The 57,671-nt window shown below is 37.0% G+C and carries 54 protein-coding genes and 1 pseudogene (2 of these 55 cut by a window edge); 20 read left to right on the forward strand and 35 right to left on the reverse strand.

The window, feature by feature from the left end; translation table 11 throughout:
- Together M3610_RS03720 and M3610_RS03725 are read left to right on the forward strand one after the other, a co-directional pair.
- A protein-coding gene (locus tag M3610_RS03720; protein ID WP_098572137.1) for a hemolysin family protein crosses the window boundary here: on the forward strand, window positions 1-638 show its final stretch. Its footprint begins 691 nt before the window's first position; the window shows 638 of its 1,329 coding nt (coding positions 692-1,329); its start codon lies beyond the left edge, outside the window; it ends in the stop codon at window positions 636-638.
- Between the two features lie 291 nt (window positions 639-929).
- Window positions 930-2,282 carry a hemolysin family protein gene (locus tag M3610_RS03725; protein ID WP_251456604.1) on the forward strand — a complete coding sequence of 451 codons (1,353 nt, stop codon included), beginning with the start codon at window positions 930-932 and terminating at the stop codon, window positions 2,280-2,282.
- 143 nt (window positions 2,283-2,425) lie between these two features.
- Here the strand turns inward: M3610_RS03725 and M3610_RS03730 are convergent, their stop codons facing one another.
- Window positions 2,426-2,722, reverse strand: a complete 297-nt coding sequence (locus M3610_RS03730; RefSeq protein WP_098572135.1) for a hypothetical protein — start codon at window positions 2,720-2,722, stop codon at window positions 2,426-2,428.
- Between the two features lie 433 nt (window positions 2,723-3,155).
- Here M3610_RS03730 and M3610_RS03735 point away from each other — a divergent pair, with 433 nt between their 5' ends.
- Window positions 3,156-3,467, forward strand: a complete 312-nt coding sequence (locus M3610_RS03735) for a HesB/YadR/YfhF family protein (RefSeq protein ID WP_251456606.1) — start codon at window positions 3,156-3,158, stop codon at window positions 3,465-3,467.
- Window positions 3,468-3,545: 78 nt separating this feature from the next.
- On the opposite strand, the gene M3610_RS03740 is transcribed toward M3610_RS03735, so the two are convergent.
- A complete protein-coding gene (locus M3610_RS03740; RefSeq protein WP_251456608.1) occupies window positions 3,546-4,076 on the reverse strand; it encodes a hypothetical protein in 531 nt (176 codons plus the stop codon).
- Window positions 4,077-4,275: 199 nt separating this feature from the next.
- On the opposite strand from M3610_RS03740, the gene M3610_RS03745 reads away from it, so the two are divergent.
- Window positions 4,276-5,535 carry a DUF445 domain-containing protein gene (locus M3610_RS03745; protein ID WP_251456610.1) on the forward strand — a complete coding sequence of 420 codons (1,260 nt, stop codon included), beginning with the start codon at window positions 4,276-4,278 and terminating at the stop codon, window positions 5,533-5,535.
- Window positions 5,536-5,677: 142 nt separating this feature from the next.
- On the forward strand, window positions 5,678-6,043 hold the full coding sequence (locus M3610_RS03750; protein ID WP_251456612.1) for a cytochrome-c oxidase: 366 nt from the start codon (window positions 5,678-5,680) through the stop codon (window positions 6,041-6,043).
- 73 nt (window positions 6,044-6,116) lie between these two features.
- On the opposite strand, the gene M3610_RS03755 is transcribed toward M3610_RS03750, so the two are convergent.
- Entirely contained in the window at window positions 6,117-6,926 is an 810-nt protein-coding gene (locus M3610_RS03755; RefSeq protein ID WP_251456614.1) for a 5'-nucleotidase, lipoprotein e(P4) family, read from the reverse strand.
- A 161-nt stretch (window positions 6,927-7,087) separates the two neighbouring features.
- Between M3610_RS03755 and M3610_RS03760 the strand changes: the two genes are divergently transcribed.
- Together M3610_RS03760 and M3610_RS03765 are read left to right on the forward strand one after the other, a co-directional pair.
- Complete coding sequence (locus M3610_RS03760; RefSeq protein ID WP_251456616.1) at window positions 7,088-7,720, forward strand: TetR/AcrR family transcriptional regulator; 633 nt, start codon at window positions 7,088-7,090, stop codon at window positions 7,718-7,720.
- Between the two features lie 61 nt (window positions 7,721-7,781).
- Complete coding sequence (locus M3610_RS03765; protein ID WP_251456618.1) at window positions 7,782-10,013, forward strand: MMPL family transporter; 2,232 nt, start codon at window positions 7,782-7,784, stop codon at window positions 10,011-10,013.
- A gap of 72 nt (window positions 10,014-10,085) precedes the next feature.
- Here M3610_RS03765 and alaP read toward each other — a convergent pair whose 3' ends face one another.
- Entirely contained in the window at window positions 10,086-11,486 is a 1,401-nt protein-coding gene (gene alaP / locus M3610_RS03770) for an alanine permease AlaP (RefSeq protein ID WP_251456620.1), read from the reverse strand.
- A 385-nt stretch (window positions 11,487-11,871) separates the two neighbouring features.
- On the opposite strand from alaP, the gene M3610_RS03775 reads away from it, so the two are divergent.
- Window positions 11,872-13,029: a PucR family transcriptional regulator gene (locus M3610_RS03775; RefSeq protein ID WP_251456622.1), complete on the forward strand. Its 1,158-nt coding sequence runs from the start codon at window positions 11,872-11,874 to the stop codon at window positions 13,027-13,029.
- 129 nt (window positions 13,030-13,158) lie between these two features.
- Window positions 13,159-14,292: an alanine dehydrogenase gene (ald, locus tag M3610_RS03780; protein ID WP_251456624.1), complete on the forward strand. Its 1,134-nt coding sequence runs from the start codon at window positions 13,159-13,161 to the stop codon at window positions 14,290-14,292.
- Between the two features lie 267 nt (window positions 14,293-14,559).
- On the opposite strand, the gene M3610_RS03785 is transcribed toward ald, so the two are convergent.
- The 6 genes from M3610_RS03785 to M3610_RS03810 all read right to left on the reverse strand — a co-directional run bounded on the left by M3610_RS03785 (window position 14,560) and on the right by M3610_RS03810 (window position 19,945).
- The gene (locus M3610_RS03785) at window positions 14,560-14,772 is read right to left on the reverse strand and encodes a hypothetical protein (protein ID WP_251456625.1); all 213 of its coding nucleotides are present in this window, start codon (window positions 14,770-14,772) and stop codon (window positions 14,560-14,562) included.
- Window positions 14,773-14,900: 128 nt separating this feature from the next.
- Window positions 14,901-15,470 (reverse strand): 5' nucleotidase, NT5C type, encoded by a 570-nt coding sequence (locus M3610_RS03790; RefSeq protein WP_251456759.1) that lies wholly within the window; start codon window positions 15,468-15,470, stop codon window positions 14,901-14,903.
- On the reverse strand, window positions 15,470-16,576 hold the full coding sequence (gene ribD / locus M3610_RS03795; RefSeq protein WP_251456626.1) for a bifunctional diaminohydroxyphosphoribosylaminopyrimidine deaminase/5-amino-6-(5-phosphoribosylamino)uracil reductase RibD: 1,107 nt from the start codon (window positions 16,574-16,576) through the stop codon (window positions 15,470-15,472). The genes M3610_RS03790 and ribD overlap by 1 nt, the downstream gene beginning before the upstream one ends.
- On the reverse strand, window positions 16,569-17,321 hold the full coding sequence (locus tag M3610_RS03800; RefSeq protein WP_251456627.1) for a GTP cyclohydrolase II: 753 nt from the start codon (window positions 17,319-17,321) through the stop codon (window positions 16,569-16,571). Before M3610_RS03800 ends, ribD begins: the two co-directional genes overlap by 8 nt.
- A gap of 130 nt (window positions 17,322-17,451) precedes the next feature.
- On the reverse strand, window positions 17,452-18,867 hold the full coding sequence (locus tag M3610_RS03805; protein ID WP_251456628.1) for a SpoVR family protein: 1,416 nt from the start codon (window positions 18,865-18,867) through the stop codon (window positions 17,452-17,454).
- Window positions 18,868-18,958: 91 nt separating this feature from the next.
- Complete coding sequence (locus M3610_RS03810; protein WP_251456629.1) at window positions 18,959-19,945, reverse strand: M14 family zinc carboxypeptidase; 987 nt, start codon at window positions 19,943-19,945, stop codon at window positions 18,959-18,961.
- A 137-nt stretch (window positions 19,946-20,082) separates the two neighbouring features.
- Between M3610_RS03810 and M3610_RS03815 the strand changes: the two genes are divergently transcribed.
- Window positions 20,083-20,337, forward strand: coding sequence for a YhdB family protein (locus M3610_RS03815; RefSeq protein ID WP_026565946.1), 255 nt, complete (start codon window positions 20,083-20,085; stop codon window positions 20,335-20,337).
- Window positions 20,338-20,486: 149 nt separating this feature from the next.
- On the opposite strand, the gene M3610_RS03820 is transcribed toward M3610_RS03815, so the two are convergent.
- Both M3610_RS03820 and M3610_RS03825 read right to left on the reverse strand, forming a co-directional pair.
- Window positions 20,487-22,229, reverse strand: a complete 1,743-nt coding sequence (locus M3610_RS03820; protein ID WP_251456630.1) for a phospho-sugar mutase — start codon at window positions 22,227-22,229, stop codon at window positions 20,487-20,489.
- A gap of 193 nt (window positions 22,230-22,422) precedes the next feature.
- Entirely contained in the window at window positions 22,423-22,809 is a 387-nt protein-coding gene (locus M3610_RS03825; RefSeq protein ID WP_251456631.1) for a YhcU family protein, read from the reverse strand.
- A gap of 107 nt (window positions 22,810-22,916) precedes the next feature.
- Between M3610_RS03825 and M3610_RS03830 the strand changes: the two genes are divergently transcribed.
- Window positions 22,917-23,840, forward strand: coding sequence for an RluA family pseudouridine synthase (locus M3610_RS03830; protein WP_251456633.1), 924 nt, complete (start codon window positions 22,917-22,919; stop codon window positions 23,838-23,840).
- Window positions 23,841-23,891: 51 nt separating this feature from the next.
- On the opposite strand, the gene M3610_RS03835 is transcribed toward M3610_RS03830, so the two are convergent.
- Window positions 23,892-24,149, reverse strand: coding sequence for a GlsB/YeaQ/YmgE family stress response membrane protein (locus M3610_RS03835; RefSeq protein ID WP_098572117.1), 258 nt, complete (start codon window positions 24,147-24,149; stop codon window positions 23,892-23,894).
- Window positions 24,150-24,545: 396 nt separating this feature from the next.
- Here M3610_RS03835 and M3610_RS03840 point away from each other — a divergent pair, with 396 nt between their 5' ends.
- The 3 genes from M3610_RS03840 to M3610_RS03850 all read left to right on the forward strand — a co-directional run bounded on the left by M3610_RS03840 (window position 24,546) and on the right by M3610_RS03850 (window position 27,147).
- Window positions 24,546-25,163 (forward strand): DUF47 domain-containing protein, encoded by a 618-nt coding sequence (locus M3610_RS03840; protein WP_251456635.1) that lies wholly within the window; start codon window positions 24,546-24,548, stop codon window positions 25,161-25,163.
- 11 nt (window positions 25,164-25,174) lie between these two features.
- A complete protein-coding gene (locus M3610_RS03845; protein ID WP_251456637.1) occupies window positions 25,175-26,182 on the forward strand; it encodes an inorganic phosphate transporter in 1,008 nt (335 codons plus the stop codon).
- 377 nt (window positions 26,183-26,559) lie between these two features.
- Window positions 26,560-27,147, forward strand: a complete 588-nt coding sequence (locus M3610_RS03850) for a YitT family protein (protein ID WP_098572115.1) — start codon at window positions 26,560-26,562, stop codon at window positions 27,145-27,147.
- Between the two features lie 37 nt (window positions 27,148-27,184).
- On the opposite strand, the gene M3610_RS03855 is transcribed toward M3610_RS03850, so the two are convergent.
- The 10 genes from M3610_RS03855 to M3610_RS03900 all read right to left on the reverse strand — a co-directional run bounded on the left by M3610_RS03855 (window position 27,185) and on the right by M3610_RS03900 (window position 37,369).
- A complete protein-coding gene (locus M3610_RS03855) occupies window positions 27,185-30,430 on the reverse strand; it encodes a hypothetical protein (RefSeq protein WP_251456639.1) in 3,246 nt (1,081 codons plus the stop codon).
- Window positions 30,427-31,839: a glycosyltransferase family 2 protein gene (locus tag M3610_RS03860; RefSeq protein WP_251456641.1), complete on the reverse strand. Its 1,413-nt coding sequence runs from the start codon at window positions 31,837-31,839 to the stop codon at window positions 30,427-30,429. The genes M3610_RS03855 and M3610_RS03860 overlap by 4 nt, the downstream gene beginning before the upstream one ends.
- Before the next feature lie 3 nt (window positions 31,840-31,842).
- The gene (locus tag M3610_RS03865; RefSeq protein ID WP_251456643.1) at window positions 31,843-32,880 is read right to left on the reverse strand and encodes a HEAT repeat domain-containing protein; all 1,038 of its coding nucleotides are present in this window, start codon (window positions 32,878-32,880) and stop codon (window positions 31,843-31,845) included.
- The gene (locus M3610_RS03870) at window positions 32,867-33,304 is read right to left on the reverse strand and encodes a response regulator (RefSeq protein WP_251456645.1); all 438 of its coding nucleotides are present in this window, start codon (window positions 33,302-33,304) and stop codon (window positions 32,867-32,869) included. The genes M3610_RS03865 and M3610_RS03870 overlap by 14 nt, the downstream gene beginning before the upstream one ends.
- Window positions 33,305-33,547: 243 nt before the next feature.
- Window positions 33,548-34,351, reverse strand: coding sequence for a pyrroline-5-carboxylate reductase (proC, locus tag M3610_RS03875; protein ID WP_251456647.1), 804 nt, complete (start codon window positions 34,349-34,351; stop codon window positions 33,548-33,550).
- Window positions 34,352-34,365: 14 nt separating this feature from the next.
- Window positions 34,366-34,878 carry a DUF3189 family protein gene (locus M3610_RS03880; protein ID WP_251456649.1) on the reverse strand — a complete coding sequence of 171 codons (513 nt, stop codon included), beginning with the start codon at window positions 34,876-34,878 and terminating at the stop codon, window positions 34,366-34,368.
- A 116-nt stretch (window positions 34,879-34,994) separates the two neighbouring features.
- Window positions 34,995-35,393, reverse strand: a complete 399-nt coding sequence (locus M3610_RS03885) for a cytidine deaminase (protein WP_251456761.1) — start codon at window positions 35,391-35,393, stop codon at window positions 34,995-34,997.
- Between the two features lie 25 nt (window positions 35,394-35,418).
- Entirely contained in the window at window positions 35,419-35,589 is a 171-nt protein-coding gene (locus M3610_RS03890; RefSeq protein WP_098572109.1) for a XapX domain-containing protein, read from the reverse strand.
- A gap of 24 nt (window positions 35,590-35,613) precedes the next feature.
- The gene (gene deoC / locus M3610_RS03895; RefSeq protein WP_251456651.1) at window positions 35,614-36,288 is read right to left on the reverse strand and encodes a deoxyribose-phosphate aldolase; all 675 of its coding nucleotides are present in this window, start codon (window positions 36,286-36,288) and stop codon (window positions 35,614-35,616) included.
- A gap of 139 nt (window positions 36,289-36,427) precedes the next feature.
- Entirely contained in the window at window positions 36,428-37,369 is a 942-nt protein-coding gene (locus tag M3610_RS03900) for a DNA-binding transcriptional repressor DeoR (protein WP_251456653.1), read from the reverse strand.
- Between the two features lie 165 nt (window positions 37,370-37,534).
- Here M3610_RS03900 and M3610_RS03905 point away from each other — a divergent pair, with 165 nt between their 5' ends.
- The 4 genes from M3610_RS03905 to M3610_RS03920 all read left to right on the forward strand — a co-directional run bounded on the left by M3610_RS03905 (window position 37,535) and on the right by M3610_RS03920 (window position 42,787).
- Entirely contained in the window at window positions 37,535-39,733 is a 2,199-nt protein-coding gene (locus M3610_RS03905) for an MMPL family transporter (RefSeq protein WP_311315796.1), read from the forward strand.
- 215 nt (window positions 39,734-39,948) lie between these two features.
- Window positions 39,949-41,064 carry a metallophosphoesterase gene (locus tag M3610_RS03910; protein ID WP_251456655.1) on the forward strand — a complete coding sequence of 372 codons (1,116 nt, stop codon included), beginning with the start codon at window positions 39,949-39,951 and terminating at the stop codon, window positions 41,062-41,064.
- Window positions 41,065-41,217: 153 nt separating this feature from the next.
- Complete coding sequence (locus tag M3610_RS03915) at window positions 41,218-42,498, forward strand: ArsB/NhaD family transporter (protein ID WP_251456657.1); 1,281 nt, start codon at window positions 41,218-41,220, stop codon at window positions 42,496-42,498.
- 7 nt (window positions 42,499-42,505) lie between these two features.
- Complete coding sequence (locus M3610_RS03920; protein WP_251456659.1) at window positions 42,506-42,787, forward strand: hypothetical protein; 282 nt, start codon at window positions 42,506-42,508, stop codon at window positions 42,785-42,787.
- 95 nt (window positions 42,788-42,882) lie between these two features.
- Here the strand turns inward: M3610_RS03920 and larC are convergent.
- From larC to M3610_RS03950, 6 genes and pseudogenes are all read right to left on the reverse strand, one after another.
- Window positions 42,883-44,352 (reverse strand): annotated as a pseudogene (gene larC / locus M3610_RS03925) (nickel pincer cofactor biosynthesis protein LarC).
- Between the two features lie 44 nt (window positions 44,353-44,396).
- Window positions 44,397-45,152 (reverse strand): nickel pincer cofactor biosynthesis protein LarB, encoded by a 756-nt coding sequence (gene larB / locus M3610_RS03930; protein ID WP_251456661.1) that lies wholly within the window; start codon window positions 45,150-45,152, stop codon window positions 44,397-44,399.
- Window positions 45,153-45,177: 25 nt separating this feature from the next.
- Window positions 45,178-46,650 (reverse strand): gluconokinase, encoded by a 1,473-nt coding sequence (locus tag M3610_RS03935; RefSeq protein WP_251456663.1) that lies wholly within the window; start codon window positions 46,648-46,650, stop codon window positions 45,178-45,180.
- Between the two features lie 145 nt (window positions 46,651-46,795).
- Window positions 46,796-47,596 carry an ATP-dependent sacrificial sulfur transferase LarE gene (gene larE, locus M3610_RS03940; RefSeq protein WP_251456665.1) on the reverse strand — a complete coding sequence of 267 codons (801 nt, stop codon included), beginning with the start codon at window positions 47,594-47,596 and terminating at the stop codon, window positions 46,796-46,798.
- Between the two features lie 88 nt (window positions 47,597-47,684).
- The gene (locus M3610_RS03945; protein WP_251456667.1) at window positions 47,685-48,455 is read right to left on the reverse strand and encodes an SDR family oxidoreductase; all 771 of its coding nucleotides are present in this window, start codon (window positions 48,453-48,455) and stop codon (window positions 47,685-47,687) included.
- A 22-nt stretch (window positions 48,456-48,477) separates the two neighbouring features.
- A complete protein-coding gene (locus M3610_RS03950) occupies window positions 48,478-49,746 on the reverse strand; it encodes a nickel pincer cofactor-dependent isomerase, group 22 (RefSeq protein ID WP_251456669.1) in 1,269 nt (422 codons plus the stop codon).
- Window positions 49,747-49,986: 240 nt separating this feature from the next.
- On the opposite strand from M3610_RS03950, the gene M3610_RS28310 reads away from it, so the two are divergent.
- Window positions 49,987-50,151 carry a hypothetical protein gene (locus M3610_RS28310; RefSeq protein WP_311315797.1) on the forward strand — a complete coding sequence of 55 codons (165 nt, stop codon included), beginning with the start codon at window positions 49,987-49,989 and terminating at the stop codon, window positions 50,149-50,151.
- A 47-nt stretch (window positions 50,152-50,198) separates the two neighbouring features.
- Entirely contained in the window at window positions 50,199-51,167 is a 969-nt protein-coding gene (locus tag M3610_RS03955) for an ROK family protein (RefSeq protein WP_311315798.1), read from the forward strand.
- A gap of 128 nt (window positions 51,168-51,295) precedes the next feature.
- Here the strand turns inward: M3610_RS03955 and M3610_RS03960 are convergent, their stop codons facing one another.
- The 6 genes from M3610_RS03960 to gndA all read right to left on the reverse strand — a co-directional run.
- On the reverse strand, window positions 51,296-52,156 hold the full coding sequence (locus tag M3610_RS03960) for a sugar phosphate isomerase/epimerase family protein (protein WP_251456671.1): 861 nt from the start codon (window positions 52,154-52,156) through the stop codon (window positions 51,296-51,298).
- Window positions 52,157-52,158: 2 nt separating this feature from the next.
- The gene (locus M3610_RS03965; RefSeq protein WP_251456673.1) at window positions 52,159-53,163 is read right to left on the reverse strand and encodes a Gfo/Idh/MocA family protein; all 1,005 of its coding nucleotides are present in this window, start codon (window positions 53,161-53,163) and stop codon (window positions 52,159-52,161) included.
- Between the two features lie 68 nt (window positions 53,164-53,231).
- A complete protein-coding gene (locus M3610_RS03970) occupies window positions 53,232-54,392 on the reverse strand; it encodes a Gfo/Idh/MocA family protein (RefSeq protein WP_180230000.1) in 1,161 nt (386 codons plus the stop codon).
- A 2-nt stretch (window positions 54,393-54,394) separates the two neighbouring features.
- A complete protein-coding gene (locus M3610_RS03975; protein ID WP_251456675.1) occupies window positions 54,395-55,282 on the reverse strand; it encodes a sugar phosphate isomerase/epimerase family protein in 888 nt (295 codons plus the stop codon).
- Entirely contained in the window at window positions 55,283-56,218 is a 936-nt protein-coding gene (locus M3610_RS03980) for an AraC family transcriptional regulator (protein ID WP_251456677.1), read from the reverse strand.
- 250 nt (window positions 56,219-56,468) lie between these two features.
- A protein-coding gene (gene gndA / locus M3610_RS03985) for an NADP-dependent phosphogluconate dehydrogenase (RefSeq protein WP_251456679.1) crosses the window boundary here: on the reverse strand, window positions 56,469-57,671 show its 3' portion. 210 nt of this gene lie beyond the right edge of the window; the window shows 1,203 of its 1,413 coding nt (coding positions 211-1,413); its start codon lies beyond the right edge, outside the window; its stop codon occupies window positions 56,469-56,471.

A 57,671-nucleotide genomic window follows, 5' to 3' on the forward strand; every position in this document is an offset into this window, starting at 1 on the left:
AAGATGCATCCATGGAAGAAATTATTGAAATCGTTAAGGAAGAAAAGTATACAAGATATCCACTTATTGATGGTGACAAGGATAATATTTTAGGGGTTATTAACATAAAAGAAGTCTTAACAGATTGTATCCAGCAAAAATGCACTGGAGACCGACCGTTGCTTCCCTATCTAAAACCCGTCATTCATGTCATTGAAACCATACCGATTCAGGAACTTCTGCTCAAACTGCAAAAAAATCGTTCCCATATGGCTGTTTTATCAGATGAATATGGCGGGACAGCAGGTATTGTCACGGTTGAAGACATACTCGAAGAAATTGTTGGTGAAATACGCGATGAATTTGATTTGGATGAGCTTCCTCTTATCCAGAAAAAAAATGATGGACATTTTATTTTAGATGGTAAAGTTTTAATTAGTGAAGTAAACGACCTTCTCGGTACCACACTGGATGAGGAAGATGTCGATACGATTGGCGGCTGGTTTTTAACACAAAAATTTGATGTACATAAAGGTGACTCCATTGAACATGAAGATTTTGTATTTCAAATTCAGGAGATTGAAGGACACCATATCTTGTACATAGAGGTTTTTAAAGCAGATTCAGATGAAAAACAAACAGATGCTGCTCTTGAGTAGGATCTGTTTGTTTTCGTCTAAATTTTTGTAATATTTCGTCTTTATTGTTCATATTCACTATGTTTCTCCATAAAATATAGTTATCAACTAATATACTAACCAGAACGTTTGACTGTATAGTTCAAATTCTTTATAATTATTGTTAATTTATTAAATTGTCGAGGTGGTATGATGACCATTAGACGAGATTAGGAGAAAACTAGAAATTAATTCAAGGAAATAAGAGCCAATTTTTTTATCAAACTGGGAGGTGACTCCTTACCTGTCTAAAAACAGGATAAGGGAACTTATTTGGACATATTTAACTTGGTTATTATAGCCATTTTAATTGCGTTAACTGCTTTTTTTGTTGCTTCAGAATTTGCAATTATCCGAATTAGGAGCTCAAGAATTGATCAGTTAATTGAAGAGGGAAATTCGAGTGCAGTGACATCTAAAAGAGTAATATCTAATCTGGATGAATACCTTTCGGCCTGTCAGCTGGGAATAACCATCACAGCCCTTGGTTTAGGTTGGCTAGGTGAATCAACTTTTGAAAAGATTCTCCATCCAATATTCGAAAGTCTGAATATTCCAGCAAGCTTTAACCAAGTATTATCTGTTGGCTTTGCATTTGCAGCAATTACCTTTTTACATGTAGTTGTAGGGGAACTTGCTCCTAAAACATTAGCAATTCAGAAGGCAGAATGGATTACTTTGTTGGTGGCACGTCCGCTTGTACTATTTTACAAGGTAATGTATCCCGTTATTTGGCTGCTTAATGGCTCTGCACGAATTACGACTAAATTTTTCGGTCTTAAGCCTGTATCAGAAAATGAAATTGCACATACAGAGGAAGAACTTCGAATTATCCTTTCTGAAAGCTACAAAAGTGGTGAAATTAACCAATCTGAGTTTAAGTATGTAAATAAAATTTTTGAATTTGATAACCGTATTGCCAAAGAAGTTATGGTTCCAAGAACAGAAATCGTATCCTTATCTAAAGAAGATACACTTGAAACCTTTCTTCAGGTATTACGAGAGGAAAAATTTACACGATATCCCATCATTGATGGGGATAAGGACCATATAATCGGGCTTATCAATATAAAAGAAGTAATGACAGATATAATTGGCAATGAAAAACTATCAGAGCGGACACTGGAAAACTATACTCGACCAATTATTAGAGTAATAGAGACGATTCCAATCCATGACCTATTAGTAAAAATGCAAAAAGACCGCGTTCACATGGCAATATTAATGGACGAATATGGTGGTACTTCGGGACTTGTAACCGTTGAAGATATCCTCGAAGAAATTGTTGGGGAAATTCGTGATGAGTTCGATATGGACGAAATTCCAGAGGTACGCAAAATTAAAGAGCACCATTATATTATTGACTCTAAAGTTTTAGTTAGTGAGGTTAATGACCTTTTGGGAGTAGAAATTGAAGATGAAGATGTGGATACAATTGGCGGCTGGATTCTAACCGAAAATTACGAAGCCAAAGAGGGCGATGTCCTCCTTCATGACACTTATTCCTTTAAAATTCTTGATATGGAAGAGCATCATATTCGTTATATTGAGGTCACGAAAAACGCCAGTAATGACGAGAATGTTAGTCAACAAGTTTCAATATCCAATTCAGAAGTGCTTTCTTAAAACATTCTAACCAGACGGATTTTTACCCGTCTGGTTTTTTAAATGATTCCACAGGACCTTAGACCCAGCAAACGTTTTCTAACTAAAAACAATGAGGACCAGATTTTTATCAATCTGATCCTTTAACCCGCTTCCTGCAATGATTATCTAGATTTAAATATAATCATTTCCTCTTCTATTTTAGCAATTTTAACTAAATGAGAATCAAGCCGTCGGTTGATATGTTGAATTTCGTTACTATGTGTTTCTTCAATGCGTTGAAGCGATTCCTTGATATCAGAAAGGTCAATTTGATTTACTTCTACACGGTGTTCTATGCTATCCATTTTTTCAAGCCGGGATAACCGTCTTTCAATACTTTCTAATGTTTCATTTAAGGTACGGAATAAACTTTTTATGTCATTAACATTATCTGTTAGCTTATCGATTTCTTGTACCATCGGAGGTCCCCCCTTCGTTCTTGCCCTTATCTTATCATTATTTTCACTATAAATATGTTACAATATCAGCAACACTTGATTGAAGTGAACAATGATTTAAATTTTCCAAACCCTTATTACATATCCCCCGCATCCACACTTTTAACCATATATTCCTCCATTAAAGTACTATTTATTAGTTATTAAAACCTTTTTTGAAAAAAAAGTTGTGATTCTTTGCACACAAGTGAACATTTTAAGAAAAATAAATGAACATTTTAAAAAATCTTAATATCGAAGGACCCGTCCGTGAATAAAATCACATGCAAAACTATATAAAAGTTATAATCTTTCATTATAGGAAAATGGAAACAGACGATACTAGCTTAAACCAAGACATCCATTTCTTTCCTTATTGGATCAATACTTAATAGGAAAAGGTTGGTGCTTTTAGATGTTCATTTCTATTGATGAAAGAGCTGCCACATGGTTTACAAATGAATTCGAATTTAACAAACCATTTTGTATTCGGATGTTCCCACAATACGCTGGGTTTGGAATAAAGCATAAAGGCTTTACCCTTGCTTTTTCAGCGGAATCCCCTGTTCATGTTGGATATTCTAAAGAAATTAATGGGATTACCTTCTTTGTTGAAGACAATGATGTTTGGTTCTTTGAAGATACTAAAACATCCTTAACTATGGATAACTATCTAGATGAAATTATGGTCACATACCACGAACTCCCAAGCTTAGCGGTAAATTAATTCGATATTAAGACAATAAAAAACAAGCCAGCATTTATTTATGTGGCTTGTTTTTTATCTATGAGTTTGGATTTGATATTAATTCACTTGTTTGTCGAGGCCTGGCGGAAGTAATTTTTCACTCTCAAATACTTTACCAAGTTTTTCCTCACCCTGTGTGAAGGTTGCAGTAGCTGCATCAAAATTAGGGGTTTCCTTTTTTAATTCATCTGCTTTAGCTTGGTATGAAGCCGCAAAATCCTTAATCGCCGCATCAAGATCAGCTTTTTTATCTTTTAATGATGCAGGAATTTGATAAGTATTTAATTCGGCTGCAACCGAAGCTGCCGATTCACTTGCTTTAGCTCGATCTTCAGCATTCGGTAATTCCTCAGGTGTTGCATCTTCTTTAGTTGCCTTTGCAACATAAGCATTTAAATCTGCATCTTTTGCGTTAATTTTATTACCAAGATCCATATAAAATCTGACTAATTCCTTTTTAACATCTACTTTAGATGCAGTTTTTTCCGTTGTTTCCTTCTTGTCTGTTTTTGCTTCATCATTGCTTGAGCAGGCAGATAAGCCAATAGCCATCATAATCGCTGACACAAATAACAAGAACCTTTTCATTTCCATTACTCCCTAATTTGCTATTTTTGAAACCTTGTTCATTTTACAATATTTTATTATATTAAAAAAGCATTAAGTGTTTCCGTCATAAGATTTAGCAAATAATCCAATAATAAGTAATTTTTTTTGCTTTTTTTTTAGTAAAATTGAGATAATAGCAATAGACAATAATATTTCTCAAAAATGAGGGGTTTCAAAGATGGTAAAAAGTAAGAATAAAAAAACGCAGCATTTAGCAACCATTTTCCTTGCTGTGATGGGGATCGGATTTCTAGCCACAATTCCAATAAAAGAGTCAATCTGGGGAATTATCTTGCAGGGGGGATTTGAAGCGGGTCTAGTAGGTGGACTTGCCGATTGGTTTGCCGTAACAGCATTATTCAGGCATCCACTAGGTATTCCTATACCACATACAGCCCTGCTGCCAAAAAATCGGAATAGAATTATCGCTGGAATCATTTCCATGTTAGAAAATGATTGGCTCACCAAAGAGAGCATCCGTAGAAAAATTGAGACCATTAATTTTACTGATAAAATATTTGACATCATTGACAATGAATTACCTTCTCCAGCAGTCCAAAAGAATTTCATCACGATGGCTAAACATTTGCTAAAAATTTTTGATATATCAAGATTTGCTCCACTGCTAGAAGAAGAAATAAGAGATAGAATCCACGAAATCGATAGTAAGAATTTTCTTCCTTTGCTAATAGACCAAGTTAAGATCAGAAATTATGATGAAAAAGCTCTTGATTACTTACTTAAAGAAGTTGATGAATGGGCAAGAAAGGATAGTACAAAGTATAAACTTGGCGGGCTTGCGGTCGATGCTGTCGAAAATATTAAAGCGGATGGATTTATGCAATTCGCCTTAAAATCGTTTAGTAATTTGGTTAACGAAGAGAAATTAGGGAGTATCATCCAAAGCCTTATTTTAAAAGGGGTAGCTAGCTTCAAAGACCCGCTAAATCAAAATCGCCAAACATTAATGATTCATATTGACCATAAACTGCAATCGTTAAAAAATGATCAGAAGGTCTACGATGAACTTAATAATCTTAAAACACAACTGGTTGATAAATGGAATCTCCAAGAACAAATTACTAGCTTATTAGCTCAGATAGAACAAAGAGCTTATGATTTTATTGATAAACCCAACTTTTATGATGACTTTCTCCTGCCAATTGTTAAAAATGGCTTAGATGGGATCAAATCAGATCCAGAAACAATTCTTGCGATTGAAGCCTGGATTAAGAACCATATTTCTAGTTTTGTTGATAAAAATCATTCAAAAATTGGCATACTTGTCAAAGAAAATTTAGAAAAACTGGATGATAAAACACTTATTAAAATGGTTGAAACAAACGTTGGAAAAGACCTTCAATGGATCCGAGTAAATGGTGCGGTCTGTGGATTCTTAATAGGGCTTGTCTTAGTTGGTATTAAAGCGATTTTTTAATTCTCTACCAAAAAGCTGCAAAGTGTGCAGCTTTTTTTTATTAAATTCTTATTTTGTCCTCTTAAATCAAAGTTCTTTTTCAGAAAAATCCTACATATTTACTACTGTAGTCATACTTCTAACGTAAAAAGGAGGCTGAAAAATGGCAATAAGGTTAATTAAAATTTCTGTGGTGTATTTTGTCATTGGGGTTTGCATGGGTATGTATATGTCTATGAAGGAAAGTTTTGACTTCACCCCTGTTCATGCCCATATTAACCTATTAGGTTGGCTGACTATGGCTGTTGCTGGTCTCATCTACGTTGGTTTTCCAAGTGCTGCAGAAACAACACTCGCAAAGGTTCACTTCTGGATTCATAATATTTCTTTACCTATTATGATGATAGGACTCTCGTTTTTAGTATCTGGGAACGAAAGTGCTGCGCCTGCAGTGGCTACTGGAGGTACATTGATGGTATTAGGAATCATTGTCTTTGCCATTAACATTCTTAAAAATGTAAGGAGTTAGCTGCTCTTTTAGTACTTTTCGATATTTTACAATGTACAACAAAAGACGCCATCTTTTTGGCGTCTTTTCATTTCTAGCGGTAAGTTTCTAATAATTTTCTTCTAAGTTTGTTCTTTTCTTCATCCGATATCTTGTAGTTATAGTTATAAATAGCCCCTTCCCAATCTCCATACATCGGGTTGGGAAAGAGGATTAATTTTTTCCCAAATTCTTCCCTATACTTATCGACCATTTCATTTCTTTTTGTAAATGATAATTTATCAAATTCACTGAAGTCCCCGAGGTTATCACCAAATAATAAAAGAATTTCATGTGTTTTCGCCACTTGATGGCGGCGTGTTTCTTTCCCAACTTCACCAGGTTGAATTAATAATACATGATCAACATCCGCTTGTGGCGCACCCACACTTTGCAAATTCTTAATCGAAGCATCTTTTTGTGATTCATAACGGTTGGAAATGTAAAAAATCTCCACTCCTAACGATTTTGCGTACTGCAAAAATTCAATGGCACCCGGCAGTGGTTTTGCTTCAGCCCGCTTAAACCATTCATTCCAATTAAAAGGTATTTTCCGTCCGGCCAACACATACCATGCTTGGTGCGGACTGTTATCTAGTATGGTCTCATCGATATCAAGGACAATTGCTGGTTTCAAGGCATTCCTGCCCCTTCTTTCACTCAGGATTTTGTCCAATCTCATTTTTCCAATGTTATAGCCTTGATAATATAAACCTTTTGCCTCCCCAGCTTTTTGAAACCAAAGCACCGACATCGTATTTTGTTCAGACAAACTAGCCATTGTTACTGCTTGCGCATGAAAATTGGTTAAAGAAATAATAAAAAATGTTGCAGTGATAATTTTTAGAACTCTATTCAATACCAACACCTATCCCTCATTTAATTTTCAATATTAGTATGTGACATAGCAATAATTCCAATCATCCATCGGGATTCTTCTATTTTGCCACTTTACTTCTTTCTCCAGTTTCGATATATTTTACTTATCACCTGATAAGGTAATCATTATGAAGGGACCAAATTTAAATGAGCAAGATGAACATACAAGCGAAAGCAATAGATCCTAAGGAAACGTACCAATTAATTATTCATACTGCACGGAGCTTATTCATGGAGCTAGGTTATCGCGCCGTATCTACAAGACAAATTGCTCAGATTTGCGGTGTGACACAGCCGGCTATTTATCATCATTTTAAGAACAAGCAGTCACTGTATGTTGCTGTGATGCAGCAAACCCTTCATCAAACTGAACTTGACTTAAATGCACTCTTATCCCAGTTTAAAACCTTTCAAGAAAGACTTACTCAAATGGCAATCTATATGACAGCGCATTTTGAAATGGATATGGGACAAATGTTTCACGATATTTCACATGAGCTGCATCCGAACGAACAACGCCACCTCTTTCAATCGTGGGCCAAGGCCTTTTTAACGCCTTTTGAGAAAATGATAAATGACGGGGTTTCAACGGGAGAGATTAAAAAACCTGAATTGATGAATACAAATACCACTGAAATAGCCTATTTGATATTAAATATTATTAAATCCATTCTAGAGCCAGAAAATACTACCAGACTCTCTACTGAGGAACGGCAACTAAAGGCCGAGGAAAAAACCAAATTAATGGTTGAAATTTTTATTAATGGAATTAGAGCATAATTTTATATTTTTTTACCCATTCCTTATCAATCGATAAGGAAAAAAGATCGGAGTGAACAAATTGGAAAAACAATGGTTTAAGAAGTATGGTAATGCTGTTAGTGGGAAGAAAGGCAGATGGGTCGTTCTTATTACATGGCTGATTCTTGCAGCCGTTTTAAATACCACTTTGCCACAAGCAAATTCTCAAAAGAATGAGATGGCAAAAAATCTAGAATCAACCACACCTTCACAACAAGCGAAAATTGTTGCAGAGAAAGAATTCCCGACAAGTTCAGGTACTCCGGCCCTGTTAACTTGGTATAAATCAACAGGAATTTCGGAAGGTGATCTTTCACTTATTCGAAAGTATTCCAAGGAATTAGACAAAAATCCAGTAGATTCACAGGATTCTATTGTACCTTTTTATCAATTCCCACTCCCTGTACTTAAACAGCAGCTTTCAGAGGATGGTACTACCTTAATTTTACCTATTACGTTTAAAAAGGATGCAGACAAGGAGCAAATTGCTGATGGCATATTAACATTCAAAGAAAAAGCTGCTTCTATTTTTCCGGAGAATCCAAATAAAGCAAAAATGGGGGATAAAGATCAACTACTATTAAGAATTACTGGACCTGCAGGCGTTTCAACAGATGCAACAGCATTATTTAGTCAAGGAGACCTCTCCTTACTATTTGGAACAGTCGCTATTGTTCTCGTCTTATTACTACTAATTTATCGTTCACCGATTTTAGCTTTGATTCCATTATTAGGGGTTGGGATTGCCTATGGTGTCATAAGTCCCATTCTAGGTGGAATTGCAAAGGCTGGATGGATTGAGATGGACTCACAAGCCCTTTCGATCATGACAGTACTACTTTTTGGTGCAGGAACTGATTATTGTTTATTTCTCATTTCCAGATTTAGAAGTAATTTACTTGAGGAAAACAATAAGCTAACCGCTATGAAACTCTCATTAAAAGGCGCATCTGGTGCTATCGCAATGAGCGGGCTAACGGTTGTTTTCTCACTGCTAGTGTTATTACTATCTGAATACGGTGCGATCCACCGCTTCGCCATTCCATTTAGCTTATCTATACTAATCATGATGGCCGCTAGTCTAACGTTAATACCGGCACTCTTAAGTATTATTGGCAGAGCCTCCTTTTATCCGTTCATGCCGCTGACTAGGTCTATGCAAGAAGAACGCGCCAAAAAGAAAGGAAAAACACTACCGCCTCAAAATAATAAAGAGGGTTTTGGTGCACGACTAGGAAAACTTATCGTGAAAAAACCAATTGAGTTAATGGTAATTACGTTATTATTTCTAGGTATTTTTGCATTCTTTTCATCCAAAATTGTCTATACCTACGATACCCTTTCTTCTTTTCCAAAAGATATGCCATCAAGAGAAGGGTTCAAGATCATTTCAGAACACTTTAATCCAGGTGAACTAGCACCTGTTCAAGTAATCGTGCAAACTGATGGGAAATCAAACGCTGTAAAAGAAGATTTGGAGAAACTCAGTTTCGTTGAAATAGTTTCTGAAGGGGAACAGGGAGTAAAAAATAGCAATATAATTAGCTATAATGTAGAAATGAATGTTAACCCATACTCAAATAAAGCAATGAGTCATATTCCAGACCTTCGCAAAACAGTAGAGAACAGCTTAAAAAATGCTGGAATTGTGAAAACATCTGATCATGTTTGGATTGGGGGTCTAACGGCTGAACAGTATGATACCAAACAGACAACCAATCATGATAGCAGCATCATTATTCCGATCGTTATTAGTATCATCGCTGTTTTGCTGCTTGTTTATCTTCGTTCAATTACAGCCACAGCTTATTTAATTGGAACGGTTCTATTATCATACTTTAGTGCACTTGGACTCGGTTGGGTACTACTTCATTATATTTTTGGAGTTGAAGCAATCCAAGGATTTATTCCGCTTTATGCCTTTGTTTTTATCGTGGCATTAGGGGAAGACTATAATATCTTTATGATTTCGAGTATATGGAAAAAAAGCAGGCTTTTGCCACTTCTACAAGCCATTAAGGAAGGTGTTGCTGAATCTGGCTCAGTTATCACTTCTGCTGGTTTAATTCTAGCTGGAACATTTGCGATATTAACAACCTTACCTATTCAAGTCCTTGTACACTTTGGAACAATTACTGCAATCGGTGTTTTATTGGACACCTTCATTGTACGACCATTACTTGTTCCATCCATCACCGTTTTACTGGGAAAATGGGCCTTCTGGCCGTCCAAAAGGGCCATGGCAGCTGTAAAAGAAAATTCAACGAATTAATATTTGCCATAAAAAAAGCAGTGGGGATCAAACTCTCCCACTGCTTTTGCTTATAGTAAACGATGATAATTTTTAGCTTACTCGTTCATCAACCTTATCCTGGTTTGAATTTCGTTTATGGAATCCTTTTGTATAGTAAACCGCGACCAAGAAAACTAAGAATAAAGGTCCAATAATTAGTGCAATCCGAGTATCTGGATTATACGCCATGAGACCAATGACGAAAGCTAAGAAGGCTAATGAAAGATAAGAAGTAAAAGGAAACAATGGCATCTTATATTTTAAAACCTTTTCCTCAGCCGGCTTTAAAGTTTTTCGATAGCGAATTTGCGATAAAAGAATAACTCCCCAAGTCCAAATCGCTCCAAAGGTTGCGATACTCGTTACCCAAGTAAAAACTTTTGCTGGGACAATATAATTTAAGACAACACCAATTAGTAATGCACCTGCAGAAGCTATGACTGCAACACCTGGAACACCACTTTTAGTTACTTTCGCGAAATTCTTAGGTGCCTCATCATGCTGTGCTAGATTAAATAACATCCTTGCCGTACTAAAAATTCCACTGTTACACGATGACAATGCTGCTGTAAGTACGACAAAGTTTATAATACCTGCTGCCCCCGGGATCCCAATTTGTTCAAAAGTAAGTACAAACGGACTGCCTTTTGTACCAATTTCCTCCCATGGATAGATGGACATGATCACGAATAATGCACCTACGTAAAAAATAAGAATACGCCAGAATACCGAATCAATGGCTCTTGAAAGAGACTTTTCAGGGTTTTTAACTTCCCCAGCTGTAACACCAATCATTTCAATTCCTAAATAGGCAAACATAACCATTTGTAATGATAGCAAAACACCCTTAATTCCGTTCGGGAAAAGACCGCCATGTTCCCATAAATTCTTAATGCCGGTAGCGATTCCCCCGTTGCCAATTCCAAAGAAAATCATTCCAAGTCCAATGGCAATCATCGCAATAATCGTAACAATCTTAATAAGTGCAAACCAAAATTCTAATTCACCATATGCTTTTACAGCAAGAAAGTTGACCCCTGCCATGATCACAAGTGCTGAGAGTGCCCAGATCCAACGTGGAACATCCGGGTACCAATACTCCATGTAAATTCCTACAGCCGTGATTTCAGCCATGCATGTTACAACCCATAAAAACCAATAATTCCAGCCTGTGATATACCCAGCAAGTGGACCTAAATAATCCCTAGCATATTTACTAAAAGAACCAGCAACCGGTTTTTGAATCGCCATTTCGCCCAATGCACGCATGATAAAAAACATAATTAGTCCAGCAACCGCGTATCCAACCAAAATACCTGGCCCCGCCATTTTTATTGCGGTTGCAGATCCAAGAAATAGTCCCACCCCGATGGCTGCCCCTAAAGACATCAAGGTGATATGCCTTTCTTCCAAACCACGATGAAGCTCTTTACCCTGAGTGTTCTTACTCATATAAATCCCCCTTATAAATACACTTTAACACTTTCTCATCCCATAGAAATAATTTCTTTGCTTTTTTACTATAGCAATCTTAGTCTTCACTTTTAAGTCTTTTATTACTTAATCCTCCTTATTACCTAATTGTTACCGCTTTCAAAAAGAGTAATTATGAAAATATTTTCTCTTTTTGAATTACTCGGAATCATTTTAACATTATAGCACATTATTTATTTTGTAAAAATAAATGAAATTATCATATTTTTTTTGTAAAATTAAACAAAGGGATTTTTTATATTTTAATCTGGGGGTAATCGTTCTGAATACTAGACTACCTGATCCATTTAAGACTGTCTTCGAAAGCTTAGATGAATTTGCTGACCTTATTAGTCAGGTACTAATGTGCCCTATTACAATTGAGGATGCAAATCACCGTCTACTTGCCTATAGTACACACGATGAACGAACGGATCCTGCGAGAATTTCTACTATCATTGGACGAAGGGTGCCGGAAAAGGTTATTAATCAATTATGGAAAGAAGGAACAATTCCTGCTTTACTAAAGACCCAAGAACCGATCCGTGTGAAAAATATAAGTGACATCGGTCTTAACAATAGAGTCGCCATTTCGATTTGGAAACAAGACGAAGTGATTGGATTTATTTGGGCAATTGAAATTGATAAGGTTTTAACAGAAGGGGATTTTATTCTTTTAAAGAAAGCCGCGGATTCCGCAAAAAATAAACTATTACAGCTTCAGACGAGAAAGAACAAAAAAGAAGAACGTTCACAAGAATTCTTTTGGAAACTTTTAACAGGTCATCTTAAAGTAAAAGAGGAGATTTTCGATCATTTCCACTCACTACAATTAACGCCACCCGCCTTTTTTGCGGTTCTTGTTTTTCAGTTTCAGGAAAATATCACGAACAAAGTAGAGCAATCGATATCATATCTGTTAAAAACCAATCAAAGAATAAAAATTATTCTTTACACAATAGACTGCAATCAACTCATTCTAATGGTATCCACCACGACTATTGAGAACCCTTTCAATGAACTGGAACAATTTGCAAAATCCTTTGTTCTTCAAATGAGTGAGAGATATGGAATCAAAGAAATCAAACCAAGCTATAGCAGTATTTATGAGGATTTTCTACAAACAAGCAAGGCCTATAAAGAAACATTAGCTGTTTTAACAATTAAAGAAAAGTTCCCATTAGAGACTAAGGATATTTTTACCTATCAAAAGCTTGGCATCTATCAAATAGTAGATCTTATTTTAGAAAAAAGACAAACTGATGCCTATGAAAATTATGCCTTAAAAAGGCTTCATGAATACGATCAGAAACACAATAGCAACTTGGTCGAAACATTAGAGGTTTTCTTAAATAAAGATAACAACATAAATGATGCAGCTAAGGAACTAAATGTCCATGCTAATACATTAAACTATCGGCTTAAACGTATCACGGAAATTGGGGATATAAATTTAAGAGATCCTAATCAAAAGATGATACTCTTCATAGATTTAAAGCTGGAAAAATATCAGGGGATTTGAACGGTTTGTGAAAATCCCCAAAAAGAATGATTATCTTTCTCTTTTCTAAACAAAGAAATTCTCTAGGAAACATTCTATACTTTAGCCATAGCAAGACACTTATATGTAACAAGGGGAGGAAATTAGATTATGTTTATTGGGGTACCTAAAGAAATTAAAAATAATGAAAATCGTGTAGCACTAACTCCTGCGGGTGTTGTTTCATTCTTAAATGCTGGCCATAAAGTATTAGTGGAAAAGGACGCAGGAATTGGAAGCGGTTTCACTGACGAATCTTATGCTAAAGCTGGTGCTGAAATCATTGATAGCGCTGAGCAAGTATGGACTAAATCTGATATGATTATGAAGGTAAAAGAGCCTCTTTCAAGTGAATATAAGTACTTCCGTCAAGGTTTAATATTATTTACTTACTTACACTTAGCAGCAGAGCCAGATTTGGCTCAAGCTCTTAAAGATAAAGGTGTCATCGCGATTGCCTATGAAACTGTTTCTATGAACCGTACTCTTCCATTGCTTACCCCAATGAGTGAAGTGGCTGGTCGTATGGCTGCTCAAATTGGTGCGCAGTTCTTACAAAAGAATAATGGAGGCCTTGGCATTCTTCTTGCAGGTGTTCCAGGTGTTAACCGCGGAAAAGTTACTATTGTCGGCGGAGGAATTGTTGGAACCAATGCCGCAAAAATGGCTATCGGGTTAGGTGCAGACGTGACAATCATTGACTTAAGCGCAGATCGCCTTCGTCAATTAGATGATATTTTTGGAAATCAAATCAAAACATTAATGTCTAATCCTTTCAATATTGCCGAAGCAGTCGCAGAAGCTGACCTTCTTATCGGTGCTGTATTAATCCCTGGTGCCAAAGCACCTAAGCTGGTTACTGAAGAAATGGTTAAATCAATGAAACCTGGTTCAGTAATCGTCGATGTTGCAATTGACCAAGGTGGTATCGTTGAAACAATCGATCATGTAACAACACATGATAATCCAACATTTATCAAACATGGTGTTGTCCACTATTCAGTTGCAAATATGCCTGGCGCTGTACCTAGGACTTCAACAATGGCCCTTACAAATGTAACGGTACCATATGCATTACAGATCGCTAATAAAGGTGTTTTTAAAGCCATTTCTGAAAATGCTGCATTATATCTTGGGGTTAACGTGGCTAACGGTGAAATTACGTATGAAGCAGTGGCAAAAGATCTTGGCTATGATTATGTAACAGTAGAGAAGGCCTTAGAAAAAGAACTTGCTTCAATTTAATATTAGTAAAAGAAGGCAGCTATTTAATCAGCTGCCTTCTTTTTCTTTGGTTTTTCATAAACTGAGTTGTTATGTTCGATTCCTGGTGGTCTTTGGACAGCTATCGTGATTTCAAAGGCAATCCTGTCCAAACATTGGTCGTCTTCGGACAGCTATCGTGATTTCAAAGGCAATCCTGTCCGAACTTCGGTCGTCTTCGGACTGCATTCGTGATTTCAAAGGCAATCCTGTCCAAACATTGGTCGTCTTCGGACACCTCTCGGGATTTCAACGGCAATCCTGTCCGAACTTCGGTCGTCTTCGGACTGCATTCGTGATTTCAAAGGCAATCCTGTCCAAACATCGGTCGTCTTCGGACACCTTTCGAGAAATTCGAAGGCAATCCTGTCCGAACTTCGGTCGCTTTCGGACTGCATTCGTGATTTCAACGGCAATCGTGTCCAAACATTGGTCGTCTTCGGACACCTCTCGTGTTTTCAAAGACAATCCTGTCCGGACTTCGGTCGTTTTCGGACACCTCTCATGTTTTCAAAGGCAATCCTGTCCGAACTTCGGTCGCCTTCGGACAGCGTTCGTAGTTTCAAAAGCAATCGTGTCCGAATTATATTTTATACCTTTTCTGTTATAATTCCCTCAAGTTCACTCCAATTTACAATTCGTGGTAAGTTTAAATGACGATTATAGGATTGATCGCGAAGAAAAAGTTTTATGGATTCGTTTAATAAGGTATCTAATATTTCAGGTTTATCATCAAAATAATAATCGAGATGTAACTTTTTAATGATTTCTACCTTTTCATGATCCTGCATTCCGTAAAAAAATCTTTCATCATTGACAGGAAAGCCGTTTTCTCTCATCCATTCCTTCGTTCGTTCACCATGTTCTTTAGGCCTTGCAGTTATATAGTATATTTCGTGCCCATTCTTCTCCAGTTGTTGTAAAGTTTCAACTGCATCAGGAAAGGGTGGACATGATGTATAATAAATTTCTTCTAATGAATTATTCCACATTTCTTTCCCTTGTAGATCAGTCAATCCAAAAGGTTCATGTATTTCAACTCTTTTTAAGTTTTGAAAAATTTCAATTGGAATATTCTGATTCAACCTTTTATTATAGATATTAAAAGCATGTTCTCGTAGATTGATTAATGTATCGTCAATATCAAAACCAAATCTCATCACATAATTCCCTCTTTTGAATAGCTTGGGTAGCCAATAAATTTATAGTCTTTTCCTATTTTAATGATGGAAGTATCCACTAAATCTATTGCGTCAGCCATTTTCTCTATTCCAGTTCCTTCAAGGAAAGTAGGTGCTTGCTTTCCACCGATTAATTTAGGTGCAAAGTATAGGATTACTTTATCAATACATTTATTTTCTAGAAAAGCTGCATTTATGGTACCCCCTCCTTCAATTAATACAGAGGAGACTAAGTTCTCACCTAAAATTTGGACCACTTCATTAGGATCAACTTTTTGCAATCCATTAGTGACAAAAACTTTTATCCCTAAAGACTTTAATGTTTCTTCCTTAGCCTTGTCATAATTCTTGCTTGTAAAAATCCACGTTTCTGCAAGGTTATCAGTGACAACTTTAGACCCTAGAGGAATCTTTAAGGTTGAATCCAGAATTACTCGAATAGGATTTCTCCCATTTGGGATTCTCGTTGTTAATTCAGGGTTATCTTCTATTACCGTATTTACACCTGCTAGTATAGCCATATTTTCATTGCGAAGATGATGAACATCGGTTCTTGATTCTGCAGAAGTAATCCATTTACTGTTTGATGCGTAAGTAGCAATTTTTCCATCTAAGGTAACCCCTGATTTCAAAGTGACAAACGGTCTTTTCTCAACAATAAACTTATTGAACACTTCATTCATCCGATGGGATTCCTCTTGTAGAACTCCAATGATCACTTCAATTCCAGCATCTTTAAGTATTTTTACACCATTACCTGCAACAACAGGATTAGGATCAAGTGTCGCGATCACTACTCTTTTTAATCCTGCTTCAACGATTGCTACAGCACAAGGGCCTGTCCTGCCATAATGGGAACACGGTTCCAATGTGACATAAATGGTACCTCCCTTGGCCGCTTCACCAGCCATACGTAGTGCGTGAATCTCGGCATGTGGCTCTCCTGCTTTTAAATGTGCACCGATACCGACTACACGGTTTTCATTCACTATAACGGCTCCAACAAGTGGATTGGGGTCGGTTTGGCCTTTCATTGCTTTGGCATTTTTTATAGCCAAATCCATATAGAACTCATGATTAGTCATTTGGACAAGTCTCCTTATCTCTTAAATGACCCGAACGTCTAATTTTTGTCTGAAGATACTTCTCGTTATATTCAGATACATCTCCCCACAAAGGCTGCCGGCCTGAGACCTCTAAACCAGAACTTTTTAATGCTTCTAACTTTTTCGGGTTGTTGGTCATTAGTGTTACAGGTTTTGAGCGTAATGCTTTAAGAACTAAAATCGCATCTCCATAATTTCTTGAATCATCTACAAAACCAAGTCCTTCATTCGCTTCAACCGTATCATAACCATTTTCTTGAAGAACATATGCCATTGCCTTGCTAAATAAACCAATTCCTCTGCCTTCATGGTTAGCTAAATAGAATAGTGCTCCTGTACCATGTTCTGAGATCATCTTCATTGACTTTTTTAATTGAAATCCGCAATCACACCGTTTGCTTCCAAAAATATCACCTGTATGGCAAATCGAATGGAATCTTATGATTGCATCGTCTCCGTATTCAAAATCTCCGTATACTAAAACACTAGATTGTTGGAACTCCGCTAAATTTGCCGAAGATAGTTTTTCAATAATTCTTTCAAAATCCTCCGTTACTTCATCACAATTCAGCCAGCAGTACCACTTAAAAACGACCGTTTCACCATATAAATTAACGGGAAGCCGAATCGGACCGACTAAGTATATCGCTCCTTTATGTGATTTTATTAATTTAATTTTGTCTTCTAAAACAGAAAGCACATTAGGGCTTAGCGTTTGTTTCATCAATTTTATCCCCTTTTTAACATAGTGTTCACTTAAATAAATAATATATATTCATGAAATGATATTCCTGTTTTCTATTATCCTAAATAAAAAATAGGCTACCTTGATAGTACAAGATAGCCTCAAGAAATTACAAATATTTGCGATGCACCCCTTTACCATCATAGGAGAACAACATTTTTCTTTCTTCGATCATCGATTCAATATGGACAGGTCTTCCCCATAGCTGCTGGATGTAGGGAAGTACTTTCTCGAGATATTTAACATCAAGTTCCACGCCTTCATACCAATGCTTTAAATAAAGTTCACCATTCTTTAAATAGTCTCCATCATTAACCGTAATATACGGGAATCCGCCATTTACGCGCATATTGACAAGCTGATCGCGAACCTGTTCCCATTGTTTATCAACTATTTTGTAGTCCCTGCCTTGTTTTTGGAAAAGATACATATCTTCGCGCATGACCAGGTCCTTATTTAAATAATTTCGCAAGAAGGAAATATCAGACTCCACTTCTCTTACTTCAAATATCTTTTCTCTTCCAGACCCTGGCGTTACTCCCCTTCGTATCATCTCTTCTGTCGGATTATTGTACCGCTCTTCGATATCCTCAAAAATCTTGATTCCTAAGTAATATGGATTGATTCCCGTTTTGGAAGGCTGCACCACGCCAGCATTCAGTTTAGCAAATTCAATGGCTTCGCCGCTTGTTAGATCCATTTCTCGTAATATCCGTTGATGCCAAAAAGAAGCCCAGCCCTCGTTCATGATTTTTGTTTCAAGCTGTGGCCAGAAGTAAAGCATTTCCTCCCGCATCATTGTCAAGATGTCTCGCTGCCAATCTGTTAATTCTCGACTGTAGGTTTCAATAAATAATAATAAATCCTTCTCTGGTTTCGGAGGAAATTTCCGTTTCCTTGGTTGATTTATTTCCTTTTTATCCCTTTCATCTAATCCCCATAGATCATCATAGGGCGTTGCCGCTTGAACTTCATGTTCATCGTCTGACTCGTCATCTCCAATTGACCAAGATAATTTAGGTCTCATCAATGATGGATCAATGTGTTCATCGATGGCCAATACCGCGTCAAGGAAAGTTTCTACCTCCTTTTTGCCGTATTGAATTTCATATTGATGAATCCTTTCAGCCGTAGCTGCCATACTTTCGACCATATCCCGCTTCGTATTTTGAAAACGAACATTATTCTTAAAGAAGTCACAATGTGCTAAAACATGGGCAACAATTAATTTATTTTGTATAAGGGTGTTAGAGTCAAGTAAGAAAGCATAGCATGGATTGGAATTGATAACCAATTCATAAATTTTACTAAGGCCTAAATCATAATGAAGTTTCATTTTGTGAAATTGCTTTCCAAAGCTCCAATGTGAAAATCGGGTTGGCATACCATAGGCCCCAAATGTATAAATAATTTCAGCAGGGCAGATTTCATAGCGCATTGGATAAAAATCCAATCCAAACCCGGTTGCGATTTCAGTAATTTCACTGATCGCATATTCCAGTGCATTACGTCCTTCCACATTCATTAGCCATTCCCCCTTTTCCTCTTACCACAATGTATGAAGTAAAAAGGAGAATGATGAAACAAGATAGAAAAAACAATGGGCAAGTATGGCTTTAATTTGATATTTTTTTAGCCTCTTTTGCAATTTTTAATCCTACATATTGATTTCGTTTCCATTCCTTTTGAAAAATTGATAGGGGTGGATTGGTTTCACCAACTAGGTAACTTATTTCGATTGTCATCGCCGGCCTATGATAAGTAGTGATAAACCAATCCGTGAACCCGCCACCCGTTGCGTTTTGATCCGGCACTGCTAATTTATACCCGGTTATCTTCGATATTTTTTTGGCAATCCGTTCATCCCGTTTTAAATTTTCGCCATTTTTATAATTCCAATAAATTTCTCTTCCTGCCGTGTGATATGCAATGGCAATCGTAGGGTTGATTTCCTTAATAAAATTTGTAAGGGATTTTACTTCTTTTGATTCCAGTGGTTTTTTCCCTTTATAGAATTTATACCACGGCGATGCTGGTTCTGGTTTGAGACTTTCCCATCCTGCCGGATATTGCCTGTTCAGGTCAATTCCCATGCCATTTGACTTCCATCGCTGAAAATCTCTTGAGCCATCATTCATCTTGACCAAAAGCTTCTGTTGTTTAGATGAAAAACCTTTCATATCATTCTGTTGGATGGTAACACCATCAGGATTTAACATAGGCACAAACCAGATGGAAACATCATTCAAAATTTGATTGGACTTGAAACCAAAAAAGGTTCTCTCATTATATGTCGATGCATAAGACTCAATCATTTTCATTAGCATTAGGCTAGTCATCCATTCTCTGCCATGATGCGAACCAATTAAGACCACATTCTTCTTTCCCGTACCTAGCTTGATTGCCCAAATATCGCGGCCAAAGTGGGATGTACCGATTGATTGGACTTTTATTTTTTTTTTATATTTTTTGGTTAGTTTTGAAAGGTCATCTTCTAACATCTCAAAACTATAAGATTTATTGCCTTTAACAATTTTTGCGCTTGTCACATTTTCCTGTTGAACTGTAAAAAAGACGATGATACAGATTATGATTTTAGCCATATGACCTCCATTTGTTAAATTATGCAGGTAAATGTTGAAAACAGCGTAAATACTGAATGTCCAACATTTTCTGTGAAAGTTATCGTCAAAATATCACACAATAATCTCAACTCCTAATAAGGAGGAGATAAAAATAAATGAATAAAATGGATTATGATCGAGCGCTGTATTATACCCATCGTTCTGAGTGGGATAATTTACTGATTTTAATGGTACGAACAAAAGACCAATTCTTATCAAAACGAATTGAACAATTCCTGCATGCTTACAACTTTGAACGTGATTACACTGTTATTGAAACTAAACTGTATAACCTGCTGCGCTACATTGACCATGCGAATGAAACGGTAGAAGCGGACCCTAATGAGATACCGATGTATAGTCTTTCCTAATTTAGCAAGTGAATGCAAATGAAATTGAGAAACTTTTTACTAACCGGACCAAAGAATTCCACCACCAAAAAACACGGCTTCCCCAAGTGGGAAGCCGTGTTTTAAAACAGTCTTAAGATTTTAGTTACACAATCGGATATTGTTGTTAATTAAATTTCCTGAACCATTTTCATTTTATTGTTAACTAACGCCATAAAATCATTTTCAATGGTTTTTAGCTTTGCTTTGCTTTCTTCTAAGCTGTTACTATTGACACCAAAATAGAACTTCACCTTTGGTTCTGTACCAGATGGACGTAAACAAACCCATGAACCATCCTCAAATGTATACTTTAAAACATTCGATTTAGGTAAATCAATTGATTCTTTCCCTTTGTTCGTTACACGAGTACTTGTTAAATAATCCTCCGCAGTGGCTGCAGCTAATGTTCCAAGGCTGGTAATCGGCTCTGCACGGAAAGAAGCCAATAACTGTTGAATTGTCTCTGCGCCTTCCTTGCCTTTTAAGGTTAGGGAGCGTAAGCCTTCTTGGTAATATCCATACTTTTCAAATACCTGCATCAATCCTTCATAGAGGGACATGCCTTGTTTCTTATAAAAAGCACAAACTTCCGTTGCTAAGAGAGCAGCCTGTACCGCATCTTTATCGCGAGCAAAATCACCAATTAAATATCCGTAAGACTCTTCATATCCAAATAAAAATTTACGATCGCCAGCTGCCTCATATTGATTGATTTTTTCAGCGATAAATTTAAAACCTGTTAACACATCAACTGTTTCTAATTGATTAGCCTCAGCAATCTTCCGGCCAATTTCAGATGTAACGATTGTTTTTAACACTACCCCATTTTTTGGCAGTGTCCCTTTTTCCTTTTTCTGAGTAATAATGTAATCCAGTAACAAAGCACCGGTTTGGTTACCAGTGAGAACGACATATTCTCCCTCAGGATTTAATACAGCAATCCCTAAACGATCTGCATCAGGGTCTGTTCCAATTAAAAGATCTGCACCGATTCTTTTCCCATCACGAATCGCTAATTCGAAAGCAGCATGTTCTTCAGGGTTAGGACTTTTTACCGTTGAGAATTCTGGATCCGGAAGTTCTTGTTCTTTGACGATCGTTACATTCTCATATCCCAATGCTGATAGTGCAGCACGGACAGGCTTATTAGCGGTTCCATGGAGTGGCGTAAAGACGATTTTGATATCTGTTTCCTTAGCAAGAGTTGGATTCTCAGATATCGTTAATAGTTTCTCCGTATAAGCTTGGTCAATTTCCGAACCAATCGTTTTAATTAATCCTTCTGCTCTTAATTTTTCTTCGCTATCAACCTCAATGAGTAATTCATTTTCAATCTCATTTACCTTTGCAATTACCTCATCTGCCGCTTCTAGTGGCAGTTGGCCACCATCCGATCCATATACTTTATAGCCGTTATATTCAGGTGGGTTATGGCTTGCAGTAACCACAATGCCTGAATAAGCATTTAAATATCTTAGAGCAAATGATAATTCAGGAGTGGGTCTTAATTCATCAAAGACATAGGTTTGAATACCCTTTGTGGCCAAAGTTTTTGCAGCCTCCAGCGCAAATTCTGGAGATTTATGGCGTGAATCATAAGCAATGACTACTCCGCGCTGTTTTGCTTCCATTCCATGGTTTTCTATGTATGCTGCTAGGCCAGCTGATGCTTTGCGGACAGTATAAAGGTTCATTCGGTTGGTACCAACCCCAATTTCTCCACGCATACCACCAGTACCAAATTCTAAATTTTTATAAAAGGCTTCCTCTAACTGCCTCTCATCCTTCATTAATTCATTTAATTGATTCTGCAATTCAGTATCCAATCCGTCAAATTCCATCCAACTCTTTGCTGTCTGTTTCCAATTCATGTCGATTCCCTCCAAATTTTGTCTACTGTTATTGTTTCTAATTTCAACACTGTTACTCCTTTAAAAATCTAATCAAATTAAACGACAATTTTCGCAGAAGTAAATTTATTCAGTTCTTTTTCTATATTACCTCATATCCTACAATTTTTAGTAGAAAAAAATAAAAGCCTGCATGTGCAGACTTTTATTTAACTTATATTAGTAACTCATTATCAGCTTTAGAATAGATACTTAACATGGGAATTCTTATACTTTTTGCTTCTTCGAAATGTTCATATTTGAATGGAAACAGTAAACCAAACTCCGTTAATGTCTCCACATTCTTATTAAATAATGAAGCATACTGCTCATCAGGTTGAGAGGACTCTAGAATGGAGATTAATGTTTGAATACATGTCATTACCTGAAAGGCATCTTTTAATGTATTAAACTCTTCAGATGTATGAAGAACTTTTAATCGCTCAAAACGACAAATCTCCTCATCAGTAAAGTAGAGCGGAAATATATTCGAATAAATGTACCTCACCAGTCCGTTAATTTCTTTTTCTTGACTTGGCGTCGAGGCAAATACAATTTTCACTTAAAACCCACCTTTGCCATCGCTTATTTCTGACGTATTGTATATGATAAGAATAACATAACTAAGTCAGTATTGACCGTGGTAATTATAACCTTAAGGAGAATTAAATGCTAAACACAATGCGAATGGGAGAATGGTTTCAAATAGTGGTCCCGTTAGAATGGAATGGAAAAACCATAGAGGAAATTTTTCGGAATGTCTGGGAAGCCCCTAAAAAATTAACCCACACCTTTAGAATGGAGGATAAGGTGAAAATTAATGGAGAACGCGCGAACTGGACTACGCCTCTTATCAAGGGATCCAAATTGCAATTAAAACTATTTGAGGACGAAAGTATAGAAATTTTGCCCATTTTTATAGATATAGACATACTTTTTGAAGACGAACATGTTTTGGTTATTAACAAACCACCATTCATGAATAGCCATCCGAATAACCCACTAACCGATCAAGATACACTGGTTAATGCAGTACAATTTTATCTGCAAGCCAAAGGAGAAAATCGGAACATCCGTCAAGTTCACCGATTAGATCGAGATACATCAGGTGCCATTCTCCTTGCCAAACATTCACTAGCAGGGGCTATTCTGGACCAGATGCTTTTTAAGAGAAATATTAAAAGAACCTACATTGCGTTAGTTCATGGGGTAGTTAAACAAAAAAGAGGCTCTATTAACGAACCGATTGGACGGGATCGCCATCATGCAACTAAAAGGAGAATTTCTCCAACGGGTCAATCTGCCCTTACCCATTACACGGTAGTAAAAGTGGACAAAGAGAAACAACTTTCATATATAAAATGTTGGCTCAATACTGGGAGAACACATCAAATCAGGGTTCATTTAAGTTATTTAGGGCATCCATTAGTAGGAGATACGTTGTATGGCGGAAAACCAATTGTGAATAGACAAGCACTGCATGCCGCAAAGATTGAATTCATTCATCCATTTACTCAGGAAAAGATTGTATGTCATGCCCCATTTGTGGATCGACCTGTAATTTTTAAGAATATTGATATCCTTTCATTATAAAGCACAAAAAAGCCTCCGAGCATTTCGGAGGCCTTCTCAAGTAAAGAGATATTATCTATCGGTTCTTCTAAAGGCTCGCAGAATGAAACTTACTAGCAAGACCAAAACAGCTGACCCAATAATTGCAGGAATTATTGCAAAATCAGCGACATGCGGCCCCCAATCACCTAAAACCGCAGTTCCAAGCCATGCTCCAACAAAACCTGCAATGATATTACCAATAATGCCACCCGGAATATCTCTTCCAACGATAAGACCGGCTAACCATCCAATAATCCCACCAATAATTAATGCCCAAATGAAACTCATTCAGTACACTCCTTTTTAGTAACCAATTATTTGTCTCAGGCAGTTGGAAAAGTAACTTATTTTCATGCTACCTGTATTAATAAAGTACCCTATTTTCTTTTATATACTCAGAAAAGAAAAAAAAGATAAATTCAAATTCTTAACACAGGAACTAAGTACATAAATACATAAATTTAGGCAAAAGTAAAAATATCTTTATTTCAGAACTATTAAAAACATATAATGTAAAGATTTTGTTAACATACATAAAATTTGTTTCTATAATTGAACGATTCAAAAGATTCTAATGTTAAGTTTTTGTAAATTTATAAAGAATTTGTTTCATTTTTCGACATTTTTCAGATAAAATTACTTGGGTCGGTATACGATTGTTTAATTGAAAATGGGGGTAATCACATGGCATTTAAAAAAGTAGATAAATTCTCAGCATTACTTAGTAATATTTCTGCAAACTTAAAGGAAAGTGCAAATTTCTTTACTGATTACAAATTGAAAAATGTGAGTGATTTAAAAATTTTCTCAGAGAAAATGAAGGAACTTGAAACAAAAGGTGATACATATGTGCATGAAGTAATTAAGGAATTGAATGATGCATTCATCACTCCAATTGAACGGGAAGACATCCTTCACCTAGCAATGAGTATGGATGATGTACTTGATGGGCTTGAAGGTTGTGCAGCATTATTTGAAATGTACTCTATTACAAATGCAGATGAATTCATGAAGAAATTTGTGGATGCGATTCAAGGTAGTGTCCATGAAATTGACAAAGCCGTTGAACTACTTTCCAATAAAAAGTTACAGCAAATAAGAGAACATGCCATTAAGATAAAGGATTTTGAATCCAACTGCGATAATGTCTTACGCCAGTCGATTAAAAATTTATTTACGGTCGAAAAAGACCCGATCCGAATTATCCAATACAAAGAAATTTACGAAAACCTTGAAGATATTGCCGACTATTGTCAAACAGTTGCCAATACACTTGAAACCATTATCATGAAAAATGCCTAAGGAGCAAACATATGAGCGTTGTATTAATTCTTACAATTTTAATTGTCATTGGTGCCCTTGCATTTGACTTTATTAATGGATTCCATGATACTGCAAATGCAATTGCTACATCTGTATCCACAAAAGCACTTAAACCACGCCAAGCAATTATGTTAGCAGCAATAATGAATTTTGTTGGAGCATTGACATTTACTGGGGTTGCCAAAACTATCTCTAAGGACATTGTTGATCCATTTTCACTTACAGGTGGTCATACAGGATCAATTGTTATTTTTGCAGCACTACTTTCTGCTATCATTTGGAATTTACTTACTTGGTATTATGGAATTCCAAGCAGTTCTTCACATGCGATTATCGGATCCATTGCTGGAGCTGCCATTGCGGCGAAGGGGTTTGATGTAATAAAGGCTGAAGGTTTTATTAAAATTCTTGAGGCGTTAATTCTATCACCTATTTTAGCTTTTACCGTTGGATACATTGTTTACAGTATTTTTAAAGTCGTTTTTAAGAACTTTAATTTAACTAAAACGAATCGATCATTTCGTTTAATTCAAATTGCAACGGCTGCGTTGCAATCCTATTCACACGGAACAAACGATGCACAAAAATCAATGGGGATTATTACCATGGCTCTTTTAGCTAACGGTTATCTTCATACAGATGAAGTTCCTTTTTGGGTTCAACTCTCTTGTGCGATTGCAATGGGACTAGGGACCTCGATTGGCGGATGGAAGATTATCAAAACTGTTGGTGGTAAAATTATGAAGATTCGGCCTATCAACGGTGTTGCAGCCGATTTAACAGGGGCAGCAATTATCTTCGGTGCTACTTATATTCATTTACCTGTTAGTACAACTCATGTTATCTCATCAGGAATCTTAGGTGTAGGTGCTTCTCATCGGTTAAAAGGAGTTAAATGGGGTACTGCCCAACGCATGTTAATAACATGGGTTATTACACTTCCAATCACAATCCTTTTAGCAAGTATTATCTACTACATCCTTAATATCTTCTTTTAAAAAAGAAACCAGAAATATTTTTCTGGTTTCAGACTGTCGACAAATCCGAAGGATTTCGGGTTTTAAATCGACAGTCTTTTTTGTTTGGCTACATTAAACTAGTCTGTTGATTTCCGTTCCAGGCGGCTTCGCTTTCCGCGGGCGGTTCGGGGAGCTTCCTCGACGCTTTCAGCGTCTGCGGGATCTCCCCTGTCCCGTACTCCCGCAGGAGTCTTCGCCGCCTTCCACTCCAATCAACAGGGTTATAAAATCATTTATGACCTTTAAAGCATGGTATGCTTGCACAACTTTTCTGGTTTCTTTTTTGCTATATCACTTCTAAAAGTACCGAACGCTCATATTTTTATGATAGAGGACAAGTTTTGGGGTGATGGTTGATGAAAGAAAAACTAGCAGCAATGCTGCTCGGGAGTTTGCTCTTAAGCCTTGGAGTAAATGGATTTTTAGTTCCCTATCATTTACTTGATGGAGGAGTCATCGGGTTAGGACTAATCATTCATTATTTTTACGGATGGCCGGCTGGACTAAGTATTATTGTATTAAGTCTGCCTTTATATGTGTTGGCCTGGTTCTTTGAGAGGCGCTATTTCTACTACAGCCTCCATGGACTTATCATCTCTTCCTTTTGTATTGATTTTCTATCCTTTATTAATGGTAAAATTGAAATAGGAATATTACCAAGTACAATTATTGGCGGATTGCTTGTCGGAATTGGAATAGGTCTAATGCTTCGCTATGAAACCAGTACAGGCGGGACAGATTTGCTTGCCCAATTATTAACTAAATTTACTTCTGTTAATATTGGGATCATCATCTTCTTAATAGATGGTCTAGTCATCACAAGCGGTATTCAGGTTGTCGGATTGGAGAAGTTCTTTTATTCTCTACTCACTATCATATGCGTCGGCGTTATGACGGCGTTAACAGTAAGAGGTAACAATAATCAACATTTTCCTTATTATTAAAACAAAAGGAAGGACAGAGCTTGTCCTTCCCATAATACTACTTTCCCAATATGTCCATTGTTCGATACGTTTCTTTCATAATTCCATAGGATCTCTTCAACCGTTCATTAAATGATGGTTCTTCCCACTTCTTCCAGCTATATATATATGCATCTGACTCGTGAATCCGATTCTTATTTGTTTGAGGTAATGTTTGAGTGACCTTCCCTAGTTCTGTTGTTACTAATGCGAGTCGAATTCCACTTGTTTCATCACTGCCAGATAAACCACTTTCCCAGACATCACCCATTACTTCCTTTAAACTAGGGTCTTTCACATTCAAGAGCTGCCATGGAATCCTTCCTTCGATCCCTTTTCTATCATCACTAATGCTAACATCTGTTAATGAGTCGAATTCTTTACTATTTGGATTGGCGTTCCCAAACTTTAGTTTTCCTGTCTCGTAACTCGCAAATGGAATTACCTCTTTGGTAGTTGGAATTGTTAATTCCTTATTAAGAGCAAGCCTGATGGGATGAAATACACCATTATTCTTTTGATTGGCATACGGTTCCTCAGCAATCATCTTCAGAAGATGGGCGTACTGATAATAAAAGGCATCATAGTAACTATCGACCATGATACTTGAAGTCTCATGTCCTGTAAGACTTACTAAAAAATCAACTCCAAAGTCTGTTTTGATTGATATATGATCGTTTAATGGAATTTGGGTTTGGCCCTGTTGCTTAATAGAGTCAAGCAGAAGGAAGGTTCCTTGTCTGCGAAAATCAACTGGTCGATTATATTTTAACAGGAAATATAAATATCCATTGTCAGAGGTCAACCGAACTTCATTTAAAGTGTCCTTTTTATCTTTGCTAGGATAACTCTTCTTGACTCCCGATAATTCCCAATCCTTAGCATTTCCATCCACCATAATTTCTTTTTCTTTTTTCCCAGGTTCAAATTCTAATAAGCCAAAGTGCTGTTCATTTGTTTGCACGTTATTCCAAAATGGCCTCCGGTCGGGATTGTCAAAATCCATGGTATTCCATGTTCGCTTAAACCATTCATCCTGCCAAGAGAAGACAAGCCCCCCCATATAGCCTTCTGATACAATCGATTCATATAAATGTTTATTTATATTTCCTTGTTCTTCTTCTGAATGAAATCCTTGGTTCATTCCATATGCATTTTTATGTGTTAACCCTCTTGAAGACGGAACACCAAATTCTGCAACAAGCACTGGCATTTGATGGACAGCACGCAGCTCATTTAAATAGCCAGCATAATTGTTTTTCTTCCCCGTTTCATCTACATAATTAAGGTATGACTTTTCATAGTTAAGAAAATCAGGATAATATGGATAGATATGATAGGAGGCAAATATTCCTGCAGAAAACTGTTTTGTTGCCTTAATATGATTTGGATTCACAGAAACCATATCTTCATTCTCCAGTGGTTCAGTGGGATGCTTCAACAAATCTGTTGTAACCCAGTTCGTAAAACTCATTGAATGCTGCCACTGGTAGTGTTTCACCTCATAATCAGCAGCATAATCCATTAAACCAGCGAGCCAAATTTCAAACGGATTAGCCCCTTCTGTTTTAAAGTATTTCCCTGTAAATTGACTAATTTTTGAATGCTTATCATTTGTGTTGGTGACCATGGCTGGATCCCATTCCGTGCCAACAATGATTCCCAGAATGTACTTCGAAATATCGTACTTATATTCACCTGACGCATGGCCTGGCCGGTCTGGAATGTTTGCTTTTCCATGGATTATATCTATCATATTTTTTATTTCCAGCTTCGCGTCGTCTAGATTTACTTTGGCAAAGGCATCTTGTGTGTGAATCAGATTCTCTTCATTAATCCATGTCCCATGGAATAAGAATAATGGCTTTTTTGCGATTTTGTTATATTCATGAAAGGCTTCATAAAATTGTGGTGGGTGGAGTGTGTAAATTCTTATCGCATTTGCGTTCATTTCACCAATTTCTTTAAACCATCGAAGGTATTCATCTTTGGTAATCGCCGTCTCCCCAGGAAAATAACCAGGTTTTCCTATCCCCATGTTTACACCCTTTATCAAAAGGTCTTCCCATTTCCCATCCTTCTGAATCTGAAGATAAGATTTCCCAGTTTTGCTGTTTGATTTAATACCATTCAGTTCGACAATGTCTACTTTTTCCTGTTGAGTTACCTGGTGTAATCCATACTTTAAAATATCCTTCATCATTGGTACATAAGTCCCCCAATAGAAAGAACCATTCGAACCAACATTCTTCTTCCAAGCATCCAAACCTTTGGTTTGATAAATTCCTGGAACATCAGTTTCATCTGCAAAATCCCCTGAAAAGTAATAGGAGGAATACCTAGCATTTTGATGATAAATCACGGCTGGGAAAGAAGTTGGAATCCCATATCCCTTCAATGTTTCTTTTGCTTCCTTAGTGATTGGCAGCTTATAGTCAGCCAATATTTCCTTATCATCTCTGGCATCAATAATATCGAACCAATAACTGTACTCTCCTTCTAACCTTTGTGTAAAATGTTTTTTTCCGTTTCTAGTCAATTCAAACAGAATACCATTGTTTTTAACGTCTTTTTCTCCAATTATAACGATATAATTGTTTTTACTGACAAATACAAATCCTTTTCCAGTAAATGACCACTTTTTATTTTGCTTCTCATAATTCTCTCTTACCCATCCTGGTACCTCTGTACTATTAAGGTTGGAAAAATAGCGACCGATCCAGCCTGACCATTCTACATTAAGCAAATTCGAGATCTTAGCCTTCGACGATTCTGATGTAGGACTTGCAAACGTATTAAATTCTGCTATTAATGTTTTCCCTTTCGATTGAATAAGTTCTTTTTTTATTTGATTAACTTCATCTGTTTCAAGTCCACCATAAATTTTTGTAGAGTGCCTTCCTGATGGATTTTGTCCGTAAAACTCCTCTTTATATACTCCATATTGATCCGTTAAATAAATCACATCGTATGGTTTTAAATCCTTGGGTAATGAAGTGATCGAATATTTCTTTCCTTCCTTTGGTTCAAATCCTTTATAATCCTCCGTAAATGAATAAGGTTTTTTTCCATCCTTATAATATTTTGCATTATTTAATATCCAAACCAAACCTTTATGTTCCCGATACGAAGGATTCGGTACCGTTTTATCAACAATCAACACATTTAATTGTTTCACAGGTTGAATTTGCCATAGCCAAAAGGGGCAGGTGATAATAATTAAAAAAAGAACGGTATACATGATTAAATTAATTGGTTTTTTCATTCGGAAACACCTTTTCTTTTCATTTCTCCCCAACTTCGATCACCGATTATCATCTGCCAAATTCCCTCACATCTCCAAAACACAGTCAACGGCCTATACCAAATGGTTTCTGTTAAGGAATATAAAAATAACTTCATGATATCTGATACTTTTGGATACTTTGTTAGACTCCATTCCTCCAATAGAACCGATGTCATTGAAAAAATAGAACCATATATACAGGAGAGAAGAAATAACAAAATGGCAAATTCTATATAGATCCCCCCAAGTAATAAACAAAGGATCATAAACAGGTATCCTAAACACTCAATGACTGGCCCGAAAAATTCGACAATCCAAAAGTAAGGGAAGGAAATCAAACCAATTGAACCGTATTTAGGGTTAAATGTGATTTTCCTATGTGTCCATAAGCTTTCCAGTAGTCCCCTATGCCATCGTCTCCTCTGCCTGCGAAGGAAGGTCACATCCTCAGGGACCTCCGTCCAACATACAGGATCTGGAACATAGACAATCTTTTTCTTTATTTTTTTTTCCCTTAAGAGTCGATGGATTCTAACAACTAATTCCATATCTTCCCCGACGGTATCTGTTTTATAACCTCCCGCTGCAATCACCCATTGCTTTGAAAAAACTCCAAATGCTCCTGAGATAATTAATAGAAGATTGTGCCGGCTCAAGCCAATTCTTCCCATTAAAAAGGCACGTAAATATTCGATGATTTGCATAACAACTAAAGGTTTATTCGATAAACCGATTTTTTGGATATGACCATTTTTGATTTGGCATCCGTTCGCAATTCGAACACTTCCACCCGAGGCAATCACTTCTTCATTTGAATCAATTATTGGTTTCATCACCTTTAAAAATGCATCCTGTTCAAGAACAGAATCGCCATCTAACGAACAAAAATAAGGGTAATGGGAAAAGTTAAGACCCACATTAAGGGCATCCGCCTTTCCCCCATTCTCCTTATCAATAAGAAACAAATTCGATAAAATAGCTGATTGATAAATCCTGCCTATTGGTTTTGTATCCACTTGCCTTCTTACTACTTTTTTTATTTCCTTCATATCATAGTGCTCGATTACTTTTGCAAGTGTTTGGTCGGTTGATCCATCGTTCACTACAATCACTTCATATGTTGGATAATCTACACTTAATAAAGAACGCACACTTTGAATAATACCTGCTTCTTCATTGTAAGCAGGAACAATAATTGAAACAGGTTTGGTATAAAATTCATCCGCATAATCCTCATATGCCTGAACTCTGTCAAGTTGATATTCCTTCCGCAACTGAAAAAAAGAGATCATCAAGATAACAGAGTAAAATGAAATGACAATAACCATATATACAGCGATAAACCAAGCAAAAAGCGTTACAACATTTCCCCACTCTAAAATTGCCATTTTCTATACCCCTTTATGAAGCCATTCCCATGCCATATCCTTAGCAAATACATCCTTCGAAGTTTCTAACACTTCCTGTAAGATCTGGTGACCATTTGGAAATTGGCAGATGGCCTCTCCGGCCTGGGACCGAACCCACCACATTTGATCATGCAAAAGCTCGATTAATCTTGATATCCCTCTTACTTCTTTTAATGAACCAATAAGTTTGGCTGCAATCATTCTTTCTTCCCATTTACTAGAATAGAGTAGTTCTAAGTAGGGGTCTGTATTTTTCACATTGCCCACATTCGATAATGCCTTTAAGGCTCGGAGCCTGATTTCACCTTTATAGACTGAAAAGATATTCTCAAGGAAAGGAAGATAATTTACTTCCTTTTTTATTGAAATTACCTCTAAGATGGCTTTTTGTAACGGCTGACTGCTCTTATGAAAATGAAGAATAAACTTTTCAAATTGCTTCTGCTCGAGGTGGACTAATATCGTACGGTATTCAAATTCAGAGAAATTCTGGTAACGGGTTATTAACAGGTCAAATAAAAATACATGTTGAAATAATGCAAGGATTCTTAATGAATGAATAAGTTCTGCGTGGGAGATCTTTTTTTTCTTTGTTAGCATGTAGATTTCATCGTTCAGGAGAGTTAATTTGAAATCTTCAATATGATAGAGAGTGTTCATACGTTTACTCCACCTTTTACTATTCAGTTGCTTGCGATACCTCTCTAATAGATACATTGATGCAAGTTCTGTTAATCGTGACTTTTCCTCCTCACCTTCTAAAATTTTGCTGTACCTGCTTAAAAGTTCCTCGATGGCTTTCTGTTCAAGAACTGATTTCGGACTCAGCCCCCTAGAGTATCCGCCTTCCATAAGCATTGTAAAAAGTTTCGTGTGATTATTTTCTATATATTGTTCAATTGCCTTCCGTTTTTTAATTTCTAGTGCTTTTCTTATCGTTAAGTATATTAATAAAACCAATAACAACCCTAGAATGTTTATCGTTAGCATTGTCAAGAAAAATAACTCATTCTTCATCATGCAATTTCATCCTCTTGATTAACCTTTCAATCCTAGTTTGAAGTTCTTTAATACTAAAAGGTTTCGTGATATAATCATCCGCTCCTAGCATTAATGCCCTTTCAATGTCCGTTTCCCTTTTTCTCCCAGTCAACATAAGGACATAGATATTTCTTCCACCTTCTATTTTTTTTACTTTCTGCAAGATTTCGATACCATCCATAACAGGCATAATACCGTCAAGTATTAAAAAATGTATGCCCTTTTCTTCTAAACGTTTTGATTCAAAGAATTGTTGTCCATCTTCAAATGTTTCAATGTCTAATTCAAAATGATAAAAAGCCATTCCCTTAAGTATCCTTATTAACATGGTTCGAATAATCGCATCGTCATCAATGACCGAAACGAACAAGGTTTCTTTTGTATCTATATTTTTTAAATCCATAACTACCTACTTCCTGACTGACGAGCCTTCAAGTATGTATGAAAACAGACCTTTCCTGTTTTTGATTCATACAATTACTATTCCCTTATTTTCAACAGATTTTAAGTATTTAAAGTTTATAATTAATAATTCCATGTGTCACGCGAAAAACACAGAAAAAGTCGAAAAACAATAAAATTTGTCGAATTTCCTTGAAATCTAAACACAAAAAAGGACCCAAAAAATGGATCCTAAGTTTATTATTTATAATAGGTTTTTAACTTTATTTGTACAACTGTCCATTGCAGTCATAATTGATCCCCGAAATTGCTTTTCCTCTAAGGTAACAACTGCTTCTATTGTTGCCCCTCCTGGTGTACACACATTATCTTTGAGTTCACCAGGATGTTTTCCGGTTTCAAGGACCATTTTTGCAGCCCCAAGAACAGCTTGAGCAGCTAATCGATATGCTTGATTCCTTGGTATTCCTTGCCTTACTCCACCATCTGCCATAGCTTCAATAAGCATATACACATATGCCGGGGAGGAACCGCTGATAGCTGGAACGGCATCCATAAGTTTCTCTACTAGCCTTTCGGTCTTTCCAAAGGTCTGGAACAAGTGCTCTACCTCAATAATTTCATTTTCAGTAAGGTAATCATTCGCACAGATTACACTCATGCCCTCCCCAACTAAAGATGGAGTATTAGGCATTGTTCTAATCGTCTTTATCTGAAAACCAAATGACTTCTCAATATCCATTAAGGTAATTCCAGCAGCAATCGTTACAATGATTACATTTTGTTTTATATCGTTTTTGATTTCCTCGATGATAGTTGCATATAGACCTGGTTTCACCGCAATAATAAGGATGTCAGCAAACCTTGCAACATCTCTATTATTTAATGTTGTGCATATATCAAACTTTTGTTTAATTACTTTTGTTGTATCTTCTGTGTTAGCACTAACAAAAATATTCTCTTTTGGAATCGTTAAAGATTTAACCATTCCTTCGATCATGGCCTGCGCCATTTTTCCTGCCCCAATAAAACCTATTTTCTTTTCCACTTTAATCTCCTCACCTATTTATACATCTCATTCTCCAATACAATGATGTTTTCTGCAAAAGTTGTTTTCCCTATTTCTTTTGTATTTTCCACCAACCTGTATATATTATCACAACATTGTTTAGCACCTATAACTAATAAGGGTACTCCAATAAAATCAATTTTTAACCCCCTTGAGAACATTCCGCCCATAGTCATGGCAAAAGGAACAGTTGGTGAAGTATTGGAGAAGACAATTTTTTCATCAAATTTAAATTTTTCTTGCAGCAATAAACTCATCTCTTTTAATGCAGGGACCACATATTTGTTTCTTTTTCGTCCAATCGTATAAACAGAGTTTCCATCTTCATCCATTCCATGAAAAATGATCTTTCCAAAATCTTCTTTTGTTAATTTATTGAAATATTTCACATTTAAAATCTCTTCTTTTGTCAGTTTTCGTTCAGATTGTGGTAATTGTTTTAAATGGTAGGCCGCTGCTAAGGAAGTTGTATGAGTTCCGCCATAGTCATTATAGATATAAATCATGGAATCATCCTTTATTTTTGCTATGTATATTATGGTCTATTTTAATGTTTCCAATTCAAGGTAATTTTCGCACTAAAAAAAGAAGTTTATCTCCATTGGATAAACTTCTCGAATACTTATTTATTTAAATCCTTTGGTGAAAAAGCTCCCGGGAGTAGATCTTTTACAAGGATTTTTTGAACCTCACCTTTTAAATTTGTTAGCACAACTTCCATTTCTGCATCACAAAGTTCAGAAATAACCTGACGGCAAGCTCCACAAGGAGAAACCGGACCTTCAGTATCCGCCACGACAACGAGTGAAGCAAATTGTGTAATCCCTTCAGAATAGGCCTTAAACAAAGCAGTTCGCTCTGCACAGTTTGTCATACTATAAGCAGCATTTTCAATATTACAGCCATGAAATACTTGGCCATCCTTTGATAATAAAGCGGCACCCACTTTGAAATTAGAGTAGGGTACATAAGCATGCTCTCTTGCTTTATTTGCTTCTGCAATTAAGTCTTTCTTTTCCATCATGTTCACACTCCGCCAAGGAATTTTATTGCTGAACTAATTTAGTAATCCACTCAAGAAGCACACCGCCAAAGTACACCCCGAAAACACCGACAACTGCTGAGAATACTGGGGGAGCAGGTATTGGAAGCTTTAAAAATTTAAACAACATACCAACTATTAAACCGGCAATTAAAGCCATTATTACGTCTCTCATCGAATTAACCTCACAATTGATTATTTAGTAATTGCTTAAGGATAGCTCACCTTTACTAATTGATACGCCAGAACTTGCACCAATTCTAGTCGCGCCTGCTTCAACCATTGCGAGTGCATCTTCACGGCTGCGAACCCCACCTGAAGCTTTCACACCAATTTCTGGACCCACGGTTTGACGCATCAAGCGAATATCCTCGACAGTGGCTCCGCCTGTTGAAAAACCTGTAGATGTTTTTACATAGTCTGCCCCAGCTTTTACAGAAATTTCGCATGCTCTAATTTTTTCTTCTTTTGTTAACAGGCAAGTTTCGATGATAACCTTCACCAATGCTCTCCCTTTAGCAGCCTCGACAACAGCAAGGATATCTCTTTCCACCAAGTCATCTTGCTTATCTTTTAAAGCACCAATATTAATTACCATATCGATTTCATCTGCTCCATTTTCAATCGCATTTTTTGTTTCAAATGCTTTAGTTTCAGGAGTAGTTGCTCCAAGAGGAAAACCAATGACGGTACATACTTTCACTTCAGGAGTGTCAACAAGCATATCAGCTGCTGTTCGAACCCAAGTGGGGTTCACACACACCGACGCAAATAAATATTCCTTTGCTTCTTCCACTAGCTTTACAATTTCTTCTTTTGTTGCATCAGCCTTTAATAATGTATGGTCAATCATTCCTACTATATTCTGTGTCATATTCTTCGTCTCCCTTATCATGAAATTATATATATATGTTTAAGTCAATTATCACAATGTAACTATATCAAACGATATGAACATTTGTAAATACATTTATGAACAAATGTAAAAAACTTTTTTTTCCTTCTGTTTATATTTAGTTTTTATCTAGCAAGAATTGTGCTGTAAACTGGTCCGTAACAAGCACGTTTGCATACCCGCCTTTTAATGCCCCAAATATTCCCTCAATTTTATTGGGTCCTCCTGCTACAAGAATGGAATAATCCTTTTTCTTTAGATCATCTAAATTCACTCCAAGTGTTCTTTCATTTAGACTCTCGTTACAAACTTCCCCGTTTTCATCAAAGAAACGGGAGCAAATATCACCCACAGCTTTTCCATATAGGGACTCTAAGTCACTCTCTGTAAAATAGCCTAATTGAAATAATAAGGAATCTGTTTTAATTGTTCCGATGGTAAATAGAGCAATATTCGCCTGACAACCTAGGTCAAGGATTTTTCGGATATGACGATCAGCCTCCATTGCCTGTTTTACAACGACATGGTCCACTATCGCTGGAAGAGGAAGATTGTGTGGTGTAGTATGAAATGCCTTTCCAAAAAGATATAAAATCTCTGATGCATACGTATTTGTTTCAGCGTGGCTGACACCACCCTTTAGTTGGACAACTTTTACCCCTTTAACAAATTTCTGTTTTAATTCAATGGCAATATGGTAGAGGGTGGTTCCCCATGTTACACCAATTATGTCATCATCCTTTACAATTTGATCTAGATAAATGGCGGCTTTTTCACCTAGATAATTTTTTATAATATGGTCTTCATATTGTGGAATTGAAGTGACAACCGCCTTCTTCAGATTGAATTTTTTTTCAAGTTGTCCTGCAAGATTCTCAACATCTTCCGTCGGATCCATTATATTAATCTGGACAATTCCCTCACTTTTTGCCTGTTGGAGTAAACGCGACACAGTGGGACGGGAAACACCTAGTTTCTTGGCAATTTCGTTTTGATTATAATCCAACAGATAATAGAGCTTGGCTGCTTCAATAACTTTAGTTAACTTTTCACGATCCACTATTATCACCTTATCGTTTATTATTTTACTTTTATTGTAACAAAAAAATGAAACAATATCACTTTTATTTAACATTTGTAAAATACAATATGAATATTATTTCAATTATTCACACGAGGCTAAGCGAGGAACATGAATTTTCGGCGTCTTTAATGGGGAACAATTATGATGAGAGGTGACGATATTGTGCAGAAATTAGGTGAACTTATTTACGAAAAGCGAAAATGGGTTCTGGTAAGTTGGAGTCTCATTATTTTACTATTAGGTTTGTTTGCATTAAAACTGCCAAGCGTTCTTAGTGGAAATGGTTTTGAATATAACGGAGAATATAATAAAACACGCAACCTTCTCGAGCAAGATTTTGGATATGCAAAATCCTCCATTATTCTTGTTTTTGAAAAAGACAAAGCCATTAGTGATGAAGATTTCAGACAATTCATTTTAAACAATTTTGAAAATTTAGCAGGCTTTGATGCTGCAGAGCAAATTATTTCCCCTTTGGAACGAGAAGGAATGATGAAAACACAATATGCCTATGGTCTTCTTACTTTTAACAAAAAAGCTGAAAACCTTGGGGCAGAAATCAGCCAATTAAAGACTCTACTAGTAAATAAAAAGGGCCAAAAGGTCACAATGACTGGCGAACCTATTATTGTCCAAGACCTTAATACTGCAAGCCAAGAAGATTTAACAAAAGCGGAAATGATCGGTCTGCCAATTGCGTTAGTGGTTCTTATTCTTGCTTTTGGAGGTCTTATTGCGGCATCACTCCCGATTGTTATTGGCGTAGTTTCTATATTATGTACAATGGGAACTGTTTACTTTTTTAGCTATCGTGCTGATTTAACAATCTTTATTTTAAATATTGTTCCGATGATCGGGTTAGCGTTAAGTATTGATTTTGCCTTGTTATTTATTAATCGATATAAAGAAGAAGTGAAAACAAAGTCTATAAAGGATGCTCTTGAGATAACAGTTTCTACTGCCGGTCGTTCGATTATTTTTTCTGGAATTTGTGTTTTTATTGGTCTATCTGCATTGTGGTTTATCAAAATCGATATTTTTCAGAATGTTGCGCTTGGTGGAATGACTGTTGTGTTCATTTCTGCGGTATGTGCCTTAACCTTTCTTCCTGCGCTGCTAGGTGTTTTGGGAACTAAAATTAATAAATTTAGTATTTTACCCGCTGTGGACAAGCAAACGAAAAGTTTTTGGCACCAGTTTGCTAAATTTGTCATGAAACGACCTATTCTTATGTCAGTAGCAGCCCTTGCAATTCTTTTAGCAGGATTGATTCCTGTTAAACAAATGGTTTTAGCGATCCCTGGTACAGAATCCCTGCCGCCAAATTACCCTTCAAGAACTGCCTTAGAGATCTATAAAGACCATTTTGTTGCTAAAGAAAAGCGAGATGAGAAAAAAGTCATCGTGATCCTGGAATCAAGTGGTAACATTCTTGATTTGAATAACCTAAAAAAAGTGAATAACGTGATTAAAAACATTGAAAACGATGAACTGGTGAATACCGTTCATTCACCCTTTTCAGCAACTGGAATAAAGGATGTAAACCAGCTTTATCAAATACTCACCTCCGGGAAAACAACAATGGCATCTCCAATTATCGAATACTTTATAAGAGATAATAAAATGCTCTTAGAGGTATATTTAAAAACTGATGAACATTCTGCTAAAGCAAGACAATGGGTAAGTGACTGGTCAAATAAGGATCTAGGTTTAAACGCTTCCTTCGGCGGATCGATAAAATTCGAGCAAGAAATTTTTTCTGAAATCTACCAAAAAGCACCAGACGGACTTTTATTGATTGTTCTTTCGACTTTTGTCATTTTAATGGCAGCATTCCGCTCCATTCTTATACCATTGAAAGCAATTGTAATGAATATCTTAAGCCTGAGCTGCACCTTTGGGATCCTAGTCTGGATTTTCCAGCAAGGGCATTTTGGTGTCACACCTGTAGATATTGCATTAATTTTACCTGTATTTGTTTTTACTCTTGTTTTTGGACTATCGATGGATTACGAAGTGTTCCTTATCTCAAGAATTCAAGAATTTTACTTAAAAACTGGAGATAATAGTGAAGCGACTATATCTGGTTTGACTTATACTAGTAAAATTATCACTTCAGCTGCTGCCATTATGATTGTCGTCACGGGTGCATTTGCCTTTACCGGCGTTATGCCTGTTAAGCAGCTAGGTGTAGGAATTGCTATAGCAATATTTATTGATGCAACCATAGTGAGGATGGTGCTAGTTCCAGCTCTCATGAAACTACTTGGCGATTGGAACTGGTGGTTTTTTGGCATCAAATATAAAAAACGGCATATGACTAACAAAAAGCCAGCCTGATTTAAAATACAGGCTGACTTTTTTGTATTTCACACTCTAACTAGCAGCTCTTAACATTATTCCTCTTAGATGTTCTATTTCCATTGTAATTGAAAATGATTTTCAATTAAGTGAGCCTGATCACATTTTATATTATGGTCCCTTTATCATAATTCTAGTTAGATAACGAATACTAAGAAAACCTTTAATGCAAGATTATGAAGGAGGTATTCTAATTGAACAAAAAAACGCTTATTTTCCTTATCATTCTCTCACTTTTTGAGTTCTCTCATCCTGCCTTATCGTTTAAGGCTGCAACTGTACATCCACTGCCAGGTGTAGTTGATTTACGTATCCTGGAAACTACTGATTTGCACGCATCTTTAGTCAACTATGACTATTACCAAACAAGAGTAGACAACCGAATTGGCCTCGTCAAAACAGCGACACTGATCAAGAAGGCAAGGAAGGAAGTACAAAATTCTTTATTATTTGACGATGGAGATCATCTGAAGGGAAATCCTCTTGGAGAATATTTAGCGAGAATTCGAGGAATACGTAAGGGAAAACTTCATCCGGTTTATCGTGCCTTTAATTATTTACATTATGATGCCGTTGCCATTGGTAATCATGAATTTAATTACGGGTTAGAATTCTTAAATGCCGCCGTGAAAGGCGCAAAGATGCCCGTCCTTAATGCCAATGTTTTCTCTGTTAAAAAGAAAAAGCCATACTTTACTCCGTATGTTATTTTGAAAAGAAAAGTGGTTGATCAGAATGGGAGAAAACATCATCTAAAAATTGGGGTAATAGCATTTATGCCGACACAAATCATGAAATGGGATAAGGCAAATCTTGAAGGTAAAGTTATGGCTAAACCCATGGTAGATACTGCAAAAGAATTTATCCCAATCATGAAATCAAAAGGAGCAGATATTATTGTCGCCCTTGCCCATACAGGAATCAGTTACGGAACATATAGCGCTGAGTCGGAAAATGCTGTTTATTATTTATCAAAAATCCCTGGCATCGATGTCATTTTGGCAGGGCATTCTCATAATGTCTTTCCAAGTTCTGTGTATAAAAACTCTCCTGATACTAACATCGAAACGGGACAAATTAATGGTAAACCTGTTGTAATGGCAGGGGCCTTTGGAAATCATCTTGGAATTATTGATCTCAGATTAAAAAAAACAAATGGCCAATGGGGCATATTAAAAGGGACTTCCTTCACAAGACCCATTGTTAATGATGCTGGGACATCCCTCGTTAAGAGAGATAAACGTCTTTATCAGTTAGTTAACCCAGAGCATCAGGAAACTGTTGATTTTATTAATAAATTAGGGCTTTAATAATTAAAACTTTCTTTACATTCAAAGTTTAGTTAATTAAAATAAAGTTAAAAATATAAATGGTGATTTTATTTGGGGGAGTCTGTCACACAGGCTCCTTTTTGTCATTTTTTAAATGGAACCATTTAAAAACTTGGGAGAAGAGGTTATTACATGTCAACTCAAGCATTAATCGCACTTGGTGTATTTTTAATTACCTATGCCTTTATCGTCACTGAAAAGATTCATCGAACGATCATTGCCATGTGCGGCGGAATTATGATGGTATTACTAGGAATTGTCGGGCAGGAAAAGGCGCTTCACCATATCGACTTCAATACACTCGGATTATTGACCGGTATGATGATCATTGTTGCGATCACTTCTGAGACTGGATTGTTCAAATACATAGCGATTTGGTCAGCAAAAAAAGTGAAAGGTGATCCATTAAAAATATTGTTGGTGCTCGGAATTATTACAGCCTTGGGGTCAGCCTTTTTAGATAATGTAACAACGGTACTATTAATGGTTCCAGTTACTTTCAGTATCACGAGACAATTACGGGTTAATCCGATTCCCTTTTTAATAACCGAAGTAATTGCCTCGAATATAGGCGGTACCTCTACACTGATTGGCGACCCTCCGAATATCATGCTCGGCAGCGCCGTAAAAGAACTTACCTTTATGGCCTTTATTAATAATCTAACAGCGATATCATTCTTTATTCTATTTGTTAATATTGCGATCCTAGCATTTATTTATCGGAAACAGCTCCGAACAACAGATGACTTAAAGGCCAATTTAATGGACCTAGATGAAAAGGAAGAAATAACAGATACCAAGTTACTAGTTAAATCGTTAACTGCTCTCTCGCTAACGATTTTTGGGTTTTTCCTGCATCAGCTTTTTCATATTGAATCTGCTACCGTCGCGTTAGCTGGTGCTTTCCTCCTGCTTCTATTAACTGGAGAAAAGTATTTAGATAAAGCATTTTTAAAAGTAGAATGGACAACTATATTCTTCTTTATCGGCCTTTTTGTATTGGTATCAGGGTTGATAGAGACAGGGGTAATTTCGTTATTAGCAGATTACTCTGTACACCTAACTGGAGGGGATGTTACATCCACATCAATATTAATTCTCTGGGTTAGCGCGATTGCCTCAGCTTTTATTGATAACATTCCGTTTGTTGCCACCATGATTCCAATGATCAAAGATATGGGGGAACTTGGCGTTACTAATTTAGAACCTCTTTGGTGGAGTTTATCTTTAGGGGCATGTCTAGGTGGAAATGGTACATTAATTGGCGCAAGTGCCAATGTGATTGTGGCGGGTCTTGCTGCGAAGGAAGGCTATCCGATTACATTTGGAAAGTTCATGTTGATTGCTTTTCCATTAATGATTTTATCCATTATTATTTGTACGGTTTACATATATTTAAGATATCTCATTTAGGAGGGTTATGATGAAAGTAGAGTATAAATATAACGAACAGTTTCTCGAGCTAAAGGAAACCCCTAACGGCGAAGATTTTGAATTTACCCTTACTTTTGTTGATAACAAATGGAAGAAAAAAATCGAAGAAATTCGTGAGTATTTTGATACAAACAACATCCTAACTGATATCCATTTTTATATTCATCCGAATAATAGGTTTCAAATAATCGTTAGAAAAGACTTTTATAATGAATTTATCATTCAGTTGTTTAAGCAACAAATAGTGGAAAAGATTAAATGGGTTTAAAAAGTGGCTGCCATTATTCTGTATGGCAGCCATTTTTATACTCCAAATCTATTATTAGCTACGAATCTTGCTTAATATGAGGTGAGACTTCGGTCTTATTCTTCTCTTCCTAAAGCCTTCCAAACCATTTCGTAAACCTTTTTCACGGGAATGTCATGAAGTCGTGCAATGCTTTTACATTCTTCAAACTCCGGAGCACATTGCACAATTTGTCCATTATACAATCCTTCTTTTACTGTCACAGGACCCCACATAGTAGTAACTTTCCTAAACTTTCTTTCTAACCGGTGTACGGTTAAAGGATAGTAGCGTATTCCTAGTGTGGTAGTTTCCTTAAAAAGAATTTCTTTCATTTTATTTATATGTTTCTCTGAACAAAGTAGTTGAAGTAATACGCCTGGTCTATTTTTTTTCATATATATCGGGGTATAGAAGACATCATTAGCGCCAGCCTCAAACAGCATGTCCATTACATAGCCAAGCCATTCTCCAGTAATATCATCGAGATTGACTTCCATTTTAACCATCTGATTATCAAGATGCTCATTACTGGGAGGAAGTTGAGAGACCATTAAATCATTTCCTTTCCTTTCGTAACGAAAAATAAATATAGAAAAAGAACGTCAGCTTAAAGTTTCCTTTTAGTCTTCTCCAATGACGACACGAAGCACATTGGGATGATTTTTAAAGGTCTTCGTTCCAGCACCATAACCAATGGATGTAATCTTCATGGATGGTATCGGGCAAAATTCTTCTGCCAAGACAGCCACAATTGCTGCTCCCGTTGGAGTGGTGAGCTCGAAGCGAATGTCAGATTGTTCAATTGGTACACCTTTTAAAATTTCAAGAGTGGCCGGTGCAGGTACAGGATAAATACCATGATCAATATGGATACGACCTGTTCCCACAGGAATGGACGAGGATTTAATAACATCTATTTCTAATTGATGAATTAAGATAGCTGCACCGATAATGTCAATAATCGAATCTACTGCCCCAACTTCGTGAAAATGGACCTTCTCCAAGGGAATTCCATGGATATGTCCTTCCGCTTCACCAATTCTTTTAAAGATTTTTAATGCTGTATTTTTCACAGGCTCAACAAAACCTGCCCCCTCAATTAAAGCAACAATGTCTTTATAAGCCCGGTGTTCATGATCATGATGAGAATGCTGGCCATTTCCATGGCTATGATTATGGTGGTCATGATGATGCTCATCCTCGTGCGCATGGATGTGTTCGTGACTGTGTCCATGTTCATGTTCATGGTTATGTACGTGACTGTGTCCATGTTCGTGTTCATGGTCATGATTGTGTTCGTGATCATGTTCGTGTTCGTGATCGTGGGCATGGATGTGTTCGTGATCAAGTTCGTGATCGTGATCATGTGCATGGTGATGGGAATGAACATTCTTCAACATCACATCAAATTTAGTACTTGTAATCCCATTTTTCACTAACTTTGTCCATTTCAACATATACTCATCATCAATATGAAGTTTTTTTAATTCTTCTACTAAACGATTCGGATCTGCACCCGCATCAATCAAAGCTCCAATGACCATATCTCCGCTAATACCTGAAAAACAATCAAAATAAAGTGTTCTCACTATTTCCCGGCCCCTTTTTGTGCAAGTTGATCAATTAATACGGCGTTATATCCCCCGCCAAACCCATTATCAATATTCACAACACTAATCCCTGATGCACATGAATTCAACATCGTTAATAAGGCAGATAATCCATTAAAATTTGCTCCATACCCGACACTCGTTGGCACAGCTATAACCGGATGAGAAACGAGTCCGCCAACTACACTTGGAAGTGCCCCTTCCATACCCGCAACAACAACAGAGACTGTGGCATTTTGAATTTCCTCAGCATGACTTAGCAAGCGATGAATTCCAGCAACACCTACATCATAGATACGATGAACTTTGCTGCCTAATACTTCGGCAGTAACCGCGGCTTCTTCGGCAACACGTAAATCCGATGTACCTGCACAAATTACGGCAATATATCCTTGTGACTCTCCTTCAAACAATTTGTCCTCTTTCCAAAAAAGAATTTGTGCTACTTCTTTGTAAATAAATTCAGGGCAAGACCGTTGGACAATTTCTGCCTTTTCCTTGTTAATACGCGTGACGAGCACTTGGTTATTTCGAGCTCTCAACACTTGGATAATCGAAATAATTTGTTCAGTCGTTTTCCCTTCACCGTATACGACCTCTGGGAAGCCTTGACGTTTCTTACGATGATGGTCAACTTTAGCAAAACCCAAATTCTCAAATGTAGCTAGTTTCTCTTTTGCTTCTTTGACACTTAGGGTTCCTCTTTGAACCTGCTGTAAAATTTCTTCAAGCATTCATTTCCCCCCTATTTATATAAACTCAAAAATGTTTAGACATTCCACTTGCCAGCTTTTCATATTTCTCATAAATAAGTCTATATTTTTCACTATTCTCTTTATTAGGAACGATTGCCTTACCCATTGGGATATTCCTTTTAATCTCTTCAAAGGAATGAACTTTATCAATGGCCACTAATGCTGTCCAGGCTGCTCCCCATGCTGCACTGTGGTGGCTCTCCGGCACATAAATTTCCGCCTCGAATACATCTGCTATCATTTGCAGCCACAATGGAGATCTGGATAAACCACCATTAACATAAATCTTTTGATGTTTCCCTGCTAAACTCTCTAAAGTTTTGCCAATTTGAAAGAGGTTAAAAGTAATCCCCTCTAGAACCGCTCGAATAAAATGTTCTCTTTTATGCGTAACAGATAATCCAAAGAAATTCCCTTTTGCCCGTTGATTCCAAAGTGGTGCTCTTTCGCCATTTAGATAGGGGTGAAAGATGATTCCATCGGCACCAAGCGGCACCTTTTCTGCATCTGCAAGGAAATCAGCGAAGTCTCTAGGATCATTCAAAAGGTCTTTTAACCATTGTAGTGCATTCCCGCCATTATTGGTAGGACCTCCAATGATAGAAAAATCCTTTGTAAAAGAATAACAAAAGTTTTCTTGATTTTCGCTCATTTTAACTCCACTTGTGAATTGCCGAATGGCCCCGCTAGTCCCAACTGAAACCGCCACTTCACCAGGGAGAATCGCTCCAATTCCCAAGTTAGCCAATTGGCCATCCGCAGCACCGATGACAAAAGGAAGGTCAGAATCAATCCCCATTTCATCCGCTTTTAGAGGATTAATCCCTGTTAAAATCTCGGTTGGGGGGACAATTCTAGAAAGCTGATTTTCATGAATACCCGTTAGGGATAATAATGTTTGATTCCACGTATGTGTGTCAGGATTAAATAACCCTGTCGCAGATGCCATTGAATAATCTATAACCCTTTGATTATACCAGCATTGAAGTAAATACTCCTTAATTGACATAAAGTATTTCGCTTGAACGTAAGGTTCATATTTCGTTTCTTTCATCCATAATAACTTAACAAATGGCGTCATGGGATGAACCGGTGTACCTGTGTCTGAATACACCTCATTTCCCATTGTTTCGATCACTGATTCTGCTTGTAGATAACTTCTTCCATCCGCCCAAATTAAGGCTGGAGATATAGGAGTGCCATTATCATCCACACAAATAAGGGAATGCATGGCGGATGATAATCCAATAGAAATCAAATCATTTTTTTCAATCTTGGCTTTCTCTATTGCCTCATGTATTGCTTGTACAGCTGATTGCTCAATCTCAATAGGGTTTTGTTCGACCCATCCTTGCTTTGGATAATGGAATGTGTTCATTCTCTCAGCTTCGGCGACTAATTTACCTTGGAGATCAAATACGCATGCTTTAACACTTGTTGTTCCGATATCAAGTCCCATTACAACTTCTCTTGACATGTTCTCCTCTTCCTTTTCACATAACAATAAGTAATATTATTATTTATTGCTATTTTAATATTTGTTATATTAAAAGGCTCTGGATTATTCCAAAGCCTTTTTATTAAAAGTACTTTCCTAAAGCACATTTGCAAAGAAGAAAGCTCTATGACAGCACCTTATTCATACTTCCACTCTGATATCCAATTAAATCTAACGTGATATATTTGTACCCATATCCTTGAAGTGCTTTCACGATTGAGTCATGATTTTCAAGAATCTTCTTCATATCATTAGGTTCTACTTCGATCCTTGCAATCTCCTGATGTGTTCGTACCCGTACCTGATGGATAGCTAGTGACTTTAAATAAGCTTCGGCTTTTTCTACCTTCGTCAGCTTTTCTTTTGTAATATATTCCCCGTAGGCAATTCTTGATGAAAGACACGCTAATGATGGTTTATCCCAAGTTGGCAAATCAAATTCTCTCGAGAGTTCTCTGATTTCTTGTTTAAACAGATTAGCTTCTAGGAGTGGACCGCGTATCCCCTTCTCTTTAGCGGCCTGCATACCTGGTCGAAATTCATTCATATCATCTGCTATGACACCATAAACCACATTTTGAAAGCCCTTTTCTTCCATGACTGGAATCAAATGATCAAATAAACTGCTTTTACAAAAATAGCATCGATTTTTATTGTTTTCCGCATATCCTGGAATAGCAAGTTCTGAGGTTTCAATCACTTGGTGCCTGACACCAATTTGATTTGCAAGAACTCTTGCCTCTTCTAGTTCACTAGAGGGGTAGCTTTCAGAGTCTGCTGTTACTGCGAGTACATGCTCAGCCCCTAGGGCATCCACAGCAGCCTTTAATAAAAAAGTACTGTCTACTCCTCCTGAAAATGCAACTACCACTGATTCCATTTCTCGGAGAATAGACTTTAATTTTTTGTATTTCTCTGTTAGCATGGTCTGTTTCTCCCCCAATCCCATATCTAATTTAAGTCAGCCATTGTTAATTTATTTAATGGACTTTAGAATTATGTTCACCTTGGATTTATATTGTCATGCTGCCAAAGCCGCCATCTACTCTTATAAGCGTTCCTGTTACAAAACTCGACGCTTTTTCAGAAGCAAGCCAAACCGCAGCACCTTGTAACTCTTCCGCTTCACCAAAACGATTCATTGGAGTATGTCTCATGATTGATTCAATCCGCTCTTTATCTAAAATTTTTCGGTTTTGTTCCGCAGGGAAAAATCCTGGAATAATTGCATTGACACGAATTCCATTTTGTGCAAATTCACGTGCTAAAAATTGTGTAACGCTGTTAAGGCCAGCTTTTGATACGGAATATGTGAAAACTCTTGATAATGGGGTTGTTGAAGAAACGGAAGAGATATTAATAATACTTCCTTTTCTTTCCTGCTCAATCATTTTCTTTGCAAAAATCTGGCAGGTTAACACAATACCTTTTAAATTTATATCCATAATTTTGTCCCATTCGTCCATGCCAAGTTCAAAGAAGGGTGTAGCACTATTTGTACCCGGGGCATTTAATAGAATGTCCCAGCCGCCAGACCATTGATCAATTTCATTTGCTGCGTTAACTAAAGACTCCTTTGAACTAACATCTGCAGAAAATGCCTTGGCTTCCCCGCCACTCTCATTAATCTCCTTGGCAACTTCTTCTGCTTTTTCAAGATTACGTCCTACAATTGCAACTTTGGCACCGTGGGAAGCCAAGCCTTTTGCCATTGCTGACCCCAAAACACCATTTCCACCAATTGCAACTGCAACTTTGCCACTTAAATCAAATAATTGTGCCATGATTACTCTCTCCCTTTTTCTATTAAAATAAATTTCCACTTTCATTGAAAGGAATGTCATAAAGATCAGAACATTGTTCCATATTAGGATGCTGCCTCACGTAATCTAGTAAAGGCTCCGATACTTCAATTTCACTTAATACTAATGTATTTTTTATGCGTACTAATTTAACGTTCGAAAAATCAAGAATATTACATGTTTTAATTGCTGCTTGGAATGCTTGTTTATCATTCGGTAAGGTCGTAGCAATTTTAGTTGGAGCAACAACGGTTGAAGTTAAACCATTCGCATAGGTTCCTTCTTTATCCATCTTGTCTACAAGCCGTTGCGTCGTAAAGTCTGCCGTTCCTACCCCATTTGCATTACCCTCCGATTGATGGGTTACATCGAGGACCACCATTTTGTTAACATCCGGTCCACCAGAAGCATATGGAGTTGGATAACGTCCGGTAATATTAGGATCCATTCCATCTCCACTAATGTTTTTGCCAATTTCATCAATGACAAGGACATCCAATTGATCAAAGAAAAGCTTTGGCAATAACTCTTTTGCTTGCTTTTGAAGCTCAGGTTCTTTATCTATAATCTCTTCTGTCGTAAGTACTTCAATGATGGCTACTTTATCAAATGCATTTTCAACGGATGCAACCCCAAACAGGAAGGGGGTCTTTTCCATGATGATCTTCGCCATGGCAGGAACATTTTCTGCCATATACTTAAATCCCATTTGATGGCAAGCTTCTGCCCCTTTTTGCTTTCCTAATCCAATACTGATCATCTTCATCATTCCACTTTCAACAGGACCACGAAAAGCTGTGTGTGGTTTGATACGGTTAATGACCACAATTCCATCTGCCTCTGAAGCAAATTTATCCACATAAATAGGCAATCCATTCGGCAGCTCACTAATCTTTACTACTTCCATTGAAGAACGAATCTCACAGCCGACACTTTCTTCGGTTACCCCAAGATGTGCTAAAACTTCGCGCTGTCCCTCCGCTGTCGCACCCCCGTGGCTCCCCATACTTGGCACTATGAAAGGTTTGGCCCCCAAATCTTTTAAAAATCTTACTGTTACTTCGGTCATTTCAACGAGGCGGTCGAGCCCCCTGCTGCCAACAGCAATGGCAATTTCCATCCCAGGCTTAACCTTTTCCTGAATTTCTACTCGTTGTAATTGTGTCATCAAGGTTGAACCAAGGTCATCAATTTTTTTGTTATCAAAGTTCACTTTGACCTTTGCCATTTTAGGAACTGGAATATCTTTTAATAATTCTTGCAGGATACCCATAGTTGCTTCACTCCTTTTTTATACCTATTAAGTTTTCCTCTTTCGATCCTATTCCATGTACTTATGAAATTTTATAAATGATAATCCCCTTGTAATCCCTTACAAAAGAAGTATAAAAAAAGGTGTTTTTTTATTTAATTTGTTTACCAAACAAACTAATTATCTGTATAATAACATTATGAACCATTTACGTCAATAAATATAAGAGTTTTTCCTTTTAGAAAACTAAGGAGGTTCTTTATGCTCACAGGAGATGCAGCATTTATCAAAAAAATGAACAGATCGTTAATCTTAAGTAAAATTGTAGAGCATAAAATGATATCTAGAGCAGAGTTAGCAAAAATGACGGGATTAAATAAAGCTACAATCTCAGTACAGGTATCCGATTTGTTAGAAAAAAATTAATTATTGAAACACAACAGGAACACAAAAGTTTAGGGAGAAGGCCAGTCATGCTCTCTGTTAACCGTGAGGCAGGTTTTGTCCTCGGAATCGATTTGGATAAAAATTCAATTACATTTACCATATCAGATTTAATCGGTACTTCCGTTCAGACCGAAATAATTGAACTGCAAGTATCAGCTTATGATGTCATTCTGGATTTATTAATTGAACAAATTAAAAGTTATACACAAAGGTTCGCTCCTTCTTATTACGGTATTGTTGGAATTGCGATTGGAATCCATGGAATTGTCAATAAAAATGAAATGGTTGATTATGTCCCCCAACATGGCTGGCAAAACAAAAACTTAAAAAAAGACTTAGAGAATGAAATTGGAGTCAAAGTTTACATCGAAAATAATGCCAACTTATGCTCGATTGCGGAAAAAGTGTACAAACACCATCAAAGTAGCAACTTATTATCGGTTAGTTTGTATTCTGGAATTGGAATTGGATTCATTATCAATGGTGTATTATTCAAAGGATACCACGGCTATGCAGGTGAGATTGGGCACATGATTGTCGTTCCAAATGGCCTGCCCTGCAGTTGCGGAAATTTAGGATGCTGGGAGCAATACGCCTCTGAAATGAGCCTATTTATCAAATTGGCTGAGAAACAAAAAGATTTGGCTTTCAACTTTGAAGATATCCAGCATCGGATTAAAGAACATGATTCTGCTTTCAATGAAGAGTTAGATCAATTTCTTTATTTTCTTTCGATTGGGTTAAATAATTTAATTAACCTTTATAATCCTGAAATCCTAGTGGTCAATAGTGAAGCACTTCGTTTATTTCCAGATACCGCCAATAAACTCAAAACCCATCTTTCTTCCTCAATTAGCCATTTTTCTGAATTGTATATCTCTGAATTTGGCAAAAAGGCATGTATTATGGGAGCCTGTGCTTTAGCCCTTCAAAACTTTTTAGGAGTTTCAGAGCTATGTTTAACTTTGAGCGAAGAAAGCTTTCCCCATAAATAGAAGAAGCAAAAAGTAACAATAATCTGAACCAGTCAGAACCAATTCACGAAAATAAAATGTGAATTGGTTTTTTTGTTAAATAAAAGAAAGGTGCCTGACACCATCCTAGTGCCTGACACCCATTTTATTTAAAACCATACAGTAAATCCTAATTTTCTCAAATGTTTTGCTGAAATTTCTAAACAGTCAAATGGATCGCGGCCATAGGTATCATCTTGTTCCACCAAGAAATACTGTGCGCCACTCTCTAGACCTGCTTCAGTAATTGCCTTGATATCAAGGTTACCTTCCCCAAGTTCCGCAAATTCAATCGTATTCGTAAAGATATGCATGAATTTTGCCATATCTTTAAAGTCTACTTCACTTAAATCCATTTGTCCGATTCGGTAATCTTTGAGGTGAATTAAAGAAATGCGTCCAGCGTATTGTTTAACAAACTCAACAGGGTTTACGCCTGCTCTTTGAATCCAGTGAACATCTAACTCAAAACCTAGTTTAGTTGTGTTATTTTTAATGATATCCAATAAATATTCACCATCATATTTTTGGAATTCAAGATGATGTGTATGATAATACAATTCAATTCCATGTTCAGCTAATCTATGGGCCATCGCTTCTGCTTTTTCAATAAAATCCATGATTCTATCTTTGTGACCCATACAAGTTAACGGCAGCATTCCGATTCGTAAAAAATTACAATCGAGCGTCTTACAATCATTTACGATTTTTTCAAAATCACTAGTTAATGTCTCACCAGGCGCGCCAGGAAGCATGGGCTCTAGTGCAGCTGAAAGAGCCGCTATTTTGATATCAAAGTCGTTACTAGCTCTCCTTAATTCCGCGACGTTCTCAGCTGTCATCGGGATTTGTGATACCTCTACAGCGTGATAGCCAAGTTCACTTACTTTTTTCATTGTTTCATAGGCACCAAGTTCTTCGACTTTGCCTTTAAGCATCATCATTTGCACGCCGATTTTACCCTTTTTCATGGTTACCCCTCCATCTTTATACTTTGTTTTGTCTCTGAAGATAGTCGAATGGCATCAATCATTTGAATAGATACAAGCGCATCCTTTGCATGAACATAATCATGAGTGCCCAGCAAAATACAGTTATAGAATTGATTAATTGTTTTCGCATGGCTGGCACCATAATAGAATTTCGAGCCAGGCAGCTTAGCATCTTCTATCAATTCTTCCTTTTTTCCCTCATCATTTATCCTTGTGAGAATGCTGTCTTTAATGATGAATTTGCCCTTTTCAAGATATACTTCTAGCTCTACACTAGAGTTCTCAGGATTTGCATTGGTTGAAAAATATAATCCTCTTGCACCGTTTTCGAAGAGTATATGTGCAGAAGCTGTATCTTCCACTTCAATCCCATAATCCAATAATTGGTCCACAGAACCTCTTATTGATTCTATTTTTCCGCCGACTAGCTGGATTAAATCCAGTGTATGAAGGGATTGATTGATCATGGAACCGCCCCCGGCATACGCCATTTTTCCACGCCATGGTTTCACATCATAATAAGCTTTTGGCCTATACCATGCCACCAGCCCTTTAACTCCTGTGACTTTGCCATATTCGCCGCCTTTGACAATCTCCATAAGCATTTCAAACGACTCATTATAACGGTTTTGTAAACAGACTCCGATTTTAACTTCACTATGGCCTTCCTCTAGTTTTACCAGTGCCCTTCCTTCCTCAGTGTTCAAGCCCAACGGCTTTTCTTGAAAAACATGAACTCCCGCATCTACACAATCTCTTGTTACAGGATAATGTAGATAGTGAGGAAGACAATTATGGACAACATCAAGGTTTTCTATTTCAAGCATCTCGTTATAATCCGTATAAAAATTTACCCCTGGTACGGTATCTTTTAATGATTCATTAATATCACAAACTGCCGCCAACTCGGCATTTGGGTTAGCTTGTATAGCTGGAATATGAATTTTAGAAATATCTCCAAGTCCAATTACCGCAACTTTTAGCATTTGCTCCTCCCCTTTTTTGAAACGAACCCGGGAGCGTATTTGCACCCGAGTTCGTTTCAAATGTTCGATTACTTTCTAACCGGGTATTTTCCTTCTTCAGCAATCCGTTTATTTAATTCTTCTAGGAATAAATCTTCATCAAATGGTACTTCTATTTCCTTGCCTAACCAGCTTGACAGGTGCATCGCATTTGCAAGTCTAACACCATTAATTCCATCGCTGCCAGGAGCTAATAATGGGGTACCTTCTACAATTGAAGAAGCAAAGTCTTCTAAGACAGCAATGTGCTGTTCGCCCCAAACATTACCAAAATCAAGTACTTCCTCAGTGAAAATGTCACCTGCACCGCCGCCCATAAACAGCTTCATAACATCTGACATATCCATGGAATTGCTCATTTCATTCTCAGATTGTTTCAGGCGCTTAATGGTTACTTTCTTACTATCATCTACCACGATTTTTCCTTTATCTCCCAGGATTTCTAAACGGTCAGTTCCCATTACATCGTGTGTACGAGTTACGAATACACCAGTAGCACCATTTCCATAATCAAATACTGCAGTCACATCGTCCTCAACCACAATATCTCTTTGATAGCCATAATTTACTTTTGCATAAACCTTTTTCGGCATGCCGCAAATCCATTGAAGCAAGTCAATTTGGTGTGGTGCTTGGTTTACAAGGACACCACCGCCTTCTCCACCCCAAGTTGCTCTCCATTCACTTTGATTGTAGTACCCTTGAGGTCTCCACCAGGTAGTAATAATCCAGTTGGTATTGCGGATGCTGCCAATCTCACCATTATCAATAAGTTCTTTTACTTTTTTATAAAGTGGATTTGTACGCTGGTTAAAGAAAATGGCAAACCTAAGTTCAGGCTTGGATGCTGCAAAATCGTTTAACTCTTTCACTTGTTTTGTATAAACACCAGCTGGTTTTTCCACTAATGCATGAATGTTTCTTTTTAGTGATTCAATTCCCATTTCAGGATGTAGATAATGTGGAACAGTTGTAACGACTGCATCAACATCACCACTTTCAAGCATATCGATATAATTATCGTAGAAAGGAACACCAGGATACTTCTCTTCCGCTACTTGTTTTTTAGCAGGATCATTATCACAAATCGCACCAATCACCATGTTTTTAACTTTTCCTTCAGAAATGAAATTAGCGTACATACCACCTTCTGCACCTAATCCAATAATCCCTAATCTTACATCTGCCATAATTAAATTCCCTCGCTTTCGATTTCTTTAAGAATGTCTAGAAGTGCTTCATATTGAAACTTGTAGCCGCCGGCACCATCCAGCCCTTTGTTGTCCTTAATGATTTCAGTTGCATCTTCAAGCTCTAAATCCTTTAAAGAATCAAAGAGAACAAGATGTGGCTCAAGAGTTAAAAATCCTTTGTAGCCGTTCTTAATAAACTGGGCTAAAACTTGCGGTATTTTGCCATCGCCAGTTCCACATACAACGTTTTGACTTGTCTGTGTTACAGCATCCTTTATGTGTATATAAACAATCTCATCTTTTAAGAGATCGTGACACTCTTGTGTATCCTCACCGCACTGTACGAAATTAGCGAAGTCGAAAATCCCTTTAAAGTAAGGGGAACCTACTTCTGTTAAAATCTCATGACAGCGTCTCGCGATATCACCAAAGATATCCTTTTCATTTTCATGCAGCAAAATCACATTGTATTTTTCTGCTATGGCAGCAAATTCCTTTAACTTGCTAACAACTTGACTACGAAATTGATCTGCATCTTCACCCTTAGGAATATAGAAGCTGAAGATTCGCATATATTTACAATCTAGCAAATTGCTAATTTGGCAAAGCGTGTCCAACATTTGCTTTTGCTTATCAAAACCCTCTTCATCATTGATGAATACCTTTCCAATTGGCGAGCCTATAGAAGAAACGCAAATTCCGCCCTTTTGAAGCCTGGGCAGGACATTTTCGTTTATTTCATCAACAGTAAAATCACCAATATTTTTCCCATCAATACCACGAAGTGATATATATTTCATTCCTAAATTTGATACAACCTCAAGCTGGGTATCAAAATCAGATGATATTTCATCTGAAAATCCTGAAATCATTAAGTCTTGATTCATTTATGTTTTGTCCTCCTTTTTAACAGGATTGGTTCTACTTATTTTTGTTTTCTGATAACTTGAAGGTGTCATGCCCACCTTCTCTTTAAAATACCGGCTAAAATGAGCGACACTCTCGAAGCCCGTAGCCTGTGATACCTCAGTTAACTTTAGATCAGGTTCAATTTCCAATAAATATTTCACCTGGTTAAGCCGGCAGCCCATCACATATTCCATCACAGTAAAGCCGGTGACTTCCTTAAAAACATGGGAAGTATAGTACTTACTAAGATTCAACTCCGCTGCCAATCGATCCAAACTAACTTTTTCGCTATAGTGATTATTAATCCAAGAGGCAATTTCTTCAGCATGGAGTTCTTTTTCAGACTTTCTACTTGTTACATGGGCCAATTCATTTTGACTCATTTTATAAATCCTAAGCAGCAAATGAATTAACTCCAGCTTCACTTCTGCTTCTAAGAATTGGTTTCTTTCCCCTGTTCGCTGCATCTCTTCATCCAATTGGGCCAGTGAGCCTGCAATCTGCTTGATCTGTCCATCAACAAAATGTCCTGATTCATCATACCCCGTTCGAATCAAATAATTGTTAAGCTTTTGAAAAGGGTCCAATAAATTGGGCAATCCCAGCACAGGCAATATCTCCTGGAGCCAGATCGGAGAAAAATGAAGCATGCTTCGAGTATAGGTACTCCCCATTTGCGGGTTCGCTTTATGCAGGGTCATGCCATCCAAAAGTATAATATCACCAGGCTGTAATTCATAAATCCGATTGTGGATTAAATACTTACAATCACCTGAATGGAAAAAATAAATTTCATATTCTTGATGTGAGTGAAAATTAAATATATAGGACTCTACTCCCTGCATACGGTAGAAGGCATTAATCCAATCCTCTGTGACTTTTATTTTATTAGAAGAGGAATTCCCCTTATCCATTACTCTCACACCTTTCAGGTAAGCGCTAACAATATTAATTCGTTTACTGAACATACTTATATTTTATTGCAAACTAACTCAAAAAACATTCTCTAAAAATGCCCAAATTCGAATATTTTTTGACTGGTATTGCTCTGATAGTAGAAACCTCAGTCAATTTATTGCAAAAAAAAGAGACAATCCCAGCTTTAATGCTAGTTTTGTCTCTGTAGAAGGAAAAATTCATTCTTCTATACAATTCCAATCTTTCTTATTCCATCCAGTTTGTATGGAAAACTCCTTCTTTATCAACACGTTGATAAGTGTGAGCACCAAAGTAGTCACGTTGTGCTTGCAACAAATTGGCTGGAAGAGTTTCAGTACGATAGCTGTCATAATAAGCAATTGCACTTGCAAAGGATGGGACAGGGATTCCACGTTCGATCGCCACAGCAAGAACTTGACGTAATGGCTGCTGATAGTTCTCAACGATTTCTTTAAAATAAGGATCTAGTAATAGGTTTCTTAATTCAGGATCACGATCATAGGCATCTTTGATTTTTTGTAAGAATTGCGCACGAATGATACAGCCGCCGCGGAAAATCATTGCGATATCTCCGTAACGAAGATTCCAATCGTATTCTTCTGATGCAGCACGCATTTGTGCAAAACCTTGTGCATAAGAAACAATTTTACTCATATATAACGCCTTACGAACTGCTTCGATTAATTCTTCTTTATTGCCTTCAAAAGCCTTAACTTCTGGTCCATTAAGAACCTGACTTGCCTTAACACGCTCATCCTTCATTGCCGAAATAAAGCGGGCAAATACAGATTCAGTGATAATTGGAAGTGGAACACCTAAGTCTAAAGCATTTTGGCTTGTCCATTTACCAGTGCCCTTTTGACCAGCTGTATCGAGGATTAAATCTACCATTGGTTTACCAGTTTCTTCATCCACTTTTGTAAAGATATCAGCCGTAATTTCAATCAAGTAGCTGTCTAATTCGCCTTTATTCCATTCAGCAAAGACCTCATGAAGCTCTTTTGCATCTAAACCAAGGACATTTTTCAAAATAAAATAAGCTTCACAGATTAACTGCATATCTCCATACTCAATTCCGTTATGAACCATTTTCACATAGTGACCCGCACCATTCGGACCAATATACGTACAGCAAGGATCGCCCTCTACTTTTGCAGAAATGGCTTCTAAGATAGGTTTAACAAGGTTATAAGCTTCTTCTTTACCGCCTGGCATGATAGAAGGACCTTTTAATGCGCCTTCTTCTCCACCTGAAACGCCAGTTCCGATGAAATGGAACCCTGCTGTCTCTAGTTCCTTATTACGTCTGATTGTATCTTGGAAGAATGTATTCCCACCATCAATTAGGATATCGCCTTCTTCAAGATACGGCTTCAAGGAGTCAATTGTCGCATCCGTTGCAGTACCTGCTTTAACCATTAATAAAAT

The organism is Neobacillus sp. MER 74 (assembly GCF_023714155.1).

What these genes read in the sequence shown, in the direction of transcription:
- M3610_RS03730 (WP_098572135.1), bottom strand. Translation starts at nt 2,722, where the DNA reads ATGGTACAAGAAATCGATAAGCTAACAGATAATGTTAATGACATAAAA.
- M3610_RS03735 (WP_251456606.1), top strand. Translation starts at nt 3,156, where the DNA reads ATGTTCATTTCTATTGATGAAAGAGCTGCCACATGGTTTACAAATGAA.
- M3610_RS03740 (WP_251456608.1), bottom strand. Translation starts at nt 4,076, where the DNA reads ATGAAAAGGTTCTTGTTATTTGTGTCAGCGATTATGATGGCTATTGGC.
- M3610_RS03745 (WP_251456610.1), top strand. Translation starts at nt 4,276, where the DNA reads ATGGTAAAAAGTAAGAATAAAAAAACGCAGCATTTAGCAACCATTTTC.
- M3610_RS03750 (WP_251456612.1), top strand. Translation starts at nt 5,678, where the DNA reads ATGGCAATAAGGTTAATTAAAATTTCTGTGGTGTATTTTGTCATTGGG.
- M3610_RS03760 (WP_251456616.1), top strand. Translation starts at nt 7,088, where the DNA reads ATGAGCAAGATGAACATACAAGCGAAAGCAATAGATCCTAAGGAAACG.
- alaP (WP_251456620.1), bottom strand. Translation starts at nt 11,486, where the DNA reads ATGAGTAAGAACACTCAGGGTAAAGAGCTTCATCGTGGTTTGGAAGAA.
- M3610_RS03775 (WP_251456622.1), top strand. Translation starts at nt 11,872, where the DNA reads ATGTGCCCTATTACAATTGAGGATGCAAATCACCGTCTACTTGCCTAT.
- ald (WP_251456624.1), top strand. Translation starts at nt 13,159, where the DNA reads ATGTTTATTGGGGTACCTAAAGAAATTAAAAATAATGAAAATCGTGTA.
- M3610_RS03790 (WP_251456759.1), bottom strand. Translation starts at nt 15,470, where the DNA reads ATGAGATTTGGTTTTGATATTGACGATACATTAATCAATCTACGAGAA.
- ribD (WP_251456626.1), bottom strand. Translation starts at nt 16,576, where the DNA reads ATGACTAATCATGAGTTCTATATGGATTTGGCTATAAAAAATGCCAAA.
- M3610_RS03800 (WP_251456627.1), bottom strand. Translation starts at nt 17,321, where the DNA reads ATGAAACAAACGCTAAGCCCTAATGTGCTTTCTGTTTTAGAAGACAAA.
- M3610_RS03805 (WP_251456628.1), bottom strand. Translation starts at nt 18,867, where the DNA reads ATGAATGTGGAAGGACGTAATGCACTGGAATATGCGATCAGTGAAATT.
- M3610_RS03810 (WP_251456629.1), bottom strand. Translation starts at nt 19,945, where the DNA reads ATGGCTAAAATCATAATCTGTATCATCGTCTTTTTTACAGTTCAACAG.
- M3610_RS03815 (WP_026565946.1), top strand. Translation starts at nt 20,083, where the DNA reads ATGAATAAAATGGATTATGATCGAGCGCTGTATTATACCCATCGTTCT.
- M3610_RS03820 (WP_251456630.1), bottom strand. Translation starts at nt 22,229, where the DNA reads ATGAATTGGAAACAGACAGCAAAGAGTTGGATGGAATTTGACGGATTG.
- M3610_RS03830 (WP_251456633.1), top strand. Translation starts at nt 22,917, where the DNA reads ATGCTAAACACAATGCGAATGGGAGAATGGTTTCAAATAGTGGTCCCG.
- M3610_RS03835 (WP_098572117.1), bottom strand. Translation starts at nt 24,149, where the DNA reads ATGAGTTTCATTTGGGCATTAATTATTGGTGGGATTATTGGATGGTTA.
- M3610_RS03840 (WP_251456635.1), top strand. Translation starts at nt 24,546, where the DNA reads ATGGCATTTAAAAAAGTAGATAAATTCTCAGCATTACTTAGTAATATT.
- M3610_RS03845 (WP_251456637.1), top strand. Translation starts at nt 25,175, where the DNA reads ATGAGCGTTGTATTAATTCTTACAATTTTAATTGTCATTGGTGCCCTT.
- M3610_RS03850 (WP_098572115.1), top strand. Translation starts at nt 26,560, where the DNA reads ATGAAAGAAAAACTAGCAGCAATGCTGCTCGGGAGTTTGCTCTTAAGC.
- M3610_RS03855 (WP_251456639.1), bottom strand. Translation starts at nt 30,430, where the DNA reads ATGAAAAAACCAATTAATTTAATCATGTATACCGTTCTTTTTTTAATT.
- M3610_RS03860 (WP_251456641.1), bottom strand. Translation starts at nt 31,839, where the DNA reads ATGGCAATTTTAGAGTGGGGAAATGTTGTAACGCTTTTTGCTTGGTTT.
- M3610_RS03865 (WP_251456643.1), bottom strand. Translation starts at nt 32,880, where the DNA reads ATGATGAAGAATGAGTTATTTTTCTTGACAATGCTAACGATAAACATT.
- M3610_RS03870 (WP_251456645.1), bottom strand. Translation starts at nt 33,304, where the DNA reads ATGGATTTAAAAAATATAGATACAAAAGAAACCTTGTTCGTTTCGGTC.
- M3610_RS03880 (WP_251456649.1), bottom strand. Translation starts at nt 34,878, where the DNA reads ATGATTTATATCTATAATGACTATGGCGGAACTCATACAACTTCCTTA.
- M3610_RS03885 (WP_251456761.1), bottom strand. Translation starts at nt 35,393, where the DNA reads ATGGAAAAGAAAGACTTAATTGCAGAAGCAAATAAAGCAAGAGAGCAT.
- M3610_RS03890 (WP_098572109.1), bottom strand. Translation starts at nt 35,589, where the DNA reads ATGAGAGACGTAATAATGGCTTTAATTGCCGGTTTAATAGTTGGTATG.
- deoC (WP_251456651.1), bottom strand. Translation starts at nt 36,288, where the DNA reads ATGACACAGAATATAGTAGGAATGATTGACCATACATTATTAAAGGCT.
- M3610_RS03905 (WP_311315796.1), top strand. Translation starts at nt 37,535, where the DNA reads ATGATGAGAGGTGACGATATTGTGCAGAAATTAGGTGAACTTATTTAC.
- M3610_RS03915 (WP_251456657.1), top strand. Translation starts at nt 41,218, where the DNA reads ATGTCAACTCAAGCATTAATCGCACTTGGTGTATTTTTAATTACCTAT.
- M3610_RS03920 (WP_251456659.1), top strand. Translation starts at nt 42,506, where the DNA reads ATGATGAAAGTAGAGTATAAATATAACGAACAGTTTCTCGAGCTAAAG.
- larB (WP_251456661.1), bottom strand. Translation starts at nt 45,152, where the DNA reads ATGCTTGAAGAAATTTTACAGCAGGTTCAAAGAGGAACCCTAAGTGTC.
- M3610_RS03935 (WP_251456663.1), bottom strand. Translation starts at nt 46,650, where the DNA reads ATGTCAAGAGAAGTTGTAATGGGACTTGATATCGGAACAACAAGTGTT.
- larE (WP_251456665.1), bottom strand. Translation starts at nt 47,596, where the DNA reads ATGCTAACAGAGAAATACAAAAAATTAAAGTCTATTCTCCGAGAAATG.
- M3610_RS03945 (WP_251456667.1), bottom strand. Translation starts at nt 48,455, where the DNA reads ATGGCACAATTATTTGATTTAAGTGGCAAAGTTGCAGTTGCAATTGGT.
- M3610_RS03950 (WP_251456669.1), bottom strand. Translation starts at nt 49,746, where the DNA reads ATGGGTATCCTGCAAGAATTATTAAAAGATATTCCAGTTCCTAAAATG.
- M3610_RS28310 (WP_311315797.1), top strand. Translation starts at nt 49,987, where the DNA reads ATGCTCACAGGAGATGCAGCATTTATCAAAAAAATGAACAGATCGTTA.
- M3610_RS03955 (WP_311315798.1), top strand. Translation starts at nt 50,199, where the DNA reads ATGCTCTCTGTTAACCGTGAGGCAGGTTTTGTCCTCGGAATCGATTTG.
- M3610_RS03960 (WP_251456671.1), bottom strand. Translation starts at nt 52,156, where the DNA reads ATGAAAAAGGGTAAAATCGGCGTGCAAATGATGATGCTTAAAGGCAAA.
- M3610_RS03965 (WP_251456673.1), bottom strand. Translation starts at nt 53,163, where the DNA reads ATGCTAAAAGTTGCGGTAATTGGACTTGGAGATATTTCTAAAATTCAT.
- M3610_RS03970 (WP_180230000.1), bottom strand. Translation starts at nt 54,392, where the DNA reads ATGGCAGATGTAAGATTAGGGATTATTGGATTAGGTGCAGAAGGTGGT.
- M3610_RS03975 (WP_251456675.1), bottom strand. Translation starts at nt 55,282, where the DNA reads ATGAATCAAGACTTAATGATTTCAGGATTTTCAGATGAAATATCATCT.
- M3610_RS03980 (WP_251456677.1), bottom strand. Translation starts at nt 56,218, where the DNA reads ATGGATAAGGGGAATTCCTCTTCTAATAAAATAAAAGTCACAGAGGAT.